At 49.0% G+C, this 57,671-nt stretch carries 49 protein-coding genes, 2 tRNA genes and 1 other RNA gene (2 of these 52 running past the window's edge); 28 read left to right on the top strand and 24 right to left on the bottom strand.

Translation table 11 applies throughout. From position 1 onward, the window contains the following. The 5 genes from BM318_RS13230 to BM318_RS13210 form a co-directional block, all read left to right on the top strand. A protein-coding gene (locus BM318_RS13230) for a hypothetical protein (protein ID WP_092983085.1) crosses the window boundary here: on the top strand, positions 1-908 show its 3' portion. It extends 409 nt beyond the left edge of the window; only the last 908 of its 1,317 coding nucleotides appear in the window; the start codon falls outside the window, past its left edge; its stop codon occupies positions 906-908. Between the two features lie 100 nt (positions 909-1,008). After that, entirely contained in the window at positions 1,009-2,727 is a 1,719-nt protein-coding gene (locus BM318_RS13225; RefSeq protein WP_092983084.1) for a hypothetical protein, read from the top strand. A gap of 33 nt (positions 2,728-2,760) precedes the next feature. Beyond that, the gene (locus BM318_RS13220) at positions 2,761-4,155 is read left to right on the top strand and encodes a murein L,D-transpeptidase catalytic domain-containing protein (protein WP_092983082.1); all 1,395 of its coding nucleotides are present in this window, start codon (positions 2,761-2,763) and stop codon (positions 4,153-4,155) included. A gap of 11 nt (positions 4,156-4,166) precedes the next feature. After that, the gene (locus BM318_RS13215; protein ID WP_092983079.1) at positions 4,167-4,820 is read left to right on the top strand and encodes a YEATS-associated helix-containing protein; all 654 of its coding nucleotides are present in this window, start codon (positions 4,167-4,169) and stop codon (positions 4,818-4,820) included. A 12-nt stretch (positions 4,821-4,832) separates the two neighbouring features. Continuing rightward, positions 4,833-5,600: a Trp biosynthesis-associated membrane protein gene (locus BM318_RS13210; RefSeq protein WP_092983077.1), complete on the top strand. Its 768-nt coding sequence runs from the start codon at positions 4,833-4,835 to the stop codon at positions 5,598-5,600. A 228-nt stretch (positions 5,601-5,828) separates the two neighbouring features. On the opposite strand, the gene ssrA is transcribed toward BM318_RS13210, so the two are convergent. Next, positions 5,829-6,231, bottom strand: a transfer-messenger RNA (tmRNA) gene (gene ssrA / locus BM318_RS13205). Between the two features lie 121 nt (positions 6,232-6,352). Here ssrA and BM318_RS13200 point away from each other — a divergent pair. Then, positions 6,353-7,555, top strand: coding sequence for an NAD(P)-dependent oxidoreductase (locus BM318_RS13200; RefSeq protein ID WP_092983076.1), 1,203 nt, complete (start codon positions 6,353-6,355; stop codon positions 7,553-7,555). A 16-nt stretch (positions 7,556-7,571) separates the two neighbouring features. On the opposite strand, the gene BM318_RS13195 is transcribed toward BM318_RS13200, so the two are convergent. The 4 genes from BM318_RS13195 to BM318_RS13180 all read right to left on the bottom strand — a co-directional run bounded on the left by BM318_RS13195 (position 7,572) and on the right by BM318_RS13180 (position 11,147). Beyond that, entirely contained in the window at positions 7,572-8,966 is a 1,395-nt protein-coding gene (locus tag BM318_RS13195; RefSeq protein ID WP_092983074.1) for a DUF4153 domain-containing protein, read from the bottom strand. A 48-nt stretch (positions 8,967-9,014) separates the two neighbouring features. Then, positions 9,015-9,326 carry a winged helix-turn-helix domain-containing protein gene (locus tag BM318_RS13190; protein WP_092983073.1) on the bottom strand — a complete coding sequence of 104 codons (312 nt, stop codon included), beginning with the start codon at positions 9,324-9,326 and terminating at the stop codon, positions 9,015-9,017. Positions 9,327-9,334: 8 nt separating this feature from the next. After that, a complete protein-coding gene (locus BM318_RS13185; RefSeq protein WP_092983071.1) occupies positions 9,335-9,967 on the bottom strand; it encodes a hypothetical protein in 633 nt (210 codons plus the stop codon). Between the two features lie 70 nt (positions 9,968-10,037). Further along, positions 10,038-11,147, bottom strand: coding sequence for an Sb-PDE family phosphodiesterase (locus BM318_RS13180; protein ID WP_092983070.1), 1,110 nt, complete (start codon positions 11,145-11,147; stop codon positions 10,038-10,040). Between the two features lie 149 nt (positions 11,148-11,296). Here BM318_RS13180 and BM318_RS13175 point away from each other — a divergent pair, with 149 nt between their 5' ends. Continuing rightward, positions 11,297-11,560 carry a hypothetical protein gene (locus tag BM318_RS13175; RefSeq protein WP_092983069.1) on the top strand — a complete coding sequence of 88 codons (264 nt, stop codon included), beginning with the start codon at positions 11,297-11,299 and terminating at the stop codon, positions 11,558-11,560. Positions 11,561-11,590: 30 nt separating this feature from the next. Beyond that, positions 11,591-11,953: a DUF1801 domain-containing protein gene (locus BM318_RS13170; RefSeq protein ID WP_092983067.1), complete on the top strand. Its 363-nt coding sequence runs from the start codon at positions 11,591-11,593 to the stop codon at positions 11,951-11,953. Positions 11,954-11,957: 4 nt separating this feature from the next. Here the strand turns inward: BM318_RS13170 and kdsA are convergent, their stop codons facing one another. After that, on the bottom strand, positions 11,958-12,776 hold the full coding sequence (gene kdsA / locus BM318_RS13165) for a 3-deoxy-8-phosphooctulonate synthase (protein WP_092983065.1): 819 nt from the start codon (positions 12,774-12,776) through the stop codon (positions 11,958-11,960). Positions 12,777-12,847: 71 nt separating this feature from the next. On the opposite strand from kdsA, the gene BM318_RS13160 reads away from it, so the two are divergent. Further along, entirely contained in the window at positions 12,848-13,459 is a 612-nt protein-coding gene (locus BM318_RS13160; protein ID WP_092983063.1) for a hypothetical protein, read from the top strand. Here the strand turns inward: BM318_RS13160 and BM318_RS13155 are convergent. Genes BM318_RS13155 through BM318_RS13145 form a run of 3 tightly spaced genes read right to left on the bottom strand, consistent with a single transcriptional unit; the run spans position 13,456 to position 15,910 of the window. Further along, positions 13,456-14,178 (bottom strand): LytR/AlgR family response regulator transcription factor, encoded by a 723-nt coding sequence (locus tag BM318_RS13155; protein ID WP_092983061.1) that lies wholly within the window; start codon positions 14,176-14,178, stop codon positions 13,456-13,458. The genes BM318_RS13160 and BM318_RS13155 overlap by 4 nt on opposite strands. Continuing rightward, positions 14,175-15,233 carry a sensor histidine kinase gene (locus tag BM318_RS13150; RefSeq protein WP_245759835.1) on the bottom strand — a complete coding sequence of 353 codons (1,059 nt, stop codon included), beginning with the start codon at positions 15,231-15,233 and terminating at the stop codon, positions 14,175-14,177. The genes BM318_RS13155 and BM318_RS13150 overlap by 4 nt, the downstream gene beginning before the upstream one ends. Next, complete coding sequence (locus tag BM318_RS13145) at positions 15,233-15,910, bottom strand: hypothetical protein (RefSeq protein ID WP_143099987.1); 678 nt, start codon at positions 15,908-15,910, stop codon at positions 15,233-15,235. Before BM318_RS13145 ends, BM318_RS13150 begins: the two co-directional genes overlap by 1 nt. Before the next feature lie 185 nt (positions 15,911-16,095). Between BM318_RS13145 and BM318_RS13140 the strand changes: the two genes are divergently transcribed. The 3 genes from BM318_RS13140 to typA all read left to right on the top strand — a co-directional run bounded on the left by BM318_RS13140 (position 16,096) and on the right by typA (position 21,205). Beyond that, positions 16,096-18,492, top strand: a complete 2,397-nt coding sequence (locus tag BM318_RS13140) for a TonB-dependent receptor (RefSeq protein ID WP_092983055.1) — start codon at positions 16,096-16,098, stop codon at positions 18,490-18,492. A 123-nt stretch (positions 18,493-18,615) separates the two neighbouring features. Continuing rightward, on the top strand, positions 18,616-19,275 hold the full coding sequence (locus BM318_RS13135) for a hypothetical protein (RefSeq protein WP_092983053.1): 660 nt from the start codon (positions 18,616-18,618) through the stop codon (positions 19,273-19,275). A 130-nt stretch (positions 19,276-19,405) separates the two neighbouring features. Then, complete coding sequence (gene typA / locus BM318_RS13130) at positions 19,406-21,205, top strand: translational GTPase TypA (protein ID WP_092983051.1); 1,800 nt, start codon at positions 19,406-19,408, stop codon at positions 21,203-21,205. Between the two features lie 17 nt (positions 21,206-21,222). On the opposite strand, the gene ppgK is transcribed toward typA, so the two are convergent. Together ppgK and BM318_RS13120 are read right to left on the bottom strand one after the other, a co-directional pair. Then, positions 21,223-21,984, bottom strand: coding sequence for a polyphosphate--glucose phosphotransferase (ppgK, locus tag BM318_RS13125; protein ID WP_092983049.1), 762 nt, complete (start codon positions 21,982-21,984; stop codon positions 21,223-21,225). A gap of 58 nt (positions 21,985-22,042) precedes the next feature. Continuing rightward, positions 22,043-22,726 carry a cell division ATP-binding protein FtsE gene (locus BM318_RS13120; RefSeq protein ID WP_092983048.1) on the bottom strand — a complete coding sequence of 228 codons (684 nt, stop codon included), beginning with the start codon at positions 22,724-22,726 and terminating at the stop codon, positions 22,043-22,045. Between the two features lie 171 nt (positions 22,727-22,897). On the opposite strand from BM318_RS13120, the gene BM318_RS13115 reads away from it, so the two are divergent. The 4 genes from BM318_RS13115 to BM318_RS13100 all read left to right on the top strand — a co-directional run bounded on the left by BM318_RS13115 (position 22,898) and on the right by BM318_RS13100 (position 30,628). Then, a complete protein-coding gene (locus tag BM318_RS13115) occupies positions 22,898-25,915 on the top strand; it encodes a tetratricopeptide repeat protein (RefSeq protein WP_092983046.1) in 3,018 nt (1,005 codons plus the stop codon). Positions 25,916-25,962: 47 nt separating this feature from the next. Then, positions 25,963-27,717: a TonB-dependent receptor domain-containing protein gene (locus tag BM318_RS13110; RefSeq protein WP_092983044.1), complete on the top strand. Its 1,755-nt coding sequence runs from the start codon at positions 25,963-25,965 to the stop codon at positions 27,715-27,717. An 87-nt stretch (positions 27,718-27,804) separates the two neighbouring features. Then, positions 27,805-28,917 carry an OmpA family protein gene (locus BM318_RS13105; RefSeq protein WP_092983042.1) on the top strand — a complete coding sequence of 371 codons (1,113 nt, stop codon included), beginning with the start codon at positions 27,805-27,807 and terminating at the stop codon, positions 28,915-28,917. Positions 28,918-28,966: 49 nt separating this feature from the next. After that, positions 28,967-30,628 (top strand): amidohydrolase, encoded by a 1,662-nt coding sequence (locus BM318_RS13100; RefSeq protein ID WP_092983041.1) that lies wholly within the window; start codon positions 28,967-28,969, stop codon positions 30,626-30,628. 116 nt (positions 30,629-30,744) lie between these two features. Here BM318_RS13100 and BM318_RS13095 read toward each other — a convergent pair whose 3' ends face one another. Beyond that, entirely contained in the window at positions 30,745-31,284 is a 540-nt protein-coding gene (locus BM318_RS13095) for a DUF2911 domain-containing protein (protein WP_092983039.1), read from the bottom strand. A gap of 232 nt (positions 31,285-31,516) precedes the next feature. Between BM318_RS13095 and asnB the strand changes: the two genes are divergently transcribed. The 3 genes from asnB (at position 31,517) to BM318_RS13080 (ending at position 36,557) form a co-directional block, all read left to right on the top strand. Continuing rightward, positions 31,517-33,187, top strand: a complete 1,671-nt coding sequence (gene asnB, locus BM318_RS13090) for an asparagine synthase B (RefSeq protein WP_092983037.1) — start codon at positions 31,517-31,519, stop codon at positions 33,185-33,187. Positions 33,188-33,451: 264 nt separating this feature from the next. Further along, positions 33,452-35,392 carry a DNA topoisomerase (ATP-hydrolyzing) subunit B gene (gene gyrB / locus BM318_RS13085; protein ID WP_092983035.1) on the top strand — a complete coding sequence of 647 codons (1,941 nt, stop codon included), beginning with the start codon at positions 33,452-33,454 and terminating at the stop codon, positions 35,390-35,392. Positions 35,393-35,531: 139 nt separating this feature from the next. Beyond that, positions 35,532-36,557, top strand: a complete 1,026-nt coding sequence (locus BM318_RS13080) for a DUF6588 family protein (protein WP_092983033.1) — start codon at positions 35,532-35,534, stop codon at positions 36,555-36,557. A 115-nt stretch (positions 36,558-36,672) separates the two neighbouring features. Here the strand turns inward: BM318_RS13080 and BM318_RS13075 are convergent, their stop codons facing one another. Next, a complete protein-coding gene (locus BM318_RS13075) occupies positions 36,673-37,026 on the bottom strand; it encodes a hypothetical protein (RefSeq protein WP_092983031.1) in 354 nt (117 codons plus the stop codon). Between the two features lie 253 nt (positions 37,027-37,279). Here BM318_RS13075 and mdh point away from each other — a divergent pair, with 253 nt between their 5' ends. Both mdh and secDF read left to right on the top strand, forming a co-directional pair. After that, positions 37,280-38,206, top strand: a complete 927-nt coding sequence (gene mdh / locus BM318_RS13070) for a malate dehydrogenase (protein WP_092983029.1) — start codon at positions 37,280-37,282, stop codon at positions 38,204-38,206. A gap of 212 nt (positions 38,207-38,418) precedes the next feature. Further along, on the top strand, positions 38,419-41,382 hold the full coding sequence (gene secDF, locus BM318_RS13065) for a protein translocase subunit SecDF (protein ID WP_092983027.1): 2,964 nt from the start codon (positions 38,419-38,421) through the stop codon (positions 41,380-41,382). A gap of 82 nt (positions 41,383-41,464) precedes the next feature. Here the strand turns inward: secDF and BM318_RS13060 are convergent, their stop codons facing one another. Further along, positions 41,465-42,760: an ATP-binding cassette domain-containing protein gene (locus BM318_RS13060; RefSeq protein WP_092983026.1), complete on the bottom strand. Its 1,296-nt coding sequence runs from the start codon at positions 42,758-42,760 to the stop codon at positions 41,465-41,467. 255 nt (positions 42,761-43,015) lie between these two features. Here BM318_RS13060 and BM318_RS13055 point away from each other — a divergent pair, with 255 nt between their 5' ends. Then, entirely contained in the window at positions 43,016-43,225 is a 210-nt protein-coding gene (locus BM318_RS13055; RefSeq protein ID WP_092983024.1) for a YgaP family membrane protein, read from the top strand. A gap of 14 nt (positions 43,226-43,239) precedes the next feature. On the opposite strand, the gene BM318_RS13050 is transcribed toward BM318_RS13055, so the two are convergent. From BM318_RS13050 to folE, 6 genes are read right to left on the bottom strand one after another with little or no spacing between them, the layout of a single operon-like run. Beyond that, a complete protein-coding gene (locus BM318_RS13050; protein ID WP_092983022.1) occupies positions 43,240-43,785 on the bottom strand; it encodes a GNAT family N-acetyltransferase in 546 nt (181 codons plus the stop codon). Between the two features lie 21 nt (positions 43,786-43,806). Beyond that, the gene (locus tag BM318_RS13045) at positions 43,807-44,280 is read right to left on the bottom strand and encodes a DUF192 domain-containing protein (protein ID WP_245759834.1); all 474 of its coding nucleotides are present in this window, start codon (positions 44,278-44,280) and stop codon (positions 43,807-43,809) included. A 49-nt stretch (positions 44,281-44,329) separates the two neighbouring features. After that, a complete protein-coding gene (lgt, locus tag BM318_RS13040) occupies positions 44,330-45,295 on the bottom strand; it encodes a prolipoprotein diacylglyceryl transferase (protein ID WP_092983018.1) in 966 nt (321 codons plus the stop codon). 35 nt (positions 45,296-45,330) lie between these two features. Continuing rightward, positions 45,331-45,582, bottom strand: a complete 252-nt coding sequence (gene yidD / locus BM318_RS13035) for a membrane protein insertion efficiency factor YidD (protein ID WP_092983017.1) — start codon at positions 45,580-45,582, stop codon at positions 45,331-45,333. 5 nt (positions 45,583-45,587) lie between these two features. Next, complete coding sequence (gene cysS, locus BM318_RS13030) at positions 45,588-47,066, bottom strand: cysteine--tRNA ligase (RefSeq protein ID WP_092983016.1); 1,479 nt, start codon at positions 47,064-47,066, stop codon at positions 45,588-45,590. A gap of 11 nt (positions 47,067-47,077) precedes the next feature. Next, a complete protein-coding gene (folE, locus tag BM318_RS13025) occupies positions 47,078-47,758 on the bottom strand; it encodes a GTP cyclohydrolase I FolE (protein ID WP_092983015.1) in 681 nt (226 codons plus the stop codon). Positions 47,759-47,886: 128 nt separating this feature from the next. Here folE and BM318_RS13020 point away from each other — a divergent pair, with 128 nt between their 5' ends. Both BM318_RS13020 and BM318_RS13015 read left to right on the top strand, forming a co-directional pair. Continuing rightward, positions 47,887-49,701, top strand: a complete 1,815-nt coding sequence (locus BM318_RS13020) for a T9SS type B sorting domain-containing protein (protein WP_092983014.1) — start codon at positions 47,887-47,889, stop codon at positions 49,699-49,701. Between the two features lie 127 nt (positions 49,702-49,828). Continuing rightward, positions 49,829-51,226, top strand: coding sequence for a T9SS type B sorting domain-containing protein (locus tag BM318_RS13015; RefSeq protein ID WP_092983013.1), 1,398 nt, complete (start codon positions 49,829-49,831; stop codon positions 51,224-51,226). Between the two features lie 105 nt (positions 51,227-51,331). On the opposite strand, the gene BM318_RS13010 is transcribed toward BM318_RS13015, so the two are convergent. Together BM318_RS13010 and BM318_RS14340 are read right to left on the bottom strand one after the other, a co-directional pair. Then, a complete protein-coding gene (locus BM318_RS13010; protein ID WP_092983012.1) occupies positions 51,332-52,840 on the bottom strand; it encodes an OmpP1/FadL family transporter in 1,509 nt (502 codons plus the stop codon). Between the two features lie 47 nt (positions 52,841-52,887). Further along, complete coding sequence (locus tag BM318_RS14340; RefSeq protein ID WP_177218316.1) at positions 52,888-54,264, bottom strand: hypothetical protein; 1,377 nt, start codon at positions 54,262-54,264, stop codon at positions 52,888-52,890. A gap of 99 nt (positions 54,265-54,363) precedes the next feature. On the opposite strand from BM318_RS14340, the gene proS reads away from it, so the two are divergent. The 4 genes from proS to rpsT all read left to right on the top strand — a co-directional run bounded on the left by proS (position 54,364) and on the right by rpsT (position 56,475). After that, positions 54,364-55,839, top strand: coding sequence for a proline--tRNA ligase (gene proS, locus BM318_RS12995; protein WP_092983009.1), 1,476 nt, complete (start codon positions 54,364-54,366; stop codon positions 55,837-55,839). Positions 55,840-55,988: 149 nt separating this feature from the next. Beyond that, positions 55,989-56,060 (top strand) — tRNA-Glu (locus BM318_RS12990). Between the two features lie 58 nt (positions 56,061-56,118). Then, positions 56,119-56,190, top strand: a tRNA-Glu gene (locus tag BM318_RS12985). Positions 56,191-56,223: 33 nt separating this feature from the next. After that, positions 56,224-56,475, top strand: coding sequence for a 30S ribosomal protein S20 (rpsT, locus tag BM318_RS12980; protein ID WP_092983008.1), 252 nt, complete (start codon positions 56,224-56,226; stop codon positions 56,473-56,475). Positions 56,476-56,493: 18 nt separating this feature from the next. On the opposite strand, the gene BM318_RS12975 is transcribed toward rpsT, so the two are convergent. Continuing rightward, positions 56,494-57,213, bottom strand: coding sequence for a hypothetical protein (locus BM318_RS12975; RefSeq protein WP_092983007.1), 720 nt, complete (start codon positions 57,211-57,213; stop codon positions 56,494-56,496). Between the two features lie 7 nt (positions 57,214-57,220). After that, on the bottom strand, positions 57,221-57,671 hold the 3' portion of the coding sequence (locus BM318_RS12970; RefSeq protein ID WP_092983006.1) for a hypothetical protein. Its footprint extends 272 nt past the window's final position; 451 of the gene's 723 nt are visible here — the last part of the coding sequence; its start codon lies beyond the right edge, outside the window — the gene reads right to left on this strand; the stop codon is at positions 57,221-57,223.

Raw genomic sequence — 57,671 nt, 5'->3', positions numbered from 1 at the left:
CCGTTTTTGGTTCCCCAAAGCGATGGTTCGATCCGAAAGGTTCCTTTTGGATGCGAAAATCCTTCTCTGCAGGCACCGATCTTGAAAAATCGACCCCTAAAAAGAGTACAGGAAAATCAGGTTTAATACCCTTAATGTGGCGACCCAAACTGCAGATTTCTGCAAAGGCCGTAAATGCATTAAAAGCACCAGAGCCCAAAGCCAAGGGTACGCCCAAAGTTCAATTCAGTTCAGCTGTTATGATGCAGCCCATGCTGCTTAATCTTAAAGGGCAAACGACTAAACCCGCAGTTAAACCAAAGACGAGGAAAATTCAGTCCAGAGCGGTTATGACTTCAAAGCCCGTCCTCTCCAAAGCCATTTTAGCTCAAAAGGCCAAGCCCAAATCAAAAGGGAAGAAAGGGCAATTACTGATGCAGGATTTGAGTGTACTAAAGCATCTGCATGTTGCAGAAAGGGTACGCCTAACCAATAGTATGGCACAGAACAATAGGGCTCCGGCAAAACCAGTCGGGTCTGATCAATTTACCATGTCTTTTGACTATTGCATTGTTCAGTTACATCGTCCCTGGTACGACAACACCCTTTTCCTGTACCGTAAACTTTGGTATTCCCTGGCACAGGAGGCGGAATTTTTTTCCACCGGTGCCAAAGATGATACGAATGATGGTGTTTTCAAATGTATTCCAACTGCAATGATATTAATCAAAAACCTAAAACTCAGCGCATCCTGGACCGAGGAGGACAAAGAGCAAGCAAAAAGCAGTATAGGATTGGGAATTTTCAATGTAAACGACAGTGCTTTTATTGGAAATGATCTGGTTAATCCGGGTATACAAATTATCGGTTGGATGTGTGAGGTCATGCCGCGTATGCCAGAGGTTGCTGACCCAAATATTTTTGGCTAGCCGATAATCCGCATAAATACTTTAACTAACTAAAAAACAATGTCTTAAGCATTGGTAACAGGAAATCTATTGCATAATTATTAACAAAAATCAAGAAATCATGGCAAAATCAAATTCAGGTCGGTCTGGTAAAGGAGGAGGTTCCTATAGCCAGCAAACATCTACCAAAGGACGTTCCTCACGACAACGTAATAGCGGAGGAAAAGGAAATTATTCACATCGGGACGATTCCTATGAGAACCCTCCCCCCGCAAAGGGCGGTGGCGGATATCAGGACAACTACGCCAATGATAACTACGAATATGGAGGCCAGGGCAAAGGCGGTAGTGGATATCAGGACGATTATGGGAACGATAATTATGGATCCAATGACGGGGGGTATTCCGACGCCTATTCCAAGGGGAATTCGCATTCCAATGATTCTTACGACAATCAGGATTCCGGATATACTTCGAACTATAATGATGGAGGATATAACGATTATCAAGAAGATAATTCCGGACACGGTTCCTATTCAAAACAGGGATATTCCGAGAATGAACCGATCAATGACCCACCTCCCTACGAAGATTATGATAGTGGTGTGAGCAAACAGTCCGGAGGCCAATCGGAATCCTATTCGGCAAAAGGTGGCGGTGACACTACCCCTGAGGCGGATATGGTCTTTACCGAGGAGGAGGTTTATGGAGATAGCTCCAACGATTCTGACGCTGATATGGAATTCACCGAAAACGAGGTGTATGGATATCAGGGGGATAACAACCGATCACAAGGAAACGAGTGGAATCGCCGGCGCGGCCCACGAGCAGGGGAAACGCTTATGGGACATGAAATACGCATGATTAACCGTAATGGTTCTCAGAGGCCTGCTGTTACCATTGACGACCGTGTTTATTTCATAACGCGCTACGGGAGCAAACGAGGAATTTTCTACGGAGGTAGAGCGGACCAAACACGCAGCATAATTCGATCGATTGCCCAGTCCAGTCAGGGCCCGGATTCGGCCTTTATGCAGAAAGCGATCCAGAGCTATACCGTTTTGGGGGAGGGAGGATTTTCTTCGATAAATACCTATGACAATATGATTTTCACCTTGGGTACTGGTTTGGCGGGTCGCCGACTCAATCGATACTTGCAAGGACTACGGGGAACTCCACTGGGGGATGCTTTGAACCAGATATCATATTTCCGGGGATTGCGATTTAATGGCTCTGAACGCATCCGCCTGGATATCGAAGCCATTCATCAAGTTGTAATGCTTTTTGAGAGTCAGCAGCACGCTTCGCTGGTGGGAGAGAAGTCGGTAGAAGATTATCTGCAAAACAGCTTGAAAATTTCTCATTCTCGTAATCGTCAGAATATCCGTCAGTGGGTTGTCGACAGTAATGTAAGGCCTGAAATAATGGGAATTGCAGCTTACCTATGTCACGGTAGACCGAGATATACCCCGGTACCCTTAAATGATGTTGCCAGGGCAGTCCGAGCAGGAGGTTCCAATTTATCGGCACAGCTTGCAGCCTTACTAAAACTTCATGCTCAGCGTATTTGCGAAGATAGAGATCCCAGCCGGGTAGGTGGAGGACCCTCTGGTAGGCAGGCCGCTGCTGCAGCGACACGAAGATTACCTAATAAAGTACCACATTTTGTTCACGCAATGCGCGCTTCAGGGGAGTCGAATTTTCAATTCAATTACGATGCGGCAAGATCGGTACTGCCCTGTATCAACCCAAGATCTTGGAGGACTACTTCTACCAGGCCACAGGGACTTTATTTAGAACATGAAGGCCGCTATTATGCCCTGGGATCTAGAATCAGTTAACGCCAAGTTGAATAACCAATAAAATGAACAGAAATGGGAAGTTTAATACATGCCGCCTTAAACGGTCAGAAAGGGTTTCAGGGTAAATCCTACCTGTTCAATGGGCAAAATTATATACGCTACGATTGGGGTCAGGATCGTCCTGATCCCGATTACCCCAAGGGGATTTCCCTGTGGAAATTAACTGGCGATTTTGCCAATGGAATAGATGCCGCGGTCAACGGTATGAAACAGTTCGAGGGCTTTGGGTATTTGTTCAAGAATGGGGAATACGTAACCTACGATTGGGAGAATGATATGCCCGTCGGTAATCCCAAACCCTTATCCATGTGGAAACTAAAAGGAGATTTTTTAAATGGGATTGATGCGGCGTGCAATGGCAAGGGGAATTTCTCTGATTTTGGGTATTTGTTCAAAGGAGACAAGTATGTTCGCTACGATTGGGCAAAGGATGCGCCCTTTGACAATCAACTTCGGGATATTCGACTATGGAAACTTCCGGAGTCATTCAATTCCGGTGTGGATGCCGCCTTGGATGGAGATGGGCCGTTCGCCAATTTCACCTACTTCTTTAAAGGGGATCAGTATGCGATATACGATTGGACTCGGGACGTTGGCGAAGGACCGTTCTCTATAAGCCAATGGTGGAATATTGAAAACTGGCTCGAGTCCGAGGCGTTGCGATTATACGATGTCTTTGACCTCAATGGAAAGATTGATTTTGCGGCTTTTCGATTGGGATATTTGGGCTATCAACTAATCGATTCCACTTGTCCGTTACCCAATATTTCGAAAACCAACAGACAGGGAAAGAAAGAAAGGGTCAGTTATGATAATAACTCAGGTTACCTTTCTATAATCGATTTCACCAAACCTTCAAACGAGCGTCGTTTGGCGGTGTTAAACATGCTTACGGAGACCCGTAGAAACTACCTGTATGTTTCCCACGGGGTAAATTCCGCCGGATCTGGTGCTCACCGACATTTCGCGCGTCATTTTACAAACACCCCGAGCACCAACAAATCGAGTCTTGGCTTTTTCATTACTGGTTGGCCCTTCCCAAAAGACAAGGTTAAAAATGGTAAAACCGATGAGCGGGTTTGGCTGAAGCTTCATGGCCTGGAGCCTGGCATTAATGATAAGGCACAGCGTCGGGGGATCATGATGCATACGGCTAGCTACGTAAGTGAAACACGAGGCAGAGCGGGCACCAGCCATGGCTGCCCCGCGACGGATGGCTTTGAAAACCAGGTGGTGAATGGTCGCCGTATCAATCTTCTCTATGAGGAAATTAAGAACGGCAGTCTAGTGTTTTCTTATACCACGAAAGACCATGCCGCTGACGAGAAAGGGAATAATTACTATGACCATTCTACCCTGTTTCACTGTCTTGAGCAAGAGGCAGCACGAGCTTTTGGAATTAAATAAAAATAGGAGTTATGGCTGAGCGTAAGCATGTTTTGAATTTGGTTTTTTCTATGGCTATAGGGGGCATTCTTGGCGGGATGGGAAATTACTTGATGATCCCTGAAGAGGCCAATGCCTCCCTGCTGAGATCTTTGCTTTTGGGGATTGTTGCCGCTGGGGTACTGCCCTTGTTCTTAAAGATGATATCGAGTAATCTAATTGACCATGACAATAGTCCTGGTCGATTCAAGAAGTATTTAACCGTTGCCGCTTTCAGTATTTTGACCGGGGTCTTCGCAGATGTATTTCTAAGGGGAATTTACGGGAAGGTCTTCCATGTACTTGAAGATAAAATTGAAGAACAGGACAACGAGATTGCCCGCGTTGGGTTCATAAATGACGTCTTGTTAGACGCCGTGAAAGATCCGAAAAAACCGCCTAGCAGTCCGCAATATCTGGATTATATCAAGGACAACTACCAGCTGAATAACGAGCAGCTGAAATTGTACTCTGAAATCCTTTCGGCACCGGTGCAATCGTATACCGGCAGTGACCTAACCCCAGAGAAACAGGCGCAGATCAAGGCCCTGGCAGACAAGAATCTGATCCGAACCAAGGAATTAAACAACGAATTCTTGATTTCGGGCATGCCAATGGAGTTGAATACCATTAACAACGAACAGTAAAAACATTGAGTTATGGCTTTCTATGATTTGCTAAACAAAGTAATTGGACTTCTTACAGCGGAAGGAAGGATTTCTTTTCGAGCGCTTAAACGGGAGTTTGATCTGGACGAAGAAATGTTCAGCGATATAATTCACGAATTAACTGTTGTCAAAAAAGTTGCTCAGGTCAGTGGGGATGACATTCTGGAATTGATTCCTGCAACGGATTCAGGTATGGAAAAAAAGCCTGTCACGGACGCGATTGAGAATAAGCCACCAACTAAAGTTGAGAAAGCGCAGAAACCTAAGCAAACTGCTGAACAAAAAGTAGTACCGCCTGAAAAAAGGAAAATGGTCAACAAAAGAAATATTCTTATTTGGATAGGTGCGGGTCTGGTACTCATTAGCGTATTGGCTCCATGGGTTGATGTTTCGGTTAATATGGGAGATGCGGGACGTTATGCCACTTCTGTAAATGGCTTGGAACTCTCCCAGGGAATATTGAGCTTGCTTGCTGGTATCGTCGGTGCGATAGGCGGTATAGTCTCCAAAAAGTTCTTCACCAATGGGTGGTTGGCAGTTCTAATACTTATTTCCGGAGTAGTGGTAATACTATTTAGCCTGGAGGTTTTAGATGGACTGTCGAGGAGTGATCTTAACTTATATAATCTGAAAAACAATGTGAGGGTTCGACAGGATCCTCAAATAGGAGTTATTTTGGCTTTGGTTGGAGGTATTTCCCTTTTTATTGGAAGCTTCTTCTTCATGTTCAAGAAAAAGCATTTTGATCCAATTAAATAGTGGAGTGAAGGAGCGAGATGGCGGGCTGGTGTGAGATTTTCACCGTTATAACGGGGGATTACCTCGCTATTGCTCGGTGATCCCTTGAGCTCCCGTCCTGCAAGTGCAAACCCAGCCTTGCCTTTAGCAAGGCGGTTTTGTGTTTGCTCCTTGCTCGCTTGTGCAAGCACAGACTCACAAGTTACAAACACAAAACCCCGCCGGATTCCCGGCGGGGTTTGCGCTTGATCGTGGAGCCGGAGGGATTCGAACCCTCGTCCAAACAAGCAATAATCAGGCTTTCTACATGCTTATTTCCGGATTGATTGTCGACGTGTAACTGACCCGGAACAGCCCATTACACGCTTAGCTTCTTTAGTTTGATGCGGCTACCGAAGCCGTAGCCGCACGATGTTGACTTTTATGGTGCCCCCGAAAGGGTCGCCGTCAACAAGGGCTACCCGGGGACATTCAGCATTACCGCCTTGCGGTACTAGGCCAAAGACTTACTGTAATTCAGTCTTATTAGGCTGCTAAAGCGTAGTTAGACTCGCCATTTAAAAAGGGCGGATCCATGAGATTTACGAGCTATAGTCCAGCGCTCGGCATGCTTACATGACCATTGGTCTCGCTGTCAAAACCAGTCGGCCCCGTAAAGCGGAAGGCAAAGGTACACAAATCGAATGGGAAGTCACCCCACTGGCTCGCACATTCAAACGTTTGCGTACCCTCGCGATTCCACTTATTTTTGCGCAAATTCCATACCAAACCCCATGAAGATAGGATTGATCCGTGAACGCAAGACTCCCCCTGACCACAGGGTGGTTTTGTCCCCGAAAGCCTGCCAATATGTCCTGGAACACTATCCGGATGCTGAAATTGCAGTTGAGCCTTCGCCCATTCGCGTATTTACGGATCAGGAGTATGAAGATGCTCAAATTCCACTTCAGACCGATCTGGGAGATTGTGATGTTTTACTCGGCGTCAAGGAAGTTCCCATTCATGCCTTAATCCCCGGAAAGAAGTACTTTTTCTTTTCCCATACCATAAAGAAGCAACCCTATAACCGGGAACTCCTTCGGGCCATTTTGGAGAAGAAAATTGAATTGTACGACCATGAGGTACTCACCAATACAAAAGGAACGCGCCTGGTAGCCTTTGGCCGCTATGCGGGAATTGTCGGGGCTTACAATGGATTTCGTGCATATGGATTAAAATACGGGACTTTTGCCTTGCCCAAGGCGGAGACTTTGCCCGATAAAGAAGCGCTAATCGCCGAATTGCGCAAAATTAAGCTGCCCAATATTAAAGTGCTATTAACTGGTCGCGGTCGGGTAGGAAGTGGTTCCCGTGAAATTCTGGATGGGATGGGACTTCGGCAGGTCAATGTCGGGGACTATTTGGAGAAGGATTTTGACGAACCGGTATTTTGCCAGATCGATGCCTCGGAATACAACAAACGCAAGGATGGCGTTCGCGGTAACAAGGCCGATTTTTTCGCCAACCCCGGGGAGTACAAGTCCAATTTTTTCCGTTTTACCCGGGTTACCGATCTCTACATTGCCGGTCACTTTTACGGGGATGGCGCTCCGTATCTATTTACCCGGGAGGATGCCAGGCATCCGGAATTCAAAATCCGCGTAGTCGCGGATATCTCCTGTGATATCAATGGACCTGTGGCCAGTACCATTCGCCCGTCGACCATTGCCGATCCGGTTTATGGTTACGATCCGCAACTCGAAGCAGAGGCAGATTTCAGCAACCCGGGAGTGATTGCCGTTATGGCTGTTGACAACCTGCCCGCGGAATTGCCGCGGGATGCCAGCCGCGGTTTTGGAGGGGCTTTTGTAAAACACGTAATCCCCGCCTTTTTTGACGGGGATTCCGAAGGGATACTGGAGCGGGCACGCATGACCCATCAGGGGAAACTTACCCCGCGTTATACCTACCTGCAGGATTATGTAGACGGGAAGTAGCTCCAGCTTCCGGCACTTATCGGAATAATCCCAGGTGATACCCTCTTATTGATTGCCACTCCAGTCGGTCCATAACTTTGCGATACTCCTGGGTCCGATTTGCTATATGCTCGCGTTGTTCCGGGCTTAATTTCTGAGGATTCGACTTGGAAAAGCGTTCGAGTTGCGGTGTATTGGACCAGGGGAGGGAAGCTAAATATTCGGTATCGGGACTTTCCAAATAGTTCAGGTTATAAGCGGTTACAATTTGTGTCCAGGGCAGGGACAAGCTAAAGATCAGGGTGGCAACCAAAAACTGGCTGTTTTTACGGATCAGGAACATGAGGGTATGCTTCCCCTTAATTTTCTGATAGACACTATTGAGGCCATAGCCAACGAGCGTTAAAAACAGGATTACTCCAAGCCGCTTAAAGGTTAAACCTGAACCGTTGATGTACATTGCATTCTTCAAAGCCGTATCGGCCAGAAGTACCGCATTGAGTAATAACCAGATATACGCCAGCTTTTTAAGTATCCGGTTATTGCGGATAAAATTCAAATCTCCCCTAAAGAAGATTACCAGGATGGCCATGGCCAATAGTACGCTTAGTATCAGGGTGTCCACGCCCTGGTGAACGGCCTGGGATTTCATTGCCGGAGTCTCGAGGCCTGTAGACCCCAGGTGAATCCAATCTGTGATCAGGTAAAGAAGCAGTAAAACGATCAGAGAGCCCAGGGCCATTCTGCCCCAGAGGCCTTCCCGATTCAGTGCTTTTAGCCGATCACCATCAAATTCCTTTTCGGGTAACCGCAGATCATCGGAAAGCCGGCTGTCCTGATCCACCAGTATTTTGGGATTAAACGGGTGGAAGAAATTGTAGAACAGGACCAATCCCAACACGGTAAACCAGAACGAACCAAAGTCCACGAAACTGAAGTCTATTGCGTCAAACAGGGCCTCAAAGAGTGGATTGGAAGGGGCATAGAGACTGGCAAATACAATCAGCAGAATCAGGGATATCAGGATTCCTCCCAGCGTACTTCCCAAGCGATTCCAGTTGATTTCAGAGGCTTTGGTATTGGGTTTGCGCCCGGTGAATAGCGCAATGAACATTCCAGTCGGGAGGTTCCCCAGGCCAATTATCCCCTGCAAATAAAATGAGGTTTCCGGTGCGGCGTAGTTTCCGCATAGGATGGCAAAACTCAACATATGCATCAGTACCGGGCCCGGTGAAGGAAATAGAAAGCAAAAGGCTCCGGAGAACAGGTAACCGGAAAGTATCCAGGGGGAAATACGCCGAGAACCTCCGAGTACAAAGAGCAGGATAGTGGTGGTCAGGCTCATCAGCAGGACATTTAGCCCTGGCTCTTGACCGTAGAAGAATAAACTGAACAAAAGTGCGGCACCCAGTGCCAGAAAACGTGATTTCATAATAATTTTAAAAGTACTTTGAATTACAAAGTGATTAAACAAATTTTTTTATTTCTGTGTATTTCCTGAAGCTTTCCCGAGGATGTTTTCCAGGGCATCCAGGTGTTTGCGAAAGGCCGCTGTGCCCACCGTACTGGCCTGATAGCGCGTGTTTGGCCGCCTGTTTATGAACCGCTTTTCGACCTCGATATATCCGGCTTGTTCTAAAGCCTTAAGGTGACTGGCCAGGTTACCATCGGTGACATCGAGCATTTCCTTTAGCGTCGTGAAATCCGCATGGGCGTTCACCAAGAGGATGGACATGATTCCCAGCCGAACGCGATGGTCGAAAATTTTATTTATTCCATCTATGAGTCCCAAAGCCTTTCTTATTTATCGTATTTGTAATACATGATACCGCCATAGAGAATATGGAAGACCCCGAAACCAATGGCCCAGAAGAGTAGGCCATGTCCGGCAAATTGTGTGGCGATGAGTCCCAAAATAATATTGGCAAGACCCAGTTCCCGGATATCCCCCAGGGTGTACTTACTGGCATTGAGGCAACTCAAGCCATAGAATATCAGGGTGGCAGGTGCTATAAGGGCTACATAACTGTACTGCAGTAAGGCGAGACAAAAAATACCGCCGGTAATCAGCGGGACCAGGAAATTAGCAAGCATCCTGCGACTGGTATCACTCCATAGGGATTCTCCCTTTCTCTGTGCTTTTCGATAGGAAAGGAGTAGGGCAGTAGCTACTGCGAGGATCAGTACTCCAGCAGCAATGCCGAGTAGCCTGATCACAATAGCGTCGTCTGTGATTCCAGGATTCTCGTACATGGTGTCAATTCCCTGACTTTCGTTGAATTCGCTAATCGCCTGGTGTGCGAAAAAAGCCCCTATGAGCGCGTAACACCCTGCCAGGATTCCGGATAAACCGCTCAGGGAAAGAAATCGGGAAGAGCGGTTCATTAACTGGCGGATTTCGCTGAGATCTTCTTTATACTTTTCTGATTCCATTTTAAAGTACTTTGAAATACAAAGTAATTACGAATATTTCAATCTTGCAAAATTTTTTGGGGAACTCACGCTATTCGGGAGTAATTTCCCAGCTAATCTCCGGGTGGATTCTAGGAGCAGTATAGGCTCCAAGTGCACGAAGTTTCAGGGTAACGGAATCCATTTCCTCCAGCGTCTTAATCTGCAGGGTATAGGTGCCTCCGGCTGGAATCGTAAAAACCGGAGAACTGCTGTAGAAGTTATATTCCATGGCATTTTCAAGTAGTAAATCACTACTGCTTGCATTGTGTAACTCCACACGAAGTATTTGCGTATTCTCGATATACTGGCTGGAAATTATGGAAATTGAAGCCTGCAATAACGGAATCAAATATTCCGCCTTCCCCACGAATAATTCATTGTAAACGGCAACTGTACGGCCTTCAAATAAGGCGCTCTTCAAAGCTTCAGGTGTACGGGCTTCGGCAAAAACAAGGGTCACTGGTCTGTGTTTTCCCTGGTCTTCATAATCCCAACTGATCAGACCATGGATATCACTGGTTCCCATAATAGTCAGGTCGTTTTCCAGGGCGAGGGCCAGTGCTTCTTCGGAGTAGTCGGTGGTATTGATCACTTCAATACCATGCAGTTCTCCTGCGGTAATACGCGCTTTTTGAAAATCACTTAGGACAGGATTACCCTGGGGTTGTTGCCAGTACCAGGCCGGATGATTCCAAAACACAAAGGCACCTTGTTTTTTGGCATTACTGAAGGAAGTAGTTGCTTCTTCGGCCAGCAACTCATTGGCATCGGTAATAAAAACGGCGTTACTATGCCCTATTGGCGCGTTGCGGGTTATTTCAGAACCATGTATAATCATCAGGTCGTGATCTTTTGCTTCGGCAAGAGCCAGATCGTAGGAGCGATTTCGATCGGGATGCGGGATATCGGCTGCATGTGGCTGGTATTCGAGGTGTTCCGTAAGGGAAATTACATCAACGCCTTCCCGAAGAGCTTCCATCACGCGGATATCGGGCCAGACGCTTCCATCCGAAAACACAGAGTGCTGATGCAAATCTGTAATCAGGGTAGAATAACCGGGAATGTCCGGAAAGCTCAGGGAATCCATGGCCAGATGGGTATGCTGAGCTTTCACGCTGGAGAATATCACGAAAAAAACTATGGTAATAAGCGGTTTCATTGGGTCTGAAATTGGTTGATAATATGCGTCAAGCGCGCTCAATTCGAAGATACTTAACCTCATTCAAATAGCAGTTACATCAAGATATCAACAAATCGTTGTGCAGCTATTAAAAAAACGTATATTGAAAGGCTTTCTAATTAAGCGAGGTGAAATTCAACTGGATCACAGCAGGCATCCCCGGACCTGAGATTGAGAAGCATATCATAGAACTGGAATACCAGTTGCGCCCTCGTATTACCCGATTTTTAATGCGCTATTTTGATCCCGAGGTCCATGAGGATTTCCGGGCTTTTCAGTTCGATGTGGATTTGGCGCGTCGGGAAATCCGCATTTCAGAAAACACTCCCCGGAACTATGTGCAGCGCGTTTCCTGCGATTTCATGAACGAAATCGGGCTGAATTGTTGTTAGGCACCGGCCGCACTTACTCGTTATAGGGGAATGAATCCTGCAGAACAATATATTCTCGATAGTGCGGAACCATTTCGTTCCATCCTCCTCCAATTACAAGCAACTATAGAGAGCTTACTTCCTGAAGCAGAACTCCGTTTCAGCTATAAGATTCCCTTTTACTATTTAGCTGGAAAACCATTTTGTTTCCTCAATCAGACAGGTGATTATGTCGATGTGGGATTCTGGCATTCCGCCTACCTAAAAGAAAATCGTTTTGCAATGGTCAGTGAGGGACGAAAAGTAATGTTATCCTTACGGTATCGTTCCCTGGAAGAAATCGAAATGAAATTACTACGGGCCGTGTTATTGGAAGCCGAGCAATACAAAGGCTTGCCCTACCAACCGCGATAATCGGTTAAAGTGCAGTGATTACTTCGCGAATCGCGGTCAGGCGTTCCAGTAGTTTTGGCAATTGCTCCAGGGGCAACATATTGGCCCCATCACTCTTAGCATTTGCCGGATCAAAATGCGTTTCGATAAACAGTCCGTCTACCCCTGCAGCAATCCCGGCACGGGCCATGGTTCCGATAAGCTCAGGGCGGCCACCGGTTACTCCGGAAGACTGATTGGGTTGCTGCAGGGAATGGGTAACGTCCAGCACCACAGGAGCGTATTGGCGCATCACCGGCACTCCGCGGAAATCGACAATGAGGTCCTGGTAGCCAAACATGGTCCCCCGATCGGTAATGATCACCTGCTCATTTCCGGTTTCCGTAACCTTGTTTACAGCATGCTTCATACTTTCCGGGCTCATGAACTGTCCTTTCTTCAGGTTAACGCATTTCCCGGTTTCGGCGGCGGCTACCACCAAATCGGTTTGGCGAACCAGAAAAGCAGGTATCTGGAGCACATCTACATATTCTGCTGCCATGGTGGCATCCGAATTTTCATGGATATCTGTAACGGTAGGGACCTCAAATGTTTCCGATACTTTCCGCAGTATTTTCAAGGCTTTTTCGTCCCCGATACCCGTAAAGGAATCTACCCGGCTGCGGTTTGCTTTTTTAAAGCTCCCTTTAAAGACATACGGGATTTTAAGCCTGTCGGTAACTTCCACAATGGATTCGGCAATCCGCAGGGCCATTTCCTCTCCTTCAATGGCGCAGGGTCCGGATAAGAGGAAAAAATTATCGCCTTGGGCGTGACGAATTTGAGGGAGTGCGGAGAGGTCCATATCTTAAAGTTTTGACAAAGATACATTATCGGAGGGCTATTGGTTTTACCTTACCTGGTAAACCAACGATCATGACTCGTACACGTTTAGCCTCCAGGACATTTTCCCTGCTTATTTTTACCGTATTGTTATTTGCCGCCACGGCAGGTAATGCACAATGGTCTGAAGGGGGGAATCGGCCGATTTATCTGGAGCGTCATCAGTTACAGTTAAATCTGCTAATGCCCGGATTTACGTATGAATTCGGAATTCTCCCGAACCTTACCGCCGGAGCAACCCTGGGTCTTGGATTGGCCACACCCCCGGAAGGCTATTCCCTTGCGCCGTCCTACCTGGCGTTTTCTCGTTATTACCACAATCTAAAGCGCCGTGCAGGGCTGGGCAAGAACGTAAGTGGAAATTCCGGCAATTATTTCTCTATTGGTTTCGGGCATTATTTTGTGGAGTGGGAGCTCGCTGGGAACCTGGATAATGAGGGCCGTGATTTAATCCTCCTGGGTGGGCTTTATGGAATTCAGCGTAGCTACCCCGGGGGGCTAACCCTGGGCATTGAGGCCGGAGCTGGCCAATACTTCCGAAATCGCATTTCCAACGGATTCGGACCGGTAGTCCATTTTCGATTAGGATGGGATCCCTTTAAGCGAAAACGCGATAAGAAGCCACCGTGGCCACCCCAGGATTAAAGCATCAATTCTTTGATGCGTTCAGCATAACCCCGACTCACCCGTACCCGCTCGCCGCTTCGCAAGCGGATATCAAAGCTTTTGCCATATTTCTGTAGTTCGGCCACCGCTTTCAGGTTTACGATAGATGATCGGTGTACCCGTACGAATTCATTGGGATCCATTTTCTCCTCCAATACAGAAATGCCATAATTGCTAAGGTATTGGTCGTCCCCTACATGGATTTTCGAGTAATCCCCATAGGCTTCGATCCAGTCAATGTCGGCAGTCGCCAGGGTAATCATTTTCTTGTGGTGCTGAACCAGGACGCGCCGGGGATATTGCTTTTGCTCCATCAGCAGACTATCGGTGAGGGAGGCAACCTTTTCGGTACCCATTCCCAGCTTGGAGACGGCCTGTGCAAAGCGCTCTTTGGTATAGGGCTTTAGCAAGTAATCTACAGCATGGACCTCGAAGGCTTTCATGGCGTACTGATCATAAGCAGTAGAAAAGATTACCTGGGGAATTTCCTCCAGATGGGTAAGCACTTCAAACCCTGTCATCCCGGGCATCTGTATGTCCAGAAAGATCAGGTCAGGCTTGAATTTGTTGATTTCCCGTACAGCATCTACTCCGTTATTGGCTTCGGCCAGCAGGACTAAATCCGGGAAGTCTGCGAGGTATTCCTTAATAAGTTTGCGCCCGGCTGCTTCATCATCGATTAAAATAACCTTCTTCATAGTGCGAAGCGAATGGTAAGGCCCTGGGGTTCATTATCGAGCAATTCTATTGCTGTCTGGTAGCGTTTCGCCAGGCGGGCTGCCGTATTTTTCAACCCGATACCCTGCGAGAATGCAGCTTCTTTGTCTTTCAGGCCAACCCCGGTATCCGATATTTCGAAACGCAGTTTATCCTCCGCTTTCCAGATCCGGATCCCAATTTTCCCCCCGTCGATAAGGGAAGCCAGGCCGTGCTTTATCGAGTTCTCCACAAGAGGTTGCAGGAGCATGGGTGGAATTTTTTCCTCCAGTAGTTCGTCCGGAACCTCTATTTCTATCTCCAACCGGTCCCCGAAACGGGCTTTCTCCAAATCCAAATATTTGCTTACGAATTCCAATTCGTCCTGCAGAGGAACCAGGTCTTGCTGGCTGGCACGGAGTTGGTATCGAAAAAGATCCGAAAGCTGCGCGATCATTTGCCGGGTTTGCTCGTTTTCGGCAGGTACTGAAGCGTTGATGGTATTAAAAACGTTATATAGGAAATGCGGATTCAGCTGGGCTTTTATAGCCGCCAGTTCGCTTTTAAGGGCGGCCTGCCGAAGTTCCCCTTCCACGATTAGTTTACGTTGATTTTCGCGATAGTGCTCGTAGGCGTGGAAAATTCCAAATTGAATTAGGTAAAAGAGTGCGGGGATGTATAAATCCCATACCTGAGCCTGGCCTTGCAGGTAACCATAGCCTGTTAGATCACCCATCCAATAGTAGAACTGCTGCGTTCCAATAACAAAGATCGGGAGGGCAATCAGGTGAATCCCTATACGCTTTAAGAGGGACCAATGCTTTAATCGTACAAATACCAGGTACCAAATTGGAATGGACGCCAGAAAGAAAATGAGATAATGACGGCCCGAAGTTCGCCAAAACCTTGCAGGACTCAGGATTTGTTCAAAAATAGGCACATCCCAACCGTAGGCATTTATCTTCAGGGTTATATGGTATAAGAAGGCAAAACCCATATAAAATACCAGTATCCAAAGGACCTCTTTGCTTCGGATTTTTTGAAATTGAAAAGCCATTAGTGTGTGGATTTGTCGTTAGTGTCGACTACATACCAAACCTTCCCAGTACGTGGATCGTAGCTGAATTTTACAGTTTCCTTTCCGGTATCGATAATGTAGCGGTCTTTTATGGCCACTGGCTCGCCGTTGTACCAGGCCCGGGTGTCTCCTTCAAAGTAACGAAAAACCAAGCCATTCGAGAAAACGAGCAATACATTGCGCTCATCCTCATCTGAGGATTCCAGGAATTCCTTGCGCAAAGTTACTCCGCCGGAATATCTGCCATAATCATTTTTCTTCGTCTTTTTTTGATGCGTTCTGGAAACGGACTTTTCGCGGTTTCGACCGTAATCCTGATTTTTCAAGGGTTTCACCCAGCGAATTTGATCCCCCTTCCGAAGTTCCATACGCTCGAATTCATCTTTGTAGCTGGGCTGGTAAAGGACAACCTGTTCTTCGCGAATCGTGTAGGATCCTTCCAGGTCCTTCTCAGTAAGTACGAGTTTGCCGGAAGCATTGAAGAGCAAAAATTCCGATCCGGGAGGAAGGGTCATTTCCTGCTGGGCTCCCCGCTCCAATGAAAAGCGAAGGGCTCCTTTCTTGAGGGTATCGGCTGTTTGCGCCGTGGAAATTTGGGCAGTCAAAGCCGTGAGAATTATTGAAATGTACAGTTTAATGATTGATAGCGTATTCATAACTTTTTGATTTTGATACAAGTTTCGGACTTACTTCCCCCGTATTCAAGGAAGAATCGACCAGTGGCCCTATGGTCAGTTGAGTGGCCCGGGTCAATTCGGCGGAAAATGGGTCCACTCGTCTGCTTGGACTTTCAACAACTCACATCATGACGCACCTTTGGATCAATCTAAAAACGAACGTCATGAGACTGCTTATTTTATCATTCCTTTTACTCGTTACGAGCCAGGCTTTTGCCCAGGAAGTTTCGGGCGTCCTGAAGACTACGGAGAATACCCCGGTGCCTTTCGCGGCAATTTCCATGCTTCAGGCAGCCGACACTTCCCTTGTCAAGGCAACGATCAGCGGGGAGGAAGGAAGCTTCCGATTTCAGGGGATTCCTGCCGGGAACTACATGTTAGATATTCAGGTACTCGGATTTAGCCAATACAGGCAGGAATTGGAAGTTGCCAGTGGAAATCTGGATCTCGGGACAATCACGCTGGAGGAGGAAGCCCAGAATCTCGATGAGGTTACCGTGGTAGGAGAAAAACCCATGATCCAGGTCGAGGCCGATAAAACAGTTTTCAATGTTCAGAATACCATCAATGCCACGGGTACCTCGGCTTTTGAATTGTTGCGAAAGGCCCCGGGGGTAATTGTAGACAACAACGGCGGCGTAATCGTAGAAGGAAAAGCGGGGGTACAGTTTTTCATAGATGGCCGGCTTTCTCCTTTGCAGGGGGAAGACCTGATTAATTATCTGGAAAGTTTACAAGCCACAGATATTGAATCGGTCGAAATCATTACCCAACCTTCCTCCCGCTACGATGCGGCAGGTAATGCCGGAATTATCAATATTGTCCTGATCAAGGACAAGAGCCTGGGAACCAATGGAACCCTAACCAGTGGTTTGACCATCGGGAATTTTAAGCGGTGGAACAACAGTATAAATTTCAACACCCGGGGTAAAAAAGGCAACCTCTACGGTACCTACAGCAATCGCTTCGGGAAAAGCGCCAACTTCCTGAACCTGTTGCGTACTCAGGCCGGAACCCAATTCGATGCACGAACCCGGAGTACCTACGACCAGAACACGAATAATGTGCGCCTTGGCTATGACCGATATCTCGATGACAAGCACACGGTAGGGGCAATTTTCAATGGAAATTTCAACAATGGTTATGGTATCAATGATTCCCGTACCCCCATTTATCCGGTAGGATCACCTACCCTGGACAGCGTGCTTGTTGCCGAGAACCGCACCTCTAATTTGTCCTATAACATCAGCACCAACGTGAATTACCGGTACAAGGATACGCTTGGGGTGAGCCTGAATGTGGATTTGGATTATGGGAAATACAATAGCGATCGGGTGGCCTTCCAACCGAATATTTACCTCGATGGGACAGAAACCCAGGTGATTTCTCAGCGCATTAGCCGGCAGCTTACCCCAATAGACATTGATATTTTTACCGCCTTACTGGATTATGAACAGAATTTTCTCGGTGGGAAGCTCGGGGCAGGATTCAAGATTTCCCGCGTCGATACCGATAACGTCTTTGACTTCTTTAATGTGGAAGGCGGCAATGAAATCCTGGATCTGGATCAAAGCAATCGCTTTACCTACCTCGAGGACATTTATGCCGGATATTTCAATTACAATATCCGATGGAAGAAGTGGAATGTTCAGGCCGGTTTGCGGGTAGAACGTACTGTATCAGACGGGCAGCTTTTCAGCACACAGGACAATGCCGATGACCGTGTGCAGCGGGACTACACCAATTACTTTCCGTCGGGAGGATTGACCTATCAGGCCAGCCCGAAGAATCAATTTGCACTAACGTACAGCAAGCGGATACAACGTCCCAATTATGCGAGTCTGAACCCGTTCCGCTTCCAGATCGACGAGCTTTCCTCCCGGGTTGGAAACCCCTTCCTCCAACCGCAATACACCGATAACGTCAAGTTATCCCACACCTATAATTATCGCCTGACCACCTCCATTAGCTATAGCTATGTATCCGACTTTTTTGCCCAGGTAACAGTGGCCGATGGCGATACCAGAAATTTCCTGACGGTGCGCAACGTCGCCGACCTGGAAACAATAAATTTTGGCGTCAGTTACCCGAAGCAGCTTACACCCTGGTGGAACCTCTATGTTAGCCTGAATGCCTTTCGGAATTCCTACACAGCCAACAGTCCGGAATTCCTCCCGGTTACCCAAGAAACCCTAAGCGGTTATGTCCAGAACACCCTTACCCTGCCCGGAGATCTACGTATGGAAATCTCGGGCTGGTATAGCTCCCCTTCAGTATGGGGAGGAACCTATCAGACCCGTGCTTTGGGGTCCCTGAATCTGGCCTTCCAGAAAAAGTTTTTTGCCGATCGCCTCACGGCCCGACTGGCCTTTAACGATATCCTTTACACCGTCCCATGGCGTGGAACTACCCAATTTGGAACTTTGTTTATCGATGGGAGCGGGGGTAGTGATTCCAGGCAAATGGCCTTTGCCCTTACTTATAACTTCGGACGGGACGAAATTAAAAAGGCCCGCAACCGCAAAACCGGGTTGGAGGAGGAGCGTGGGCGCATCGAGTAGGGTATTGATTTATGGGGATGCTAAATCCCTGCCCACCAAAAAGTTACGCTTCGCTAATGCAAAACACAATCAGATTTCTATAAATTCCGCTATTTTGCTAGTACCACAGCAAACACGCAGGCAATGTCAAAATGGTATAAACGGATAGACTGGCTAAACCATGGATTGGAATTTTTTGTCGTTATCATCGGCATTTTGATCGCTTTCCAGCTGCAAAACTTTTCTGAAAGCGTTAAGCGTAAAGAGACCCTTGCCAATCACCGCAATTTTTTGCTGGAAGAGACAAAAGACAATCAGAAATCCCTGAAATACGCGCTGGAGAAGGTAAATCAGAGCATAGGTAACTTGGATTCCCTTAAAAATGCAATTGAATCCGAGAAAAATGTGTGGGATATCAAAACTCTCGCATTAAGGCTCCTTGACGATTCCGGGTATTTTTACATTCGTCGAAACGCTTACAAGACCATCACCGAATCCGGGGATATTCGCTTTCTGGAATTCGAGGAAAAGAAAAAAATAGTTTCCCTTTACGGTTATTATGACTGGACAGAGGCTATTCAGCGCAATTCATACGATGGGTTCGACAATTACTTTGACTACCTGGACGCAAATACAGATTTATACACGGCCGAAGTTCCTGACAGAAGTGTATTCGAAAGTCGGGTATTCAGCAATGTCCTGGGTACCTACAGATATCTGTTGCAGGCGAAGCAAAACAAATACAGGGATTGCCTCGGGCAAATAGAGTTATTCCTTCAGAATCAGGACAGCTTACCCCACTAGGACTTTCCCGGATTCCATACCCTGATATCGTCGCATATTCTGGTATTGGTTCCATTTCAAAGTATTTTATTTCAGCGTTCTTCAAAAGCTGTGCGAAATTAAAGTACCTTTGCCGGCGCAAATTCGCAGCATGAAAGACATTCTGAATATCGCCATCATTGCCCACGTAGACCACGGTAAAACTACCCTGGTCGATAAGATTATGCACTATTGCCAGCTCTTTCGGGACAATCAAAATCCCGGGGAACTGATCCTGGACAATAATGACCTGGAGCGGGAACGCGGGATAACCATCGTTTCAAAAAACGTATCGGTTCAATACAAAGACACCAAGATCAATATTATCGATACACCGGGTCACGCCGACTTCGGTGGGGAAGTAGAACGGGTTTTGAATATGGCCGATGGGGTGTTGCTGCTGGTAGATGCCTTTGAAGGACCTATGCCGCAGACCAGATTTGTACTTCAAAAAGCGATTCAGATGGGCTTGAAGCCCTGTGTGGTGGTCAATAAAGTAGACAAGCCCAATTGTGATCCGGAAGGGGTACATGAAGCTGTTTTTGATCTGATGTTCGATTTGGGGGCAGAGGAGTGGCAGCTCGATTTCCCAACCGTCTATGGATCAGCCAAAGAAAACTGGATGGGTGAGGATTGGAGGAATCCTGGAGACTCCATTGCACCCTTGCTGGACATGGTCCTGGAGCATATTCCCCGATATGAGGCTGCGGAAGGGAATACCCAGATGCTGATAACCTCCCTGGACTATTCCTCCTATACCGGAAGGATAGCTATTGGACGTTTGCAACGCGGTACCCTGCGCGAAGGGATGGATGTGTTGCTGATCAAACGGGATGGAAAGCGAATTAAATCCCGGATAAAGGAATTGCACACCTTCGAAGGTCTTGGTCGCAACCGGGTTCAGGAACTGCAAACTGGAGATATCGGTGCCATTTTGGGCTTGGAGGGATTTGAAATCGGGGATACCATTGCCGATGCGGAAAATCCAGAGGCCCTTCCAAGTATTGCCATTGATGAGCCTACCATGAGTATGCTCTTCACCATCAACGACAGTCCTTTTTTCGGTAAGGAAGGGAAGTTCGTAACCTCCCGCCACCTCGCAGAGCGCCTGGAGCGGGAACTGGAAAAAAACCTGGCGTTACGAGTTGAAAACGCAGGCAGTGCTGAGCAATTTATGGTATTCGGACGCGGGGTGATGCACTTATCCGTGCTCATTGAAACCATGCGCCGGGAAGGGTACGAACTGCAAATTGGGCAACCCCAGGTGATTATTAAGGAAATCGACGGGCAGCAACACGAGCCCGTAGAAGAACTTACCATTGACCTGCCGGAACACGTTTCCGGTAAAGCCGTGGAAATGGTGGCCCTTCGTAAAGGGGAAATGACCAAAATGGAAGCTCGGGGCGATCGCATGCTCTGTGAATTCCTGATCCCATCCCGAGGAATAATAGGCCTTCGTAATCAATTGCTTACTGCCACTGCTGGAGAAGCCATTATGGCACACCGCTTTCTGGAGTACCAACCTTTAAAAGGAGAAATTCCACAACGCCTCAGTGGTTCTATCGTATCTATGGAAACTGGGAAGGCCATTGCTTATTCCCTGGATAAACTACAGGATAGGGGACGCTTTTTCGTAGAACCAATGGAGGAAATCTACGAAGGGCAGGTTATTGGGGAAAATACCCGTCCCGACGATATGGTAGTTAATGTCACTAAGACCAAAAAACTCACCAACGTGCGGGCTGCCGGTTCCGATGATAAGGCACGTCTCGCCCCGGCTATAAAGTTTTCACTGGAGGAAGCCCTGGAATATATTCAGAAGGACGAATATGTTGAGGTAACTCCAAAAAGCCTGAGACTGCGCAAAATCCTGCTTAAAGAAACCGATCGCAAGCGCGGAAAGCCGATGTAGTCAGCGGCTGTTTGTGCCTAGGATACCTGATTGAGTTCAGGATGGTCTACCAGGCAAGCGGTTGCTGCCCCTACTATTCCAGCAGAATTCTTTAATCCGGCCGGGATTACAGGTGTTTCGATGGTGATGAATTCTTTGTACTCATCAAAGTGCTTGGAGGTTCCTCCACCAAGGATAATGGTATCCGGGGAAACAATGAGCTCCACATACTTGAGAAATTTATTGAAGCGCTTGCCCCATTTCTCGTAAGTAAGATTCTCCCGTTCTTTCGCTGAGGCTGCCGCCCAGCTTTCGATCTTCTTGTACTTTTTATACGGGATTTGACCCAATTCAAAATTCGGGATTAAGCGACCATCCAGAAAAGCTCCGCTTCCCAGCCCAGTACCGATGGTGATCATGACTACAAAGCCCGGCATATCCCTGCCGATACCGTAGTTCATAGCGGCGTAACCTGCTGCGTCGGCATCGTTGATAACCGTGAATTCACATCCCGATGCTTTTTCGAAGAGTTCGGCTACGTTTAGGCCCACCCACGCGGCATCCAGATTGCCACGAGATTTACAAACGCCATTTTTGATAACGGAAGGAAAACCACAACCCACGGGGCCTTTGTAGTCGAAGTGTGCGACTATTTCGGCTACGACGGCGGCCATATCTTCTGGCTTACGGCCTTTGGGAGTGGGAATCCGGTGCCGTTCGGTGAGCATTTCTCCGGTTTCCATATTAACCAGGGCGCCTTTGATTCCGGAACCGCCCACATCAATGCCGAGTACCTCCATAGGGTGCTGAAGTTTGGTGCAAATTAACAAAAAAAGTCGCTGTCTGAGTCTGCAAGGGTCATCCGACCTTCTGAACCACCTCAAAAACCTTGCTGCCGTCGCACTTGAGGGTTTTGGAAGGATATTTCAAAAGCAGGGCATAGTCGTGGGTTGCCATAAGGATAGTCCGCCCCGCCTTATTGATCTCCTGAAGGACTTTCATGACCTCCACGCTGGTTTGGGGATCGAGGTTCCCGGTGGGCTCGTCGGCCAGGATCAATTCCGGGTCATTGAGTAGGGCCCGCGCTATGGCAATGCGCTGTTGTTCCCCTCCGGATAGTTCATGAGGAAATTTAAAGCCTTTGGTCTTCATCCCCACCTTGTCCAGAACGGTGTCGATACGCTCCTTCATTTTATCGGCTTCTTTCCAACCCGTAGCTTTGAGCACAAACTTTAAGTTCTCGTGTACGTTGCGATCAGGCAGTAGTTTAAAGTCCTGGAACACGATTCCCAATTTGCGCCGTAAAAAGGGTATATCTTCTTCCCGAAGGGTTTTTAAATTGAAGCCGACAATGCGCCCGTTCCCTTCCTTCAAAGGGAGATCTGCATAGAGCGTTTTCATAAAACTACTTTTCCCGCTTCCCGTTTTCCCGATGAGGTAAACGAATTCTCCGGGTCGGATATCCAGGCTAATCCCGTTGAGGATCATGCTTTCTTTCTGGAATACAGCAACAGATTTCAGGGAGAGGACGGGTTCGACCATCTTTGGAATTTGATATTTACAATCAGGAAATTTTTCCTGGGATTAAAAGTAAGAAGATCCGCGAAGATTTGATTGCCCGCCTGTGAATAAATACCAACCGGCATACTGTGGAACGGTATTTGCCGTTATTCATAGAAATTTGGTTATTCGTTAACCTATTCACAGAACACTATGCGTACTACTTTGATAGTCCTGCTGGCCCTTTTGGGGATGACCGGCCAGGGGATAGGGCAGGAATCCGCGATCTATACCCACGCGCAGCGGAAATATCAGGAGGCCCTCGATCTCTATAACAATAAGCAATATCAGGCGGCACAAACCCTTTTCGAAGAGGTGCATGCCCAGACCGATGATCCTGAAACTGAAGCCAACAGCGCGTACTATATCGCCAATGCTGCGGTGCGCCTGAATCAGTTGGGTGCCGACCGGCTCATGGAGGATTTTGTGGAGCGCTATCCCACCTCAATTCGCAGAAACTCCGCCTTTGTCGATGTAGCGGATTACTACTTTGAGAACGGGCGTTATCCCTATGCCCTGAAGTGGTACAAAAAGGTCGATCAATCTTCCCTCTCCCGAGCCGAAAGGGAACGCTTTGATTTTAATATCGGCTATTCCCTGTTTTCCTCCCAGAAACCTGAGGAAGCCGAACGCTACTTGCAGCGGGTGAGCAATTCCCCCAAATACGGTTCTCAGGCAAAGTATTATCTCGGATACATTTCCTACCAACAGGACGACTATGCCGAAGCTAATGAACGCTTTGACCAGATCGCCGATCAGGAACTCCTCGAAGAAAAGCTGAGTTACTACCAGGCCGATATGAATTTTAAGCTCGGAAATTTCGAAGAGGCGATTGCACAAGCTAAGAAGCAACTCCCCAAGTCGGATCGGCGCGAGATCAGCGAGCTCAATAAGATTATCGGAGAGAGCTACTTTAACTTGGGACAATACGAAAATGCGATCCCCTATCTGGAGGATTACAAAGGCAAGCGCGGGCGGTGGAACAATACCGATTACTACCAGCTAGGCTACGCGCAATACAAACGCGGCGACTTCGAAGCAGCGGTAAGCCAATTCAATAAAATCATAGACGGGCAAGACGATGTCGCCCAGAATGCTTACTACCATCTCGCCAAATGCTACCTGGAGCTCGATAAGAAACAGGAAGCGCTCAATGCCTACCGCAACGCCAGTCAGATGCAGTATAGTCCGGACATCCGAAAAGATGCCTTGTTGAACTATGCGCGGTTGAGTTATGAGATCGGGAACCCGTATGAGCCTGTTCCCCAGGTGCTGGGTAATTTCCTGGAACGCTATCCCGATTCCGAAGAACAAAGTGAAATCCGGGAACTGCTGGTAGACTCCTACATAACTTCCCGGAATTTTGCCGGAGCTATGGAATTGCTGGAAGAGAACAGGGGTTACGCCAGTGACGAGACCTTTCAGAAAGTTGCCTTTTATCGCGGGGTAGAGTTATTCCTTTCCGAGGATTACCCTCAGGCCCTGGTTCATTTCGATAAGGCGGTCAGCACACGGGCCAATCCCGAGTTTACCGCAAGAAGTCGCTTTTGGAAGGCGGAATCGGCCTATGCCGACGGAGGCTACGAACAGGCCATCGCGGAGTACACCGCATTTGCCTCGGAACCCCGGGCGCAAAGCCTGGAGGAATACAAAGGTTTGGCCTATCAACTGGGGTATGCCCACTTTAAATTGAAACAGTACGGACCGGCAACGGAACAGTTTCGCAGGTTTACTGGCTCGGCTCCGTCTGGTCCCGCCAAAACCGATGCGTACATGCGCCTCGGGGACAGCTATTTCGTCAATAGCTCCTACCAGCAGGCCATCTCGGCATACGACCAGGCCCTGGCATCCGGAAGCTCCGAAAGGGATTATGCCGCGTATCAGAAAGCTATGAGTTTTGGGTTCCTCGGACAGGAATCCAAGAAGCGTGACGAGTTGGATGCTTTTGTGAGCCGATTTCCGAATTCCAGCCTCAAAGACGATGCACTTTTTGAATTGGGCAACAGCTACGTGCAGGCCGGACGGGACGGGGATGCGATTGCTGCCTATGATCGTTTGATCCGGGAATACCGCATGAGTTCCCTGGTTCCTGCAGCCATGATGCGTAAAGGCCTGGTTTATTATAACTCCGGACGCAATGAGGAAGCTTTAGAGGTATTCCGCGCTGTGGTAGACACGTACCCGAATTCCGGGCAAGCCAGCCAGGCCGTTCAAACAGCCAAACTCATCTATGTAGACCTGGGACGGGTAGACGAATATGCGCGATGGGCCCGAAACCTCGATTTTGTGGAGGTAACCGATAGCGAATTGGAGGCCGCCTCTTTCGAGGCTGCGCAGAAACAACAAATGCAGGGTAATACCTCGGCTGCCGAACGGGCCTACGAAAAGTACCTGGAACAGTTTCCGGGAGGAAGCCGGCGCAATGAGGCGCATTTTGAATTGGCAAAGATGCAATTCGCAGCAGGGGATAAGGATACTGCCCTGGGCCACTTTAAAGTGGTTGCCGAATCCGGGACGGGTGAGGCTGCTGAGCAGGCCCTGACCCGGGTGTGTGAAATCCTGATTTCTAAAAACGACTATCCCGCGGCCCTGCCTTATCTACTCCAATTGGAGGCCCGGGCCGATATTCCGCAGAACAGAACCTTTGCCCAATCCAACCTGATGAAGGGCTATTACGGGCAAAAAGACTATACCCGCACCCTCAATTATGCAGAGAAGGTGCTTTCCAGCCCCGGGCTAGACGATCGAATCCGCAGTGATGCCCGACTGATGATTGCCCGCTCGGCATGGGAAACCGGCGATTTTCAAAAAGCTAAAGCGAGCTACCAGCAGGTGCTCGAAATTGCTACCGGCGGTACGGCTGCAGAAGCCCTTTATTTCCAGGCGCTTTTCCAGCATCGCGAAGCGGCCTTTGAAGCGTCTAATGCCTCGGTCCAACGCCTTGCCAAAGACTATGCAGCCTATAAGGAATGGGGTGGTAAAGGCCTGGTTCTTATGGCCAAGAATTTTGATGAACTCGACGACGCCTTTCAAGCCACCTACATCCTGGAGAACGTGATTGCAAATTTCGGCGCTTATCCGGACCTGGTGGAAGAAGCTCAAAAGGAACTAACCCGTATCCGCGCCAAGGAGGCGCAGCGCAATGCTTCCGTTGATCCACAAGGGAATTAGGAGCTGAGCACGTGGGGATCCTCAATACATTCATACGAAGAAACACAATGAAGAACACCTTAAAATACTGTTTGTTAGTTGCAGCCCTCTGTTTTTCCCAAATGGGATGGAGCCAGGAGGACGACGACCTGGGGACGGAAACCGTTACCGTCACGCGATCGTATACGCCAACAGTCTCTGATGCTTATAAGATCAAGACCTTGCCCAGCTTGAATGATTCTATCGTCCTGCGTAAGAAACCCATTGAGTATACCATTTTGCCGGTGCCGGTGGCTTCTACCTTTACGCCTGCTAAAGGCCGGGCTGCTACCGTTGAGCGTGCGACCCCTGAAAAACTATACAGCAGTTATGCCGCAATTGGATTGGGGAACTACAACAATGCCCTGGCGGATTTCTACATAAGCCGGGATTATGATCGCGGCAGCAAACGCCTGGACTTTGGGCTGAGCCACCTCAGTTCGCGGGGGGATATTGAAAATACACCCCTGGATACCGATTTCTACAATACCGATCTCAGCCTGACGTATGCCCAGCGGGAGCGGGACTGGGAGTGGAATGCTACGGCAGGGATTGAGCACCGGAGGTATAACTGGTACGGACTGCCTGAGGAAACCTTTGATGAGCCCACAATTGCAGGGATCGATGAAACACAGGATTATTTCCGGGGGGAGATTAAAGGGGGAATCCAAATGGAGGAAACGTACTTCAAGGATGCCGAACTCTTACTTCGCCGCTTTTGGGATGCCGCAGATTCCGGGGAGAACCGGGCGCGTTTCGAAGCCGGGTTCAGTTTTCCGCTTACCGAAGAAGCCCTTGACCTGGGTGTTGCCGCCGATTATGTAGGTGGTAGTTTTACCAATGCTGATCAGGCCGAATTCTTTAATACAACCGGGATTGATTACAGTTTCCTGATCGCCGGAGTGCGGCCGCGATTGTTGATGCTCCGGGACGACTTGAAACTGGAATTGGGGGCTCGCTTTGTAGTAGGCCTCGATCTGGAAAACAACGATACGGATTTCTACATCTATCCGGCTGTAGCTGCTTCCTACCGATTGCTGGAGGAATCGGTTATTGCTTACGCCGGGGTAGAGGGGGGATTAATGCAGAACAGTTATTACGAATTTACCCAGGATAACCCTTTCGTTTCGCCCACCCTGCAGATTCGACCAACGGATCGTCAATACGAAGCCAATTTGGGCTTTAAGGGGCAGCTGGCGCCTAGTGTCAGTTATGATTTGCGAGGGACCTACCGGGCGGAAAATTTCCTGCCCCTCTTTATTCTCAACCCTCAGAACGAAACCCGGGGCGATGAAAAGGGATACAACTACGGAAACTCCTTCCGCTTGTTTTACGACGACGTCAAGACCCTGGGAATTTCCGGGGCACTCGAATTCAGCCTGAACAGAAATTTCACCCTCGGTCTTAGTGGGGCCGTCTATGATTACGACACGGAAACCGACAACCCGGCCTGGAACCTCCCCGATACGGAAGGAAGCGCTACCCTGGACTATCAGCACAACAGTGGCTGGTACGGCGGGCTCAATCTGTTCTACGTCGGTATGCGGAGCGATTTCTCTTCGGTTGCTTTAGAAAATACACTCTCCGAAAACTATCCGGCAACCATTTTGGAGCTCGATAGTTATGTCGATGCCAACGCCCACCTGGGATATCGGGTCAATGATCAGTTGAGCATTTTTGCGCGTGGGAGCAACCTGCTGGGGAACGATTACCAACGATGGGCCAATTTCCGTGTTCAGGGCTTGCAGGTACTTGCTGGCGTAAGCTATAAGTTTGATTTGTAGGCTTTTACCGAATTTTAGCGCTGTTCAACCTAAGCATCCAGTTTGCATTTCTCGATTTCGTACCTTGGATCGGATACTTCGAGGTACATGTCGAGAACCCTGTATTTCCCCCTGCTAGTAGCCCTGCTCATTCCATTTTTGGCAGGCGCACAGAACCTCATTCCCAACCCGGGATTTGAGCATTATCGCCGGTGCCCGCAAACGCTGGGAAATTTCGAAGAAGATTTATACTACTGGACCTGCCCGACCCGCGGATCAACTGATTTTTTCCACCAATGCAGCCCGGAAATGGGCGCCCCCGAAAACTTTAACGGGGAACAGGAACCTGCAGAGGGAAAGGCTTACGCAGGCTTTTATGCCTATGCTCCTTCCGAGTACCGGGAATACGTTCAGGTTCGTCTGTACAATGCTCTGAAGGCCGGTAAAACCTATCGATTTTCTGCCGCTTTGAGCCTGGCTGAGCGCTCGGATTATTCCCTGGCGCAACTCGGGCTGCTTTTCAGCAATCACCCTTTGCGGGAAGGCACCCGAAAAGTACTTTCCTCACGGCGTCGCATGGCGCATTCCGGGTATCGCTATACCTATATTGATTTACCGACCCATAAAGACCTGACCGCTGCACGCCATTGGGTAAGACTGGAGACTACCTTCAAGGCGCAAGGTGGGGAGGCTGTACTCATTTTAGGAAATTTTGAATCGGATCAGCGGACGCGTAAAACCCGCCGGAAAGGATCCAATAAGGGGGCCTACTATTACCTCGACGACCTCTCCCTGGTAGCTTTGGATTCCCTTGGGGTTCCCGAGGCCCTGCCGAAGTTTTCGCTGGATAGTCTGCAGACCCTGCCTACGGTTGTTTTTGAATTCGATTCCCACAAACTCAGCACCATTGGCAAGGAACGCCTCAATGCACTGGGACAGTTTTTGAGGTCGGATCATGAGTACTCCCTGGAATTGCGGGGTCATACCGATAATGTCGGCGAGGCACCTTATAATCAATTTTTATCAGAACGCCGCTGCCATTCGGTTACCGCCTATTTGGAGCAACTCGGGATTGCCAGGGATCGGATTTCTTATCGCGGCTATGGGGCTTCAAGACCTGTAAGCAGTAACCGGGATTCCCTGGGACGTCGGCAGAACAGGCGTGTAGAATTCATCATTCATTCGGTCCGGGACAGCCTTAGACCCGACGGGCAGAATTGAGTATCTTTAGGCGTTTTTCCCAAACAGGGGATTCATAAAAACGCATTTCATGAAAATAAGTTACTCCAGTTTTTTACAAAGACCTATTGCCGGATTTTCCCTGGTATTATTGCTAATGCTCGCTTCTTGTTCTCCCGAGAAAGAGCAGGCAGATCTGATCGTGTACAACGCCAAAGTCTATACGGTAGATGATGCCTTCAGCACGGCCAGTGCTTTTGCCGTTAAGGACGGTAAATTCCTGGCAGTCGGCAGCGATGCTGATATACAGCAGGCCTATGCTTCCGCAGATAGTTGGGATGCCGGAGGGCAGACCATCGTTCCCGGATTGATCGATGCCCATTGCCACTTTTTTGGTCTGGGATTGAATCAGGGGGCCGTAGACCTTGTAGGTACCACTAGCTATGAGGAAGTGTTGCAGAAAATTGTCGCGTTTCAAGAGGAAAATCCTTCGGAATATCTCTATGGCCGGGGCTGGGACCAGAACGATTGGGAGGTTAAGGAATTTCCAACGAAAAAGGCCCTGGACAGCCTGTTTCCAGATATTCCTGTAGCCCTGGAACGCGTAGATGGCCATGCATTGCTGGTGAATCAAAAGGCTTTAGATCTTGGTGGAATCAATGCGTCTACCCGGGTTCCCGGTGGGGAAGTAATCCTGGCCAATGGCCAACCAACCGGGGTTTTGGTAGACAGTCCTATGGATCTCGTTATGTCTCGTTGGCCAGCTCCGGATCAGGAAGCACAGACACGGGCATTGCAACAAGCAGAAGAAATCTGTTTATCATATGGCTTGACTACCGTAAACGATGCCGGCCTTAGTCCTGAGGTAATCGGCCTGATCAACGACCTGCAACAATCCGATGAATTAAAAATGCGCATTTATGCGATGATCAGCAACACCCCGCAAAACCTGGATCTGATGCTGCCGGAAGGAAAAATAAAAACGGACCGGCTGAATGTGCGCTCTGTAAAGGTGTATGCCGACGGCGCCCTGGGTTCCCGTGGGGCTGCCCTAAAAGCTCCTTATTCCGATCAGGCGGGTCACTTCGGGGCCATGATTACTCCTGCGGAGGATCTGGAAGCCCTGGCTGAGCGCCTGGCAATTGCCGGATTCCAAATGAATACCCATGCCATCGGGGATTCAGCCAATATCGCTGTCCTTAGGGCTTACCGCGCTGCGCTGGATGGGCTTGAGGACCCCCGTTGGAAGATAGAACACGCGCAGATTGTAGGGTTGGAAGATTTTGAACAGTTCGACTCCAAGATTATTCCCTCTATTCAACCTACCCACGCTACCAGTGATATGTACTGGGCCGAGGATCGCCTGGGCGCGGAGCGGATGCCCGGGGCATACGCCTTTTCACAATTGCTGGACGCTTCTGGTATTGTGGCTCTGGGAACAGATTTCCCTGTGGAATTCGTAAACCCCATGTTTACATTCTACGCAGCCGTAGCGCGTATGGATAATTCGGGCTATCCGGAAGGAGGCTTTCAAATGGAAGGGGCGTTAAGCCGCGAAGAAGCCCTGCGCGGCATGACCATTTGGGCTGCCTATTCCAATTTTGAGGAAGATGAGAAAGGGAGCATTGAAGCCGGTAAAATGGGAGACTTTACCGTCCTGGATGCCGACCTGATGGAAGCACCCAATGAGGCTTTACCCGAAATCGGAGTTGTCCGGACTTACCTGGGAGGGGAATTGGTCTTCGAAAAGTAATTCAGGGTATTCGGTTGGGAATTCCAGCCTAATCCAATAAAAAACGGCAGCCTGCTGGCTGCCGTTTTACGTTGATTTCCCGGATAGAGGGAAACCCGTTTCTTTCTGATAGCAATTTACATTGTAATAGGGACTGCAACACGCAGGGAGTCCCATCCCATTACCATGTGTACGCCATCTTCAACTTCCTTAAAGGCAATTGAAAAGGCTTCCAGAGGTTCTCCGGCCATGGAAGCAGGAACGCTGACCCGGGCTACATCGGCTCCCTGGTCATAACTGTAGGCGCCCCATTGATTGAGATTTTTGTTCAGAATTACCGTCCACTCCTTGTCTCCTGGTTGGGTAAACAGGGAATAGGTACCGGCGGGGATAGCTTGTCCTCCAAAATTCACATCCTTGTAAAAAGTGATCTCAGGAGCTTCGTTAGCCCCGGTTCTCCATACTTTACCGGCAGGTGCCAGATCGGCTAAAGAACGTCCTTTAAGCTGTGGACGGCTATAGGTAATTCGGATTGCTTTGTCCGAAACCCGATAGCTCGAAGGGTAGGCGGCAGCATCCATAGGGCTGGAATCCATCCCGCTGAATTCCTGTGCATTCATGGTTGCTGAAAGTCCCAGCGCAAGGGCCAGGATGGTAAATAAGCGTAATTTTTTCATAGGTGTATTGATTTTCGAGTCTAAAACTACTCCCTTTTTCAGGGGGATATATTTAAAAGGTCGTTAAAATTTGGGTGGCCTTACAGCTTGTAAGGCAACAGCTGGTATATTCCACTGATCATTACAAAATGCACTAAAAAGCGGATTAAAAATTATAAATATTAATCATATAGCAATTATATGTTTCAAATAATAATATTATAAATGATATTTGACAATAAATTATAATGCTATGTGCGGAATTGTATGCGCCTTTGAATTAAAACAAGCAGTAGATACGCTGCGCCCCCAATTACTTGAAATGTCCGGAAAACTGCGTCATCGCGGACCGGACTGGAGTGGAATATATTCGGATCAAAATGGCATCCTGGCCCATGAGCGCCTGGCTATAGTAGATCCGGCTTCAGGAAAACAGCCTTTGCTGAGCCCTGACGGAAATCTTGTACTCGCTGCCAATGGGGAGATATATAATCACCGGGAGCTGCGTCAGCAGTTCGAAGGCAACTATGCTTTCCAGACCCAATCGGATTGCGAGGTGATCCTTCCCCTGTACCAGGAAAAAGGCGCGGATTTCATCGACGAGCTCAACGGGATATTTGCCTTTGCCATATACGACAGCCGGGATGGAAGCTACCTGATTGCCCGCGATCACATGGGCATAATCCCGCTCTATATCGGATGGGATCAGTTTGGGACTTTTTATGTGGCTTCGGAATTAAAAGCGTTGGAAGGTACTTGTACCCGCATTGAACTTTTCCCTCCGGGCCATTATCTGAGCAGCAAGGAGGAAGGTTTTCAGAAGTGGTATTCCCGGGAGTGGACCTCTTATGAAGCGGTTAAAGAAAATGAGACCAGCATTCCGGAATTGCGGAAGGCCCTTGAAGATGCCGTACACCGGCAGTTAATGTCTGATGTGCCTTATGGGGTACTACTTTCAGGTGGATTGGACAGCTCTGTGACTTCGGCCATTGCACGCACCTTTGCCCAGAAGCGTATCGAATCCGGGGATGCCGATGAGGCCTGGTGGCCGCGATTGCATTCGTTTTCCGTTGGGTTGGTGGGATCTCCGGATTTGGCAGCTGCGCGAAAAGTAGCCGACCATATCGGGACCGTCCACCACGAAATCACCTTTACCATCCAGGAAGGTCTGGATGCGATCCGGGACGTTATCTACCATCTGGAAACATATGATATTACTACTATCCGGGCTTCCACGCCCATGTATCTTATGGCGCGTGTTATCAAATCTATGGGGATTAAGATGGTCCTCTCCGGAGAAGGCGCCGATGAGCTCTTTGGCGGCTACCTTTACTTCCACAAAGCACCAAGCCCAAAAGATTTCCACGAGGAAACTGTACGCAAACTGGAAAAGTTGCACATGTACGATTGCCTGCGTGCCAATAAATCATTGGCTGCCTGGGGCATTGAGGGGCGCGTACCCTTCCTGGACAAGGAATTCATGGATGTGGCCATGCGTCTGAATCCCAAGGACAAGATGGCCGGTCCGGATCGCATGGAGAAATGGGTAGTACGCAAGGCTTTTGAGGATTACCTGCCCGAAAGCGTCGCCTGGCGTCAGAAAGAACAGTTTTCGGATGGCGTAGGTTACGATTGGATCGATACCCTCAAGCAAGTGGTGGCCGAGGCGGTTACCGATGAGATGCTGGAGAATGCGGCCTTCCGTTTCCCCATTCAGACCCCTACCACCAAGGAAGAATATTACTATCGGGACATTTTTACCTCGCATTTCCCAAGCGACGCCGCGGCCCGCTCGGTTCCCCAGGAACCCTCGGTGGCTTGCAGCACTCAAATTGCCCTGGAATGGGATGAGGCATTTCGCAATATGAACGATCCCTCTGGAAGGGCAGTAGCCAAGGTTCATGCCGATGCCTATGTCAAGTAATTCGTAAACCGCTCTGCAGCCCGAAAACGGGCTTGGCGGATGTTGTTTGATTAGTCCTTAAGAAGCGCTGCTCGGCCGGCGCTTCTTTTGTTTTTAAAGACCTTTCCTTCGGGCTTGAAAAATCCTTGCAAACCAAGCGGTTTTTTTCCACATATATTGTTGATAACTTCGAGCACTGAAATGGGCCTAAACGCCCTATTTGCAGGGTGATTTGCTATATTTGTGAGATGCCAAAATGGCAACCTAAACCGAGCGATTTTACTTATGAGTGAAGAGGCAAATAAGAAGAAGTATTCAGCAGACAGTATTCAGGCCCTTGAAGGGATAGAACACGTGCGTATGCGCCCCTCCATGTACATCGGAGATGTCGGAGTTCGGGGCTTGCACCATTTGGTCTATGAAGTGGTAGATAACTCCATCGATGAGGCCATGGGAGGGCACTGCGATACCATTTCAGTTACGATAAACGAGGATAATTCCATCACGGTCGAGGATAACGGTCGGGGGATCCCTGTGGACATGCACAAAAAGGAAGGGGTAAGCGCCCTGGAAGTGGTCATGACCAAGATTGGTGCCGGTGGAAAATTCGATAAAGATTCCTATAAAGTTTCCGGAGGATTACACGGGGTAGGGGTTTCTGTGGTAAACGCCCTTTCGGATAACCTCAAAGCGGTAGTGCACCGGGATGGGAAGATCTGGGAACAGGAATATCAGCGTGGACGAACATCTTATCCGGTAAAGTCTACAGGGACTTCCGATAAACGCGGGACCATTGTAACCTTCCACCCGGATTCGGAGATTTTCCAACAAACCATAGAATTCAATTACGATACCCTGGCCAACCGGATGCGGGAACTGGCTTATCTGAACAAGGGAATCAATATTACCATTACCGATCGCCGCGAGAAAGACGACAAAGGAGAATTCAAAAGCGAGACCTTTTTCTCAGAGGAGGGACTCAAGGAATTCATCCGTTTCCTGGATGGAAACCGGGAGCCGTTGATCCAGAATGTTATCTCGATGGAAGGGGAAAAGAATGATATTCCCGTTGAGGTAGCCATGGTTTACAATACGTCGTACACCGAAAATCTGCACTCCTACGTAAATAATATTAATACCCATGAGGGTGGGACGCATTTAAGCGGATTTCGCCGCGGGCTTACCACAACTTTGAAAAAGTATGCGGATGCTTCCGGGATGCTGGACAAGATTAAGTTCGAAGTAAGCGGAGACGATTTCCGGGAAGGACTAACGGCCATTGTTTCTGTAAAAGTAGCCGAACCTCAGTTCGAGGGGCAAACCAAAACCAAATTGGGGAACCGCGAAGTAAGTGCTGCTGTGAGTCAGGCGGTTTCGGAGATGCTCACCAACTATCTGGAAGAGCACCCGGACGATGCCAAGATAATCGTGCAGAAGGTTATTCTCGCTGCCCAGGCGCGCCATGCGGCTACTAAAGCCCGGGAAATGGTTCAGCGCAAGAACCCCATGAGCGGGGGTGGGCTGCCTGGTAAACTTGCCGATTGTTCGGATCAGGATCCGGAACGCTGCGAACTCTTCCTGGTTGAGGGGGATTCCGCAGGGGGAACAGCCAAGATGGGAAGGGACCGGAACATCCAGGCTATCTTGCCCTTGCGTGGTAAAATCCTGAACGTGGAGAAAGCCATGCAGCACAAGGTGTTCGAGAACGAGGAGATTAAGAACATTTATACTGCTCTTGGAGTTACCATTGGGACCGAAGAGGACAGTAAAGCCCTGAACCTCGAAAAGCTTCGATATCACAAGGTCGTAATCATGTGTGATGCAGATGTCGACGGTAGTCACATCGAAACCCTGATCCTGACATTCTTCTTCCGATACATGCGCGAATTGGTAGAGAATGGCCACGTCTATATTGCTACACCGCCGCTTTACCTGGTCAAGAAGGGTTCCAAAAAACAGTATGCCTGGAATGATAAGGAGCGGGACGAAATTGCCGATAGCTACAGTGGAGGCGTAAGCATACAGCGGTACAAGGGTCTCGGGGAAATGAATGCCGAACAGCTTTGGGAAACAACTATGAATCCTGAAAACAGAACCTTGCGGCAGGTTACCATCGAAAATGCCACCGAATCCGATAGGATCTTCTCCATGCTTATGGGAGATGAGGTGCCGCCGAGGCGTGAGTTTATCGAGAAAAATGCTGTCTATGCCAACATTGATGCATAAGATTTCCCATTTCACAACAAAAACCCCGGATAGCCTCCGGGGTTTTTTATTTTCGGGTAAAATTCCTACAAGAAGCTCATTTAAGCTGAAGGTTGGAATGGCCTAAGGGCTTGAAAATAAATAGGGTAAAAAATCTATTATGAAACGATCATCACTGTACAAAACACTTGCCTTTGCCCTGGTTGGCCTGGGCTTTAGCGCTTCAGTAACGGCGCAATCCAATATCAATGACCTGCTGGCTGCCGGGTTGGACGATGCGGAGCGATTTACTACAGATTATCTTGCTCCTGTGTCGGAGGCTACGGTTTATTCCCTTGCGGGTTCCTGGTTGAATACAGCAACTGCAAAACCCCTGGGGGGCTTTGAAATTTCAATTGTGGGTTCTTTGGCTCCTTTTGGAAATAAAGACGATAAGCGGGCATTTGTGCTCAATACTGCCGAATATGAGAACCTGAGGTTCCAGGACGGGAGTACTTCCAAAGAAGTCGCTACGGCTTTAGGGGACATCGAGGGTGTCACTGTGGTTATCGAAGATGAAAACGGACTGTTCTCGGAGAGTTTCGAACTTCCCAGCGGACTGGGTTCTGAAGATATCAATGCCTTACCTGCTGGCTTTTTGCAGGGAAGTGTAGGCCTGATAAAGGGTACTGAGGTAAAGGTGCGCTTCCTGCCCAAGATAAAAGCAGATGGTGCGGAAGTAGGCTTGTACGGATTTGGTATTCTGCACGATTTCAGCAGCCACTTACCGGCAGAAAAGCTATGGCCGGTTTCTCTGTCCGGATTCATTGGATATACCCAACTCTCAGGAACCTATGATTTCACCGACACCAATTTCATCGATGGCGAGAACCAACGCATCGATAGTGAAATGAGGGCCTGGACCTTTCAGGCAGTGGTATCTACCCGACTTCCTGTAATTAACTTTTACGGGAGTCTTGGATACATTAGCGGAAGTTCCGATACCGACATACTCGGAACCTACGTAGTTACCTCTGGTCCTTTCCAAACCACTTATGTGGACCCGTTTTCCATCTCTGAAAAATTTAGTGGCGCCAGCGGGAGCGTAGGGGCTAAGTTGAAACTTGGATTTTTCCGCCTGCATGCAGAATACAGCGTGGCAGCCTTTGATACCTTTACTGTAGGTATGCATTTTGGAATGCGATAAGCTTTACACTATTGCCTGAACCGGCCAAGTGGTGTTAGCGCTTACACGCGTCCATATTCAAAAGAAAAAGGCCATATGGATTACCGGATGGCCTTTAATTTTTTCTTCGAATCGCTTATTCCCGATGTGCCAGGATTTCCCCGGCTGGGGTTTCCAATATCTGGGATCCGATTTCTCCGGCAATGGATGCCTGATCGTCAACGATTTCCAGCCCCATATAATCAATGGTGTAGATACCGTTTTCCTGTTTCCAGCCAAAGTCGGTCTGGGCAGTGATAACTCCGCTTTCATAGCGATAATAGCGCCCGAGGTAGGCATCGTTAAAATACCATTCTTCCCGTACTGAGGACCTGCCCTCTTCGGAGGTGGTTATCTCAAGATTAGACCAAACTCCGATCACCGGATCGTTGTTTTCTGGGATTTCAGAACAGTTGGTTACCAGGAGTAGTCCAACTGCAAGTAGGCTCATATGGAGGAAATTACGAGTCATATGTTGCTGTTTTGGTAAGCTTTGGGTACTAGGGCAACGCCAAAGGCGAAACCGATATTGTATTTTTTCGATGAAGTACGGGGAGCCGCACCCAGTATTCGATGAACGACCGTTTTCCGGTCTGTATGGTCGGGAAATTTTGAGAATTTTACCGGGCATTCCCCTCGGGAAAAGTCCCGATAAATCCGTATTTTTGTGCTGCTTAAAATTTATCCATTAACACCAATAGCATATGAAAGTTACCGTTGTGGGAGCAGGGGCCGTAGGAGCCAGCTGTGCCGAGTATATCGCCATTAAGAATTTTGCATCAGAAGTAGTCTTGTTAGACATTAAAGAAGGCTTTGCCGAAGGGAAGGCCATGGACCTGATGCAGTGTGCTTCCCTGAACGGTTTTGACACCCGCATCACCGGTGTGACCAACGATTACTCCAAAACGGCGGGAAGTGACATCGCCGTGATTACCTCTGGAATTCCCAGAAAACCAGGAATGACCCGGGAGGAATTGATTGGGATCAATGCCGGGATAGTGAAATCTGTTTCCTCTAGCTTACTGGAACATTCCCCGAATGCGATCATCATTGTGGTTAGTAATCCTATGGACACCATGACCTATCTGGTCCACAAAACCACAGATTTGCCTAAAGAACGCATCATTGGAATGGGCGGAGCTCTGGACAGCGCCCGCTTCAAGTATCGCCTGGCTGAAGCCCTGGGGGCACCAATTTCCGATGTGGACGGAATGGTTATCGGAGGCCACAGTGATACCGGGATGGTACCCCTGACAAGCCATGCTACCCGTAATAGTATAAAAGTGAGCGAATTCCTGAGTGCAGATCGACTGCAGCAAGTTGCTGAAGATACCAAAGTGGGCGGGGCAACCCTGACAAAGTTATTGGGCACCAGCGCCTGGTATGCTCCTGGAGCTGCTGTTTCGGGATTGGTACAGGCCATTGCCTGCGACCAGAAGAAAATTTTCCCTTGTTCGGCTTATTTGGAAGGCGAATATGGCCTTAATGACTTGTGTATTGGAGTTCCCGTTGTTCTCGGACGCGGAGGGATCGAATCCATTGTTGAAATTGAACTGGACGATGCGGAAAAGGCCAAAATGCAGGAGAGCGCGGCCGGAGTAAGCAAAACCAATGGGCTTCTCGAGGTGTAAAACCAGCTGCCCAGATAAAAAAAGTACGATTAAAGCGCCGGCATTTGCCGGCGTTTTTTATTCCACCAGGCAATGAATTTACCGCCAGAAGGATTCCGGGGATTTAATTGTCAGTTCCTAAGGGAAATAATATATTTGCACGCTGTTTACAGCATCAGAACCCTGTGGGCCCTGGCCTGCATTCGCAAACGTTTAAGACAAGCGCTTTACCCATGAATAACAAAGGACTAATAAAGCTATTTGCTTTTTTGTTCGGATTGGTAAGTATTTACCAACTCTCCTTCACGTTTATTACATCCAAAATTGAGGACGACGCCGCGGCTCATGCTGCAGCACTGATTTCTGCTGACACAGAGGATTATGTTGCCCAACGTGAGATCGAAGAAGCCCGCTACCTGGATTCCGTTTCGGATAACCCTATCCTGGGATTCACTTCCTACGAAGACGCCAAAAAGAAAGAGCTCAACAAAGGACTCGACCTCAAGGGGGGAATCAATGTAACCCTACAGATTTCTGTACGGGATATCCTCTCGGGACTGGCTAATAATACCAAGAACCCGGTATTCAACCGCGCCCTTGCCGATGCGGATGCGGCTTCCACCAATAGTGACGAAACCTATCTGGATCTTTTCTTCGATGCTTTCGATGAGATCAAGGGAGACACCAAGCTGGCCTCCCCGGATATCTTTGCCAACAAAGGGCTGAGCGATGACATCAATTTCGAGATGTCGGATGATCAGGTACGTCCTGTTATTCGTCGTAAAGTAGATGAGGCTGTTGTCTCTGCTTTTGAAGTACTCCGGGAACGTATCGATGGTTTCGGGGTAACCCAGCCCAATATCCAACGGGAAGGGAACTCCGGACGAATTGTCGTGGAACTTCCTGGTGCCCGTGACATCGCTCGTGCAAGAGATCTGCTTTCGAGTACGGCGCAACTTGAGTTTTGGGAAACATATCCCGCCGGAAACCAGGCCTTGATTTCCTTCCTGGTACAGGCCAATGAGGCGCTGCGCGACATTACCCAGCCTGAGGAAACCGAGCAGGTTAAGCCAGAAAGCGAACTGGATTCGCTTTTATCTGACGTAGCACAGGATTCCTTAGACCTGGATTCCCAGCGCAATCCGCTGATCGAAAAACTACAAATCCCCGGACCTGGGTTTGCCCTTGGGGTAGCTGCCGTACAGGATACAGCACAAATTGGCGAGTGGCTTCGTATGCCGCAGATTCGCCGCCTGTTGCCAGCCGAAGTACAATTCACGCGTTTCCTCTGGGAACGCCCATCAGGTGATTCCGAGGTAGCCGCACTTTACGCGCTGCAGTCTAACCGCGACAATACGCCGCGAATGGCTGGGGATGTCGTAAGCGATGCCCGCGATCAATTCGACCAGTTCAACCGTCCAGCGGTGGGTATGGACATGAATGTACGCGGAGCACGCATCTGGAAAGAACTTACAGCCGATGCCTATGAAAACAAAACCGGTATCGCCATTGTACTGGACGACCGTGTTTACACGGCACCAGGTGTTAGCGAGCCTGGAGGAATTTCAGGAGGAAGTTCTGAAATAACCGGGACGTTCACCGTTAATGAAACCAAAGATATCGCCAACGTATTGCGGGCTGGTAAGCTTCCTGCAGAGGCAGAAATTATCGATTCCTTCGTAGTAGGGCCTTCCCTGGGTCAGGAGGCCATCGACAGTGGTTTTATGTCCTTTATGATCGCCATGGTATTTGTCCTGATCTGGATGGTATTCTACTATGGTAAAGCGGGACTGTTCGCAGACATTGCGCTGATCTTTAACATCCTGTTGATCTTCGGAGTACTCTCCAGTTTGGGAGCTGTACTTACCTTACCAGGTATTGCCGGTATTGTCCTTACAATTGGTATGTCGGTCGATGCCAACGTACTGATCTTTGAACGGATTAAAGAGGAATTGCGCAAAGGCAAGGGGATGGCTCAGGCCGTTTCCGATGGTTTTGACAATGCTCTTTCTTCTATTCTGGATGCGAATATTACCACAGGGCTAACAGCAATTATCCTCCTGATCTTCGGTTCCGGTCCGATCAAAGGATTTGCTACTACCCTGATCATCGGTATCCTTACCTCACTCTTTACTGCAATCTTCGTTACCCGATTGCTGGTAGACTGGTATTTGAACAAGCGCGGCCGCAAACTCGACTTCGCTACTGCAATTACCAAAAACCTTTTTGCCAATCTGAATATCGACTTCCTCAAAAAGCGTAAGATCGCTTATGTGATTTCAGGATTGATCCTTATTGGCGGAGCTGCTTCCTTGTTCACCAAAGGGCTTGACCAGGGCGTGGATTTCGTAGGGGGACGTAATTATCAGATCCGCTTTGAGGATCCGGTAAATCCAACAGAAATTACCGGGGAACTGACCGAGGTATTGGGAAGTGCCAGCGCCAAGACGTTTGGTGATGCAAACCAGATCATGGTTACCACGAAATATAAGGTAGATGTACAGGGAAATGAAGTTGATGACGAGATTCTGGAGATCCTGTTCACGTCCCTTCAGAAGTACATGCCCGACGGGACAACCTACGAAGACTTTGTCCCAGGAGGAACCAATGACGATATCGGGGTATTGAAATACCGCAAGGTTGGACCAACTATTGCTGACGACATTAAGAAGAACGCCGTTTGGGCCGTTATCGGATCCCTTGCTGTGGTATTCCTTTACATTCTGTTGCGTTTTCGCAGATGGCAATTCTCACTCGGTGCTGTTGCCGCAGTATTCCACGATGTAGTGGTGGTACTGGGGGTATTCTCGGCAACCAGTGCGCTTATGCCCTTCAGCATGGAGATCGACCAGGCCTTCATTGCGGCGATACTTACGGTAATTGGTTACTCTCTGAACGATACCGTGGTAGTATTTGACCGTATTCGGGAAATTATCAATGAGAAAGGCTGGCGCGGGGGCGAAAACGTCAATCTGGCCTTGAACAGCACCCTAAGCCGTACCCTGAACACCTCCCTCACCACTTTGGTGGTATTATTGTCCATCTTTATTTTCGGAGGGGAAACCCTGAGAGGATTTATGTTTGCGATGATTGTCGGGGTAATTGTGGGTACCTATTCCTCCATCTTTATCGCGACCCCTATCATGTTCGATAGTTTGTCCCGCAACTTATCTGCAGGAAAGAAGGATACAGAGTAATATGCTAAAAGACAGGTGAAACCGCTCTGGTGGTTTTATCAGAAATACCGAACCGCAGTCGAAAGGCTGCGGTTTTTTTTGTTTATCCCGGAGAGCGCATCGATATCTTTCCGCTAGATCCCTTTGGTCCGGGTAGCAGTTCCAGCAGTTTATCGGCTTGCAGGCCGGGCTCTTCCCGGTGAGAAACAAAAACGATGGCGGTGTCACTTTCGCGAGCCATTTTTACTATGAGTTGGGTTACCAGCCGAGCAGCATGGTCATCCAACCCAGCTGTGGGTTCGTCCAGGATCAACAGGGGTGGGTGTTTAATCATGGCGCGGGCACAGAATATCAACCGCTGTGTCCCGTAAGATTGGTTACGCAAAAGCTCCCCGGCACTCCGTTCAAGTCCCAGAAGCTCCAGCCATTGCCTGGCGAGGGATTGCTGATTTTCCGTGGGCCGGATGTAGAGGCCAATAGAATCGGTAAGCCCCGATATCAGCATATTCTCAAGACTGTGATAACCGCGAAACCGGTCCATCATGGCTGGGGTAAAATAGCCGATGTGCTCTTTGATCTCCCAAACGCTTTCACCGCTTCCCTTGGCCCGGCCAAAAAGGTGTAAATCCTGCCCATAGGCTTTGGGGCTATCTCCGGTAATGAGCGAGATCAGCGTGGTTTTACCACTGCCATTTGGCCCGCGAAGTTCCCAAAAATCGCCCGGCTTTATTTCCCAACTAATTCCGGTAACCGCAGTTTTTCCTGAAAATTCAACACGGACATCCCGCATGATAACCAGCGGATTATCCCGAGCTGGTAATTCTGGAGCCCCGGGAGGAGCAGGTAATTCAGGAGCCCCGGAAGGAGCAGGAGGGATGGAGAGCTTTTTGATGTTATCCTGGGATTCAGTAACGGGCTTATAATCCGGAAACTCCACAAGCTTGCCGCCATCTAAGCGGGCAAAGGCCTGCATACAAGGCAAAACATCTGCAGCGCGGTTTACCAGCTGGATCAGTGTAACCGATTCGGAAAGGTCAAGCAGCCGCTGCCGTAATTCCTCCTGAAAGGCGCGATCCAAATTGTCAAAAGGATCGTCGAGTACGATGAAATCCGGTTTTTGTTTTAAGAGGAAATCCAGCAAGGCTCTTTTGCGCTCTCCGGTGGAACGTGTTTTAAGGCTTTGTTCCCCGGCATCTCCCATTCCCGAGTGTTCATAACGGGCCTCGGCTTCGATGAATGCGGCGAGCCGGGCATCAGAAAAGTATCCACCTTTTTTACCCATAAGAAAGCCCAGAGCGTCCGGAATGCGGCCCTGGAGTAAGTCGTGGGCAAAGTCTCTTTTGCGGGAGTCACTGTTGGTATAGATCGCGGTATGAATCGGCTCCAAATCAGAATTCATGATCCCTAAGGTAGGGTATCGCCGGTGCCTGAAAAAATTTATAGGTAACCCAGGTTACAGTTTGGCATCGGATAAAATCCTAATTTTATTTTTAATCTGAGCTGAAAGCTAATGAATGGGAAGCAGGCCAAAATCGTAAAATTAGCTCTGGTATGTATTATCTGTATTGGGGTAATTTGGGGCCTGGTGGTGCTGATTGAATCCTTTGGCGCGTGAATTTGAATAACAGCTATTAACCTTCAAATAATAAACATCATGAAAAAGAATATGGGAAGTACCGACCGGATTGTTCGCTTTATCGCAGCTGCGGTCATTGGCGTCTTGTATTATACGGGGACCATCTCGGGAACCCTCGGGCTGGTTTTGTTAATTCTCGCCGGTGTCTTTTTACTGACGAGTTTCATTAGTTTTTGCCCGCTATATGCACCCTTTGGTTTGTCGACCTGCTCGACCAAAAACCGCTAATAAACTTTAAGCATTCAGGACGTGTCGGAATCGTTGTGGATTCGGTAGATCCACACCGGATTGTCCTTATAAACAGTCTGTTTGTCCCGCTTCATGCCCAGGCCCTCGGCCACCCGCATTGAAGGGGTGTTATCCCTGTGGATGATAGAGATCAGACTGGGTGTCCAGCGGTTCTCAAACGCCGTATCCCGACATAGCCTGGCTGCTTCGCTGGCGTACCCCTTCCCCCGAAATGGAGTAAGCAGGGAATAGCCTATTTCCAACTCTTGGATGCCATCTATGTCCTGGACCAGGAGGCCACACATTCCGGCTAACTGGTCACTGGATTTTTCAATCAAGGCATTCATTCCCCCAAGCCCTTTTTCGTAGCGTTCAAAGAGCCTTTCGAATTGTTCGCGACATGCTTGCTCAGGGTCGGCGGGAATCCCTTCCCAATAGGCTGTACTGGAGGGGTCCAGAAAGAATTCCAGCCACTTTTGCTGGTCTTCAGGTCTGAAACACCTCAGTAACAAGCGTTCTGTTTCGAATCCTTCGAGCAGATAATTGGGCTGAGCAGCCATTTTTAGTAGCGTTAAAGGGACCTAAGGTATACGTTGAAAAGCGATACGATCTCCTTCTGAAATCCCCAGGCGATCCGAGAGGCCCGCCTTGATTTCCAGAACATACTGAACAGGAACCCGAGATGGGATTCCGGTTTCATCATAGGGTTGGGCATTCTTGGCGATGGTCACCACCTGCATGTCCGCATCGATGAATAACAAATCCAGGGCTATCAAGGTATTTTTCATGTAAAAGGAATGGTAGGCTTCCTCCTGAAAAATAAACAACATCCCCTGGGTGTCTTTCATTTCCCGGCGATACATGAGCCCGGTTTGGGTTTCGTACTCAGAATCGGCAATTTCAATAGCGATCTCCGCCAGAAGGGAATCCGATTCCCTGTAGAAAACTTGTAACTCGCCTTCCTTGGAAAAGGAGACTTCTTTCGCCGATTCTTCTAATTTTTGCGGTTTGTCCTTGCAGGAGGAAAGTAAGATTACTCCCAAGGCAAAGCTCATGAGCACGAATAGGCGGGCGGAATTTATCCAAGGAGAAAACAAGGACATCCTAATTCGCTTTTTTACCGGATTTCCGAAACATCAGGAAAATTCCAAGTAGAATAAAAGGAATGCTCAACCACTGCCCGGTAGAAAGTACGCCATCCGGATTTTCGAAGCCACCCTGACTTTTCTTAACGAATTCCACTACAAAACGCACACTCCAAAGCAGGATCATGAATAATCCGAATAAGAACCCGGACTGTGCACCTTTTCCTTTCTTCCAGTATAACCAATAGAGCAGGCCAAAAATTGCAACGTAAAAAATGGCTTCGTAGAGTTGGGCCGGATGTCGGTAAGGAATTCCTTCGAGGATGGAGGCGAATTGCGGATCATTCGTTAGCGCCTTGTAAGCTTCATTTACATCTTGCTTTCCGGTCAGTTGCATGGCCCGATAGGCTGGCATGTCGTCTGAATCCCGAACAAAGCGGGTAGCGAGGAAGGAGGTAGCCTCGGTTATCTTTCCATTAATTTCAGAATTAAAGAAATTTCCCAGCCGTACCATGGCTGCTCCAATGGCAACCGGGATGGTGAGCCGGTCAAAGATCCACATCATCTTGAAGCCCTTATGCTTGCGGGTAAACAGGTAAATTCCGATGATGATTCCAAGGGTAGCCCCATGGCTGGCCAACCCGGTAAATCCGGTAAACTCATAGCCATTGATCAGCCCGAAAAGGCTTCCACCATCGGATTGTTTTATGGGTAGGAGGATTTCGACCAAACGTGTTTTGTAATGATCCCAATCGTAGAAGAAAACATGCCCCAGGCGCGCTCCGAGCATCGTCGCTATGACCGTATAGATGAAAAGGGAGTCGAGTTGCTCAGTGGTTTTGTTCTCGTTCGTAAAGATTTTCTTCATCAAAAACCAGCCGACTACAAAGGCGAGAATCCATAGTAGGTTGTAGTATTTGATCTGCAGGAAACCGAGGGTAAAGATGGTGTCGTCCGGGTTCCAGGTAATCCCAAGTAGGTACATATACGGCTGTTTTGAGGGCTAAGATACTAAATCCATCAGGCTTCCTTAGCATCCTTTTTTGGGACCGGATCATAACCTGATCCGCCCCACGGATGGCAACTAAAAATCCTTTTCAATGCGAGCCATCCTCCCTTAAAAAATCCGTGGACTTGCAAGGCTTCCACAGTATAGTGGGAACAGGTTGGTGCATATCGGCATGAAGGCGGGGTCAAGGGGGAAATGTACCGCTGATAAAACCGTACCAGACCAATGGCCAAGGTTACCAGGGGGTTTCGGGAAGCGCCCATAACGGTTAGATCGAGAAGGTTGTCCCTTCTTTTCCGTCTTTCAGCTGAATGCCCATAGCGGCTAGTTCGTCCCGGATACGATCCGAAGTGGCGTAGTCCTTGTTGGCTCTGGCGGCGTTGCGCAATTCGATCAGTAAACCTACTACGCCTTCCAGTTTGTTACTCTCCACCCCGGCTCCCGTGCGGGTTTCCAATCCCAAAACATCAAATACAAAGGCGTTCATGACCTCGGTGAGCACAGCCAGGTCTTCTTGGGTAAGGGAAGCTTTCCCGTCGTTGACCAGATTAATGGTCTTAACCGCCTCAAACAACTGCGCGATCAGAACCGGGCTGTTGAAATCGTCGTTCATGGCGTCGTAGCAGCGCTGTTTCCAGGCAGCCACATCCATATCGGATTGCTTGCCCGTATTCAGGTTGCCCAGCAGATCCAGGGCATCCATGAGCCGGTTGTACCCTTTCTCAGCTGCCAGTAGAGCATCATCGCTCAAATCCAGGATGCTGGTATAGTGCGCCTGCATCATAAAAAAGCGAACCACGCTCGCGGTGTAGGCCTTACTCAGGGTAGGATTATCCCCGGTAAAGATTTCATGGGGAAGCAGGTTATTCCCAGTGGATTTGGCCATTTTTTTTCCGTTCAGGGTAAGCATATTGGCATGGAGCCAGTAGCGAACGGGTGAAACGTCATTGCTGGCTTCGGCCTGGGCAATCTCACACTCGTGATGTGGAAATTTGAGGTCCATTCCCCCGCCGTGTATATCAAAAGTCTCGCCCAGGTATTTGGTACTCATTACGGTACATTCCAGATGCCATCCGGGAAAACCTTCCCCCCATGGCGATGGCCAGCGCATGATATGTTGCGGTTCTGCGCGTTTCCAAAGGGCAAAGTCCTGAGGATTTTTCTTTTCGTCCTGGGCAGTGAGCTCCCGCGTATTGGCGATCATGTCTTCGAGCTTACGACCGCTGAGTTTCCCGTATTCGTGGTCGCTGTTGAATTTGACCACGTCAAAATATACGGATCCGTTCTTTTCGTAAGCGTAGCCCTTATCCAGAATTACCTTAATAATCTCAATTTGCTCCACGATATGTCCTGTAGCGGTAGGTTCGATACTCGGAGGAAGGAAGTTGAATTTTTCCAGGATATTGTGAAAATCCACTGTATACCGCTGGACAACTTCCATAGGTTCAATTTGCTCCAGGCGTGCCTTTTTTGCGATTTTGTCTTCTCCCTGATCGGCATCGTCCTCCAAATGCCCGGCATCAGTAATATTGCGGACATAGCGCACTTTATAACCCAGGTGGCGCAGGTAGCGAAAAATCATGTCGAACGACATGAAGGTGCGGCAATTCCCCAGATGGACATTGCTGTAAACAGTGGGGCCGCAGACATACATGCCTACATAACCTTCGTGAAGGGGTTCGAAAAGCTCTTTCTTCCCGCTAAGGGAATTGTGGACCATCAGGCGTTGCTCGCTGTAAAGGGCCATGAAGTTTGGGCTTAAAATTCGGTTTCCAGGTTAATATACTCCAGGAATTCCTTACGCACGGCTTCTTCCTTAAATTTTCCTCCGTATTCGGCAGTAACCGTTGAACTGGCTACATCGCGGATTCCGCGGGAATTTACACACAGGTGCTTGGCGTCTATCACACAGGCGACATCAGGAGTTCCCAAAACTTCCTGAAGTTCTCGGACGATCTGGATATTGAGTCTTTCCTGAACCTGCGGCCTTTTGGCATAGTAATCTACGATCCGGTTCATTTTAGACAAACCAACAACCGAGCCATTGGAGATATATGCAATGTGAGCCTTTCCGACAATGGGGAGCAAATGGTGTTCGCAGGTACTGTAGAGGGTAATGTTTTTCTCCACGAGCATTTCCCCGTATTTGTACTTGTTGTCGAAGGTGGAAGACTTAGGGCGACGGTCGGGATGCAGGCCCCCAAAGGTTTCCTTGACAAACATTTTAGCCACGCGCAGTGGTGTTCCCTTAAGACTGTCATCGTCCAGGTCCATGCCCAGGGTAAGTAATATATCCCGGACACTATCCGTGATGCGGTCAATCTTCTCCTCATCGGTCAGCCGGAATGCATCATCGCGAAGCGGGGTTTCCTCCGAAGCGGAAAAATGGTCTTCTCCAAGGGAGTCTTCGGACATTTGCAGGGTAGTATCTCCTTTCATAGAACCTTTTCTTTTCAGGTGGCAAAGATATACATAATATGCCAGTTAACAGCCCGTAAACAAGGCTACACAACATAAATTCGTGTTAAGAAGAAGCTCGGGGTATTTTTAGTTTGCAGTACTGTTTTATGCCGAGATTCAAGCTACAAACCGGCTTTTTCGCCGTTTGCATTTTCGGGATTTCAATGGGTGTTTCCGCCCAGATATCCCCGGATTGCAGCACGGCTATCCCCATTTGCAGCAACACGCCGGTAAACGGCGGTACACAGGGCTACGGGCTGGATGATTTTTCGGGAGCTGCCGAATCGGGATGTCTGGAGCCTACTCAAACCGGGTTTATTGAATCAAACTCGGCCTGGTATCGTTTTCGTACCGGGGCTTCGGGGCAATTGGGATTCAACATCTCTTTTGACCCTTCCGAAGACTGGGATTTTGCGCTCTATCGCGCTACGGACTGCAACGCCCTTGGGGATCCTGTCCGGTGTAACTTTTTTGACAACCGGGACCAGAAGTCTTTCATGGGAGTAGGGGAGGATCCCACCGGGGATACCAGTAGTTTGCAGTACGAGCCCTGGCTCGATGTGCAGCCCGGGGAAGAGTATTTGTTGCTGATCAATAACTTCAGTAATACCAATTCCGGCTTTGCAATTCAGTTTTCCGGGGAAATATTCACGACAAACCCCTATGATGCGCTCGACTGTTCCATAATCAGCAACTTGTTGGGACCTCCTGTTGCCGCGTGCCAGGGCGATGTGATTCCTTTGGATGCCACAACGAGTGGAGCCGTATCCTATGAATGGTTTGCCGAAACGGGGACCGGATTCCAGCTTTTAAGCGCGGAAACCCAACCTACCTTGAATGTAAGTACACCGGCCTTGTACCGCGTACGGATTCTGATGCCTGATGGCTCTCAGGAGATCAGTGATGTACAGGTAGGATTCAGCCCGAATCCTATGGCGGAGCCGGTAAGCGATGTCAGTGCCTGCGGTGCAAACAATACCTTTAATCTGGCTTCCAAGGATCCGGAAGTATTAGGGAGTCAGAACGCTTCTGACTATCGGATAAGTTACCACAACAGCCTTTTGGATGCCCAGCAGGGGCGGAATCCCCTGGATCAGACATTAAACTTGTCGCCTGGTACCCAAACCATTTATGTCCGGATGACCTCCGTCGAGAATCCCGACTGTTTCGATGCTACCCAATCCTTTCAATTGGAAGCCGTGCAGGCACCGCTGATGGATTTCCCTGAGGAAGCCTTCATCTGTGCTCAGGGTGGGTCGGCGTTTATCGGGCTATCCCAACCCGAAAGTGGGGTAACCTATAGCTGGGATACGGGGGAGACCAGCCCCGGAATTACCGTTACTGCTGCCGGAACATATTCCCTGACAGCAACACGATCCGGTTCAGCTTCGGACTGTGAACTCATACGTACCGTAGTGGTCTCTGAATCCGTGGCTCCTGCAATTGGACAAATCCAGGTCGATGATTTACAAGCAAACAATACCATTACCGTTGTCCCGGCCGTAGCCGGGGACTTCAGGTATGCCCTTAATGGGGGCGCCTTTCAATCCGACCCGGTCTTCCATGGCGTTCCTCCCGGGGAACACCAGCTGAGTATGCAGGATGCCCTTGGGTGTGGGGAGATAACCGAAACTATTACTGTAGTCGGATTCCCCCTGTTTTTCACTCCGAATGGAGATGTTTACAATCAGCAGTGGGAAGTTTTTGGTATGGAAACCCTGACCGATCCGATCCTGAGCATTTTTGATCGCTACGGGAAGTTATTGGTCCAACTCAATCCCAATACGGCTTCATGGGACGGAAATTACAATGGGCGCCCCATGCCTGCGACCGACTATTGGTTTCGCCTGGAATATACCGATTCCTCTGGCCAGCGGGTCGAGGCCCGCTTCCTCAATGCTCACTTTTCCCTGAGAAGGTAAGGCCTGAATTCCAGAATTCGGGTACAGACCATGCGTTTCATCGATAAATGGTCAAATTCTTCGGCAAACGCATAATAATACGATAGGCAGCGAGTTATCAATAGGTAAAAACGCGCCCCGTTTTGCTATGACTCGTAACCTGGTATTCCTTTTGGCGTTCCTGTGGGCAACCTATAGCCTGCAGGCCCAGAACTCTCCTGATTGTCGCTCGGCTATCCCGGTCTGTGCAGATGCCCCTATTCTGAACTTTGCCGATGGGGGTGGAGATATCGACGATTTTGACCCGGACGTCATTCGACAGAGCGGCTGCCTTGAAAAAGGGAGCGTTGCTTCTGCAAACATTGAAAACAACACTTCCTGGTACGTATTCCGCGCAGGAACCGGAGGGCAGGTTGGCTTTGATATTGAAGCCCTGTCCGATACGGCCGAGTGGGATTTTGCCCTCTATGGTCCGGATGTGGACTGTGGGGATATCTCCAATGGGACCGCACAGCCTATTCGCTGCAATTACGAGGTTAACGATACGCGCTTTACCGGCGTTGGCGTAAACCCAGAGAATGGTCAGGCCGGCCAACCCTTTGTCAAGGGAAGTCAAAATACTTACGATGAGTGGATCGATGTGCAACCCGGTGAAATCTATTACCTCTTAATCAATAATTACAACACCAATTTCGATGGTGACCCCGAGCCCTATTCCCTTACGTTTACCGGAAATTCGGTAGACGCAGATCAGGACAATGCGCTGGATTGTACCCTGCGCGACGAGTTCCTCGGACTGGATATCGTAGCCTGTGAAGGAGATCCGGATATCGTTCTAAGTGCATTGAATTCGCCAGCCGGACCCGACATAGCCAATGTAACCTGGTCTGTTGATTATGAGGACGATGGCGTTATCGACGCCCAATTAGCAGATGGTCCCGGGGAAACTGAATTTACCGTGGTAAGCCCTATTTCCGGTAGATACTACGTGGAGATTCTCACAACGTTGGCTACGACCATTACCGATGATATTCTTATTACCTGGTATGGCGTACCGGTCTTGGACCGGGTAGATATCCTGGACGATCTTTCAGATCAGAACAATATTCAGGTCTTTGTACAGGGAGATGGGGATTATGAATTCGCCATCAACAATGGTCCCTTCCAGGACGATTCCATTTTTCGCGATGTTCCTCCTGGAATCAACACCTTGATCATTAATGATAAGAATGGTTGCGGGACTACAGAACCTATTGAATTCCTGGTGGTGGGATACCCCAAATTCTTTACGCCGAATAACGATACCTTCAACGATACCTGGCAGGTCAAAGGAATTGAGACCTTGATCGACCCTGTGGTTTTTATTTTTGATCGTTACGGAAAACTGCTCAAGCAAATCGACGAAACCTCCCTGGGATGGGATGGTAGCTTCAACGGGCGTCCAATGCCTGCCTCGGATTACTGGTTCCGACTGGAATACAGCAGGGACGAAAGTGGAATTGTGGTGGCCAATACCATCAGGGCGCACTTTACCCTGAAGCGCTAATTCCCGGTATCACTTACCCGAAGGGTTGATCCTCTGAATACCAAGAAAGCAATAAACAAAAAAAGCGACCTGTTCGGGTCGCTTTTTTGTTTTGACTGATAGCGTCTAGAAGTTTATCGTATAACTTAAAGTTACCAGGGTGTTGATGCGATTCACACCGATATCGGACAATCCACCGTCGTAAAGAGATACTGCGGTATCCTGATCGGTACGGGAATAAGCAAGGTCAATACGATTCGGCCCCCAGGAATATCCCAGACCTGCAGAATAACCTTCCAGATCGCCCCATAAGTCATTGTCCTTATAAGGGCTTTGCTGATAGCGGTAGCCACCGCGCAAGCTCCAGTTTTCGATCCGATATTCACCGCCAAGACGGAAGGTGGAAACTGCTCCCAATTGCTCGCTTATGAAGTCGTTTTCCGCTGAAAAGTTCGGATCGTTTACCGGACGTAGTTGGGCCGTTGAGAAATCCTGGTAGTCGTAATCGAAACTCAGGAGTCCCTGAGGTCCGAAGACCAGGGCCAGACTTCCGGTATACTTCGCCGGAGTTCGGATGGTGTAGGCCTCAAAAAGGTTAACTACACCAAAGTTAATCTGAGTAATACTTTGATTTTTAAACTCGAAATCCGTGTTTGCCCGTTGGGCAAAATCATCCAGGATGCGGTACCAGGTCGGACTCTGGTAAGATCCCCCGATACGAACATTATCATTCAGGCGCGCGATGGCTCCCAAGTTAAAGGAAAATCCACTTCCTTCTGATCGTAAAAAGGAATCAAAAAGGGCCGACTGAATAGGAGACGCGGCCTGGTATCCACTTTCATCCAGAAAAGTGATGCGCTCGAAAAGCGTAGAGTGCACGTTCAGGGAAGCCCCCAGATAAAGATTATTCTTGTAGGCCCCGGCAAAAGTAACACTGAACTTGCTGTTAAACCCGCTGGTTTGTTCTTCATAGTCCTGGATTACCGTACTGTATTCGCTATTGGACAAATACTGGGTATTGTTATCGTCGTCCGGATCCACGGGATCAATAAATCCTGCCTGGAAACCGAGGAATGCCTGTTGGTCTGCAAAGCCCAGACCACCCCCTATATCGAGGTAGGCATCGGCAATGGTCTCCCCATCCTGGACACGCAGGGGGCCAAGGGGCACACCTTGGGCAAAATTGAGGAAGTAATTGTCCAGCCCTATGGCTGTACTGCCCACTGCACGAACGCGATTATCGAAATTGCGTACCAATTCGTAATTGATCCCCACGGCTATTTTGCTCCAATCCGAGTTGCTGCCGCTCTTAAAGACAAATACACCTCCCGCCTGGTTAACATCCAGGGAATTGTCGGTTACCTGGGTCAGGTCCGATGCAAAACCGGAAAGATTATCCCGATGGTAATTGGAAGCACTTACCGACATGATTCCGTTCTCGAATACCGCGGTTCCTGCCGGGTTGATAGCAATCGCAGAGAGATCACCACCCAGGGCTCCGAAAGCCCCGCTCATGGATTGAAATCTCGCCGTTCCCTGCACGTCCTCCAGGCTATACCTCAGGACATCGTTAATGGTTTGTGCACTGGCGCTCAGGCACAGTCCGGTCAGGATGAAAGTGAAAATACGTTTCATGGATGATTCTTTTACGCGTTACGTAAGGGGAAAATTATTGATTTCGATTAACCTCGGCCACCGCGACCCCCGCCACTGCGACCACCGCCACTTCGACCTCCTGAAGAACGGCCTCCGCCACCGCTGCTTCGCATGCTCCCTGAGGAACGGCTACCTCCACTGCTGCGGTAGCTTCCTCCTGAGGAACGGCTGCTGCTTCTGCCGCTACTGCGATAACTGCCCGAGGATCGTGAAGACCGTCCGGAGCTTCGGTAAGCTCCGCCGCTACTTCGGGATGATCCTGAGCTGCGGTAGCTCCTGCCACTTCGTGACGAACCGGAACTTCGATAGTTTCCGCTGCTTCGACCGGAAGAATAGGCTCGCGTTCGGGCAGAACTGCTCCTTCCGCTGTAGGTGCCATTTCGGCTATATGATCGGGAATTACCGGAATAACTTCTGCTACTTCGGGTATTTCCATATGTGGATCCGCTTCGCGAGCTTCTGCTCGAACGATAGGCTTGATTTCGCGCTGCCGCGTCCGCGTTGACCCGACCCCGGGAATAGCGTCCGTTGGCATATCGGGCATTACTGCGCCCACTGTTATTTCTTACATTCCTACTGGCAACGCCACTATATCGGGACCCCTGACGATTCAGGCGGTTATTTCCATAATAGCCGCGACGTCCGCTGGCATACCCCCAGTAATTGTTCCTGAAGCCATAGCCGTACCAGGGTCCACCCCAGCCGCCCCAGCCCCAGCCGCCGACCCAGGGATTACCCCAGCCCCAGCGGTTCCAGCCCCAGCCTCCCCAGCCAAAGCCTCCCCAGCCCCAGCGGTTCCAGCCCCAGCGGTTCCAACCCCAGTTGTTCCAGCCCCAGCCTCCCCAGCCAAAGCCACCAATCCAGGGATCATTCCAGCCCCAGCCCCAGCCGCCAAACCAGGGATCGTAGAAGCCGGCATTCCAGCCCCAGCCTCCCCAGCCACCCCAGCCTCCGCCGATGATGTTGATAGAGACATTCGCGCCACTGTCGCCCCATCCCGGATTTCCAGCGTAGGCATCGTACTGGTCAAAATAATCGTTGGGATTGCCAATGATACTATCGTTGGCCAGGCTGTCCTGAGCTACAGAGGAATAAGCGTCAGGATCTGTGAAGATTTCACTATCCAGGGCAGCACCCAGTTGACGGGCACGGTCGCCAAAATAGTCTTCGTAAAAATTGTCATCGTCATTGGCTACACTTGCCTGAGCGGGTCGACGATTCTGTTGTTGATTCGGATAGTTGCGAACCGTTTCTGTTCGCTGGGACGGCGCCTGTGTACTGTAAATACCGTCATTATCGTAGTAGGAAGCCTGTTGGTAGGAGCCACAGGATGCCAAAAGCAATGCGAAAAGCCCTGCGACCATCGCATTATAGATTTTCTTGTGGGGTATTTTTGGGACCATTGCTGCTGTCATTTATATTGTTGAACATACTAAAAATAGTTAGCTTTGACGAACTATTTTCGCTAACTAAGGCACAACATCTGTGCCAAACTCTTGTCAATGGGTAAAAATCTGACCAAAAGAAGCGAGGATTACTCGCGATGGTACAACGAGCTGGTTGTAAAGGCCGATTTGGCCGAGAACTCAGGTGTACGCGGCTGTATGGTAATCAAACCATACGGATATGCAATTTGGGAAAAGATGCAGGCGGCCCTGGACGCGATGTTCAAGGAAACCGACCATCAGAATGCGTACTTCCCCATTTTCATCCCCAAGTCCTACCTCAGCAAGGAAGCAAGCCATGTTGAGGGCTTTGCCAAAGAATGTGCTGTAGTCACGCATTACCGACTTAAAAACTCGGAAGATGGCAAGGGAATTGTGGTGGATCCGGAGGCCAAACTGGAGGAAGAACTGATTGTACGGCCAACCTCTGAAACGATAATCTGGGATACCTATCGCAAGTGGATTCAGTCGTATCGCGACTTGCCCTTATTGCTGAATCAATGGGCCAATGTAGTGCGCTGGGAAATGCGGACGCGACTGTTCTTGCGTACCGCGGAATTCCTGTGGCAGGAGGGCCACACCGCGCATGCTACCCGGGAAGAGGCGATAGCCGAGGCTGAGACCATCCTGAAGGTTTACGCAACTTTTGCCGAGGACTTTATGGCCGTACCGGTAATTAAAGGTACCAAGACGGAAGGCGAACGTTTTGCCGGTGCAGAGGAAACCTATTGTATCGAGGCCTTAATGCAGGATGGAAAGGCACTGCAGGCCGGCACATCCCACTTTCTAGGACAGAACTTTGCGAAAGCCTTTGATGTTAAATTCAATAACCGGGAAGGGAAACAGGATTATGTCTGGGCTACTTCCTGGGGCGTTTCCACCCGCCTGATGGGTGCATTGATCATGACCCATAGCGACGATAATGGTTTGGTGCTTCCTCCAAAATTGGCGCCGATACAAGTGGTTATCGTGCCGATTTTCAGGGAAGATGCTGTATTGGAACAGATACGGGAGACGGTTAGTCCCATGATCGAGGCGCTTAAGAAAAGGGGAATCTCCGTTAAATTCGATGATCGCGATACGCAATCGCCAGGGTTTAAATTCAATGAATACGAATTAAAAGGGGTTCCGCTTCGTCTGGCTGTGGGCCCAAGGGATCTGGAGAATGGCACTTTTGAACTGGCCCGCCGCGACACCCTGGAAAAATCCGTGGTTCAGGCCGCTGGGATCGAGGACAAGATAGCCGGACTTCTGGACGAAATCCAGGAAAACATCTTTGAGAAAGCCCGGAAATTCCGGGATGAAAACATTCGGGAGGTAGATACCTACGAAGACTTTAAAAAGCAAATTAAAGGTTCGGGGGGATTCGTTTCCGCCCATTGGGACGGTACCGCAGAAACAGAAGACCGCATTCAGAAGGAAACCAAAGCCACGATCCGGTGTATTCCTTTGAATCCTGAGGCAACGCCGGGCAAATGCATCTTAACCGGTAAACCCTCGCCGTATCGGGTGCTTTTTGCCAAGGCTTACTAGGGTATATCCCGGCTTTGGAAGTATAATTTCTATAGGAAATGAGGGGTTGATTTTTGTATTTAAAAAATTAGCCCAGGCTGTTGTAAGCCAAAAAAATAATTGTATTTTTGCACCTGCCTAATTGGGAACGCCAAAGTGTTTCACGGCATGGCCCGTTCGTCTAGGGGTTAGGACGCCAGGTTTTCATCCTGGTAACAGGGGTTCGATTCCCCTACGGGCTACGAATTCGGAGGTTGGCGGTTTTAACCAGCAACGATCCGCTAAGGTCCGAGAAAATAAGGCCCGTTCGTCTAGGGGTTAGGACGCCAGGTTTTCATCCTGGTAACAGGGGTTCGATTCCCCTACGGGCTACTAAGAAAATATAGAAGTAATTTAAGTCAGAACATGGCAAATCATAAGTCCGCATTAAAACGCATCCGTAGAAACGAGGCTGTTCGTCTTCGCAACCGTTATCAGCACAAAACTACCCGTAACGCGATCAAGAAATTGCGTGGGGAAACGGATAAGAAGAAGGCCGAAGGCATGCTTCCCGAAGTGGTAGCGATGATTGATAAGTTGGCTAAGCGCAATATTATCCACAATAATAAAGCCGCCAACCTCAAGAGTAAACTGACTAAGCAGGTAGCCGCTCTATAAGCGCTTCCTTTTATTGCATTATAACCCGGCCTTGCGCCGGGTTTTTTTGTCTGGATACTTCATCGGATCCATAATCAGTAAGCCAAGGAGCATGCATCCATAGTAAATGTAAATTACACTTAGGTGCAGGGGACGAATCCAGGAATAGTATTCCAGCCCGTCATGCACCACCAGAAAGCGCAGATAATCAATCGGGGCGTACGCCAGTGAAAAAATGAACAACCCGATGCTGATCCAGACCAAAAGATTATGCTGGAATCCGGTGCGTGGATCCCGTTTCCATTCCTGGTAAAGGTAGAGCGCAATCAGTATCATGAGCACTCCAGCACTCCACCAATAAGCGTAAACCTGCGAAACTGTCCTGAAATCCCATAGTAGCGCATTCCAAATGCTTACCAGAATGAAGCCCGACAGGGCTATCAGGATAAAGGGGCGAATATTAAAACGGGTAATGTAGCGGGAATACACCCATAAAAAGGCCAGGAATTCCAGGATGCCATAAATGTTGTACAACAGCCAGTTGTTGTTCTTGTGATAATCCTCAATAAACAAGCTGAACTCCGGATAGTCCCGGATAAGCATCCCAATCACTTCTGTAGTCAGCGTGTAGGCCAGCAACAGCGGCAGAATACGCATGGGCGTATCGAAGTATTTTGGATAGCGGTAAATGGAAATCAAGAACAGCAGCGCATAGAGCAGCATGAAGCCATTATTCCACATCCAGTATACTACTTCCATATGGGGATTAGCGGTTGCCTCCTTGTTCCTGAGCGCTTTTGACGTAGCGCATTTTCCGCATTTTCCACAGGCCAATACAAAAGAGCGTGTACATCAGCACAATTAGTAGTAGGGTGATGTTTCTGAAATACCTCGGTTCGGATCGCAGCCCTTCCATGGCACGGAATAACCTCGCTATCTTAATGGGCAGGTAGCCCGCATAGAATGAGAACAGGCCTAAGGCCAGCCAGCTCAGCAGATCGTCTTTCTGGAAAAGCGCTCCTGAGCTTCGATACCGCTCGTAGAGGTAAGAAACGATATAGATGAGCAGTACTATCCCCCCGACCACATAGGTGTAAAACTGAGGCTCAAGACCAAATTTTTGAAAGAAAGGATTGATCGCTGCGGTCAGCGAGAATAAAACTATGGCGCCTATCCTGAATTTTCGAAAACCTGAATTGGTCAGGTAGGACTCAAAG

Origin of the sequence: Robiginitalea myxolifaciens (assembly GCF_900115205.1) — a bacterium.
GTDB classification, from domain to species: domain Bacteria; phylum Bacteroidota; class Bacteroidia; order Flavobacteriales; family Flavobacteriaceae; genus Robiginitalea; species Robiginitalea myxolifaciens.
Note: the sequence above shows the minus strand (reverse complement) of the source record. Positions and strands in the feature narration are given on the sequence as shown.

Coding starts and splice junctions, on each gene's coding strand:
- folE (WP_092983015.1), bottom strand. CDS start 47,758: ATGAAAGGAGATACTACCCTGCAAATGTCCGAAGACTCCCTTGGAGAA.
- lgt (WP_092983018.1), bottom strand. CDS start 45,295: ATGTACCTACTTGGGATTACCTGGAACCCGGACGACACCATCTTTACC.
- BM318_RS13180 (WP_092983070.1), bottom strand. CDS start 11,147: ATGAAACCGCTTATTACCATAGTTTTTTTCGTGATATTCTCCAGCGTG.
- proS (WP_092983009.1), top strand. CDS start 54,364: ATGGGTAAAAATCTGACCAAAAGAAGCGAGGATTACTCGCGATGGTAC.
- BM318_RS12975 (WP_092983007.1), bottom strand. CDS start 57,213: ATGGAAGTAGTATACTGGATGTGGAATAATGGCTTCATGCTGCTCTAT.
- BM318_RS13100 (WP_092983041.1), top strand. CDS start 28,967: ATGAAAATAAGTTACTCCAGTTTTTTACAAAGACCTATTGCCGGATTT.
- BM318_RS13210 (WP_092983077.1), top strand. CDS start 4,833: ATGGCTTTCTATGATTTGCTAAACAAAGTAATTGGACTTCTTACAGCG.
- BM318_RS13135 (WP_092983053.1), top strand. CDS start 18,616: ATGTCAAAATGGTATAAACGGATAGACTGGCTAAACCATGGATTGGAA.
- BM318_RS13080 (WP_092983033.1), top strand. CDS start 35,532: ATGAAACGATCATCACTGTACAAAACACTTGCCTTTGCCCTGGTTGGC.
- BM318_RS13195 (WP_092983074.1), bottom strand. CDS start 8,966: ATGAAATCACGTTTTCTGGCACTGGGTGCCGCACTTTTGTTCAGTTTA.
- BM318_RS13075 (WP_092983031.1), bottom strand. CDS start 37,026: ATGAGCCTACTTGCAGTTGGACTACTCCTGGTAACCAACTGTTCTGAA.
- mdh (WP_092983029.1), top strand. CDS start 37,280: ATGAAAGTTACCGTTGTGGGAGCAGGGGCCGTAGGAGCCAGCTGTGCC.
- BM318_RS13150 (WP_245759835.1), bottom strand. CDS start 15,233: ATGGCTTTTCAATTTCAAAAAATCCGAAGCAAAGAGGTCCTTTGGATA.
- BM318_RS13020 (WP_092983014.1), top strand. CDS start 47,887: ATGCCGAGATTCAAGCTACAAACCGGCTTTTTCGCCGTTTGCATTTTC.
- BM318_RS13115 (WP_092983046.1), top strand. CDS start 22,898: ATGCGTACTACTTTGATAGTCCTGCTGGCCCTTTTGGGGATGACCGGC.
- secDF (WP_092983027.1), top strand. CDS start 38,419: ATGAATAACAAAGGACTAATAAAGCTATTTGCTTTTTTGTTCGGATTG.
- yidD (WP_092983017.1), bottom strand. CDS start 45,582: ATGGGCGCTTCCCGAAACCCCCTGGTAACCTTGGCCATTGGTCTGGTA.
- BM318_RS13185 (WP_092983071.1), bottom strand. CDS start 9,967: ATGGAATCAGAAAAGTATAAAGAAGATCTCAGCGAAATCCGCCAGTTA.
- BM318_RS13160 (WP_092983063.1), top strand. CDS start 12,848: ATGACTCGTACACGTTTAGCCTCCAGGACATTTTCCCTGCTTATTTTT.
- BM318_RS13015 (WP_092983013.1), top strand. CDS start 49,829: ATGACTCGTAACCTGGTATTCCTTTTGGCGTTCCTGTGGGCAACCTAT.
- asnB (WP_092983037.1), top strand. CDS start 31,517: ATGTGCGGAATTGTATGCGCCTTTGAATTAAAACAAGCAGTAGATACG.
- BM318_RS13110 (WP_092983044.1), top strand. CDS start 25,963: ATGAAGAACACCTTAAAATACTGTTTGTTAGTTGCAGCCCTCTGTTTT.
- BM318_RS13055 (WP_092983024.1), top strand. CDS start 43,016: ATGAAAAAGAATATGGGAAGTACCGACCGGATTGTTCGCTTTATCGCA.
- BM318_RS13215 (WP_092983079.1), top strand. CDS start 4,167: ATGGCTGAGCGTAAGCATGTTTTGAATTTGGTTTTTTCTATGGCTATA.
- BM318_RS13095 (WP_092983039.1), bottom strand. CDS start 31,284: ATGAAAAAATTACGCTTATTTACCATCCTGGCCCTTGCGCTGGGACTT.
- BM318_RS13220 (WP_092983082.1), top strand. CDS start 2,761: ATGGGAAGTTTAATACATGCCGCCTTAAACGGTCAGAAAGGGTTTCAG.
- typA (WP_092983051.1), top strand. CDS start 19,406: ATGAAAGACATTCTGAATATCGCCATCATTGCCCACGTAGACCACGGT.
- BM318_RS13060 (WP_092983026.1), bottom strand. CDS start 42,760: ATGAATTCTGATTTGGAGCCGATTCATACCGCGATCTATACCAACAGT.
- BM318_RS13145 (WP_143099987.1), bottom strand. CDS start 15,910: ATGAATACGCTATCAATCATTAAACTGTACATTTCAATAATTCTCACG.
- BM318_RS13105 (WP_092983042.1), top strand. CDS start 27,805: ATGTCGAGAACCCTGTATTTCCCCCTGCTAGTAGCCCTGCTCATTCCA.
- BM318_RS13120 (WP_092983048.1), bottom strand. CDS start 22,726: ATGGTCGAACCCGTCCTCTCCCTGAAATCTGTTGCTGTATTCCAGAAA.
- kdsA (WP_092983065.1), bottom strand. CDS start 12,776: ATGGACCTCTCCGCACTCCCTCAAATTCGTCACGCCCAAGGCGATAAT.
- BM318_RS13170 (WP_092983067.1), top strand. CDS start 11,591: ATGAATCCTGCAGAACAATATATTCTCGATAGTGCGGAACCATTTCGT.
- rpsT (WP_092983008.1), top strand. CDS start 56,224: ATGGCAAATCATAAGTCCGCATTAAAACGCATCCGTAGAAACGAGGCT.
- BM318_RS13155 (WP_092983061.1), bottom strand. CDS start 14,178: ATGAAGAAGGTTATTTTAATCGATGATGAAGCAGCCGGGCGCAAACTT.
- BM318_RS13010 (WP_092983012.1), bottom strand. CDS start 52,840: ATGAAACGTATTTTCACTTTCATCCTGACCGGACTGTGCCTGAGCGCC.
- BM318_RS13050 (WP_092983022.1), bottom strand. CDS start 43,785: ATGGCTGCTCAGCCCAATTATCTGCTCGAAGGATTCGAAACAGAACGC.
- BM318_RS13200 (WP_092983076.1), top strand. CDS start 6,353: ATGAAGATAGGATTGATCCGTGAACGCAAGACTCCCCCTGACCACAGG.
- BM318_RS14340 (WP_177218316.1), bottom strand. CDS start 54,264: ATGGTCCCAAAAATACCCCACAAGAAAATCTATAATGCGATGGTCGCA.
- BM318_RS13225 (WP_092983084.1), top strand. CDS start 1,009: ATGGCAAAATCAAATTCAGGTCGGTCTGGTAAAGGAGGAGGTTCCTAT.
- gyrB (WP_092983035.1), top strand. CDS start 33,452: ATGAGTGAAGAGGCAAATAAGAAGAAGTATTCAGCAGACAGTATTCAG.
- BM318_RS13140 (WP_092983055.1), top strand. CDS start 16,096: ATGAGACTGCTTATTTTATCATTCCTTTTACTCGTTACGAGCCAGGCT.
- ppgK (WP_092983049.1), bottom strand. CDS start 21,984: ATGGAGGTACTCGGCATTGATGTGGGCGGTTCCGGAATCAAAGGCGCC.
- cysS (WP_092983016.1), bottom strand. CDS start 47,066: ATGGCCCTTTACAGCGAGCAACGCCTGATGGTCCACAATTCCCTTAGC.
- BM318_RS13045 (WP_245759834.1), bottom strand. CDS start 44,280: ATGAGCTTTGCCTTGGGAGTAATCTTACTTTCCTCCTGCAAGGACAAA.